This window comes from Ensifer sp. Root1252, assembly GCF_001425885.1.
Classification (GTDB): Bacteria; Pseudomonadota; Alphaproteobacteria; order Rhizobiales; family Rhizobiaceae; genus Ensifer; species Ensifer canadensis.
In genome coordinates, this window is record NZ_LMDT01000057.1 from 114356 (window position 1) to 168993 (window position 54638).

The 54638-nt window shown below is 62.7% G+C and carries 59 protein-coding genes and 1 tRNA gene (2 of these 60 running past the window's edge); 27 read left to right on the plus strand and 33 right to left on the minus strand.

Features of this window, described 5'->3' with window-relative positions:
• Positions 1-736, minus strand: partial view of a GNAT family N-acetyltransferase gene (locus tag ASD02_RS34005; RefSeq protein ID WP_057221813.1) — the 5' portion only. The gene continues 188 nt to the left of window position 1, outside the view; the window shows 736 of its 924 coding nt (coding positions 1-736); it begins with the start codon at positions 734-736; its stop codon lies beyond the left edge, outside the window.
• A gap of 134 nt (positions 737-870) precedes the next feature.
• Between ASD02_RS34005 and ASD02_RS34010 the strand changes: the two genes are divergently transcribed.
• Together ASD02_RS34010 and ASD02_RS34015 are read left to right on the plus strand one after the other, a co-directional pair.
• Positions 871-1806 carry a tyrosine recombinase XerC gene (locus ASD02_RS34010; RefSeq protein WP_057221782.1) on the plus strand — a complete coding sequence of 312 codons (936 nt, stop codon included), beginning with the start codon at positions 871-873 and terminating at the stop codon, positions 1804-1806.
• Positions 1807-1903: 97 nt separating this feature from the next.
• Positions 1904-2983, plus strand: coding sequence for a TraB/GumN family protein (locus ASD02_RS34015; protein WP_057221783.1), 1080 nt, complete (start codon positions 1904-1906; stop codon positions 2981-2983).
• A 235-nt stretch (positions 2984-3218) separates the two neighbouring features.
• On the opposite strand, the gene ASD02_RS34020 is transcribed toward ASD02_RS34015, so the two are convergent.
• The 18 genes from ASD02_RS34020 to sdhC all read right to left on the minus strand — a co-directional run bounded on the left by ASD02_RS34020 (position 3219) and on the right by sdhC (position 21665).
• A complete protein-coding gene (locus tag ASD02_RS34020) occupies positions 3219-3698 on the minus strand; it encodes a DUF2867 domain-containing protein (protein WP_057221814.1) in 480 nt (159 codons plus the stop codon).
• 173 nt (positions 3699-3871) lie between these two features.
• Positions 3872-5278: a dihydrolipoyl dehydrogenase gene (lpdA, locus tag ASD02_RS34025; RefSeq protein WP_057221784.1), complete on the minus strand. Its 1407-nt coding sequence runs from the start codon at positions 5276-5278 to the stop codon at positions 3872-3874.
• Positions 5279-5303: 25 nt separating this feature from the next.
• Complete coding sequence (locus ASD02_RS34030; RefSeq protein WP_057221785.1) at positions 5304-6056, minus strand: SDR family oxidoreductase; 753 nt, start codon at positions 6054-6056, stop codon at positions 5304-5306.
• Positions 6053-6556: a hypothetical protein gene (locus ASD02_RS34035; RefSeq protein ID WP_057221786.1), complete on the minus strand. Its 504-nt coding sequence runs from the start codon at positions 6554-6556 to the stop codon at positions 6053-6055. The genes ASD02_RS34030 and ASD02_RS34035 overlap by 4 nt, the downstream gene beginning before the upstream one ends.
• Positions 6557-6558: 2 nt before the next feature.
• A complete protein-coding gene (locus ASD02_RS34040) occupies positions 6559-7200 on the minus strand; it encodes a LysE family translocator (protein WP_057221787.1) in 642 nt (213 codons plus the stop codon).
• On the minus strand, positions 7197-7622 hold the full coding sequence (locus ASD02_RS34045) for a VOC family protein (protein ID WP_057221788.1): 426 nt from the start codon (positions 7620-7622) through the stop codon (positions 7197-7199). Before ASD02_RS34045 ends, ASD02_RS34040 begins: the two co-directional genes overlap by 4 nt.
• Before the next feature lie 118 nt (positions 7623-7740).
• Positions 7741-8130, minus strand: a complete 390-nt coding sequence (locus ASD02_RS34050) for an MAPEG family protein (protein WP_057221789.1) — start codon at positions 8128-8130, stop codon at positions 7741-7743.
• A 66-nt stretch (positions 8131-8196) separates the two neighbouring features.
• A complete protein-coding gene (odhB, locus tag ASD02_RS34055; protein WP_057221790.1) occupies positions 8197-9438 on the minus strand; it encodes a 2-oxoglutarate dehydrogenase complex dihydrolipoyllysine-residue succinyltransferase in 1242 nt (413 codons plus the stop codon).
• A 63-nt stretch (positions 9439-9501) separates the two neighbouring features.
• The gene (locus ASD02_RS34060; RefSeq protein ID WP_057221791.1) at positions 9502-12498 is read right to left on the minus strand and encodes a 2-oxoglutarate dehydrogenase E1 component; all 2997 of its coding nucleotides are present in this window, start codon (positions 12496-12498) and stop codon (positions 9502-9504) included.
• 270 nt (positions 12499-12768) lie between these two features.
• Positions 12769-13671 (minus strand): succinate--CoA ligase subunit alpha, encoded by a 903-nt coding sequence (sucD, locus tag ASD02_RS34065; protein ID WP_057210840.1) that lies wholly within the window; start codon positions 13669-13671, stop codon positions 12769-12771.
• Between the two features lie 17 nt (positions 13672-13688).
• Positions 13689-14882: an ADP-forming succinate--CoA ligase subunit beta gene (sucC, locus tag ASD02_RS34070; protein WP_025425085.1), complete on the minus strand. Its 1194-nt coding sequence runs from the start codon at positions 14880-14882 to the stop codon at positions 13689-13691.
• Positions 14883-14992: 110 nt separating this feature from the next.
• Positions 14993-15958, minus strand: coding sequence for a malate dehydrogenase (gene mdh, locus ASD02_RS34075; RefSeq protein WP_025425086.1), 966 nt, complete (start codon positions 15956-15958; stop codon positions 14993-14995).
• Positions 15959-16141: 183 nt separating this feature from the next.
• Positions 16142-17296 carry a cell division protein ZapE gene (zapE, locus tag ASD02_RS34080; protein WP_057221792.1) on the minus strand — a complete coding sequence of 385 codons (1155 nt, stop codon included), beginning with the start codon at positions 17294-17296 and terminating at the stop codon, positions 16142-16144.
• Between the two features lie 62 nt (positions 17297-17358).
• On the minus strand, positions 17359-17898 hold the full coding sequence (locus ASD02_RS34085) for a protease inhibitor Inh/omp19 family protein (protein WP_025425088.1): 540 nt from the start codon (positions 17896-17898) through the stop codon (positions 17359-17361).
• A gap of 331 nt (positions 17899-18229) precedes the next feature.
• Positions 18230-19009, minus strand: coding sequence for a succinate dehydrogenase iron-sulfur subunit (locus tag ASD02_RS34090; protein WP_025425089.1), 780 nt, complete (start codon positions 19007-19009; stop codon positions 18230-18232).
• Positions 19010-19027: 18 nt separating this feature from the next.
• Positions 19028-20869, minus strand: coding sequence for a succinate dehydrogenase flavoprotein subunit (gene sdhA, locus ASD02_RS34095; RefSeq protein ID WP_057221793.1), 1842 nt, complete (start codon positions 20867-20869; stop codon positions 19028-19030).
• Between the two features lie 7 nt (positions 20870-20876).
• Positions 20877-21257 carry a succinate dehydrogenase, hydrophobic membrane anchor protein gene (gene sdhD, locus ASD02_RS34100; protein WP_025425091.1) on the minus strand — a complete coding sequence of 127 codons (381 nt, stop codon included), beginning with the start codon at positions 21255-21257 and terminating at the stop codon, positions 20877-20879.
• A 12-nt stretch (positions 21258-21269) separates the two neighbouring features.
• The gene (gene sdhC, locus ASD02_RS34105; RefSeq protein WP_025425092.1) at positions 21270-21665 is read right to left on the minus strand and encodes a succinate dehydrogenase, cytochrome b556 subunit; all 396 of its coding nucleotides are present in this window, start codon (positions 21663-21665) and stop codon (positions 21270-21272) included.
• A 306-nt stretch (positions 21666-21971) separates the two neighbouring features.
• Between sdhC and ASD02_RS34110 the strand changes: the two genes are divergently transcribed.
• Positions 21972-22652 carry a hypothetical protein gene (locus ASD02_RS34110; protein ID WP_057221794.1) on the plus strand — a complete coding sequence of 227 codons (681 nt, stop codon included), beginning with the start codon at positions 21972-21974 and terminating at the stop codon, positions 22650-22652.
• Between the two features lie 42 nt (positions 22653-22694).
• On the opposite strand, the gene ASD02_RS34115 is transcribed toward ASD02_RS34110, so the two are convergent.
• The 6 genes from ASD02_RS34115 to tsaD form a co-directional block, all read right to left on the minus strand.
• The gene (locus ASD02_RS34115) at positions 22695-23102 is read right to left on the minus strand and encodes a DUF1761 domain-containing protein (protein WP_057221795.1); all 408 of its coding nucleotides are present in this window, start codon (positions 23100-23102) and stop codon (positions 22695-22697) included.
• A gap of 60 nt (positions 23103-23162) precedes the next feature.
• On the minus strand, positions 23163-23834 hold the full coding sequence (locus tag ASD02_RS34120) for a methyltransferase (protein WP_057221796.1): 672 nt from the start codon (positions 23832-23834) through the stop codon (positions 23163-23165).
• Positions 23835-23901: 67 nt separating this feature from the next.
• Entirely contained in the window at positions 23902-24333 is a 432-nt protein-coding gene (locus tag ASD02_RS34125) for an EVE domain-containing protein (protein ID WP_025425096.1), read from the minus strand.
• A gap of 6 nt (positions 24334-24339) precedes the next feature.
• The gene (locus tag ASD02_RS34130; RefSeq protein ID WP_025425097.1) at positions 24340-24633 is read right to left on the minus strand and encodes a YciI-like protein; all 294 of its coding nucleotides are present in this window, start codon (positions 24631-24633) and stop codon (positions 24340-24342) included.
• Positions 24634-24711: 78 nt separating this feature from the next.
• Positions 24712-25701 (minus strand): NAD(P)H-dependent glycerol-3-phosphate dehydrogenase, encoded by a 990-nt coding sequence (locus ASD02_RS34135; RefSeq protein ID WP_057221797.1) that lies wholly within the window; start codon positions 25699-25701, stop codon positions 24712-24714.
• Positions 25702-25732: 31 nt separating this feature from the next.
• On the minus strand, positions 25733-26827 hold the full coding sequence (tsaD, locus tag ASD02_RS34140) for a tRNA (adenosine(37)-N6)-threonylcarbamoyltransferase complex transferase subunit TsaD (RefSeq protein ID WP_057221798.1): 1095 nt from the start codon (positions 26825-26827) through the stop codon (positions 25733-25735).
• 74 nt (positions 26828-26901) lie between these two features.
• Between tsaD and hemC the strand changes: the two genes are divergently transcribed.
• From hemC to ASD02_RS34170, 6 genes are all read left to right on the plus strand, one after another.
• Complete coding sequence (gene hemC / locus ASD02_RS34145; RefSeq protein WP_057221799.1) at positions 26902-27831, plus strand: hydroxymethylbilane synthase; 930 nt, start codon at positions 26902-26904, stop codon at positions 27829-27831.
• Positions 27832-27834: 3 nt separating this feature from the next.
• Complete coding sequence (locus tag ASD02_RS34150; RefSeq protein WP_057221800.1) at positions 27835-28545, plus strand: uroporphyrinogen-III synthase; 711 nt, start codon at positions 27835-27837, stop codon at positions 28543-28545.
• Between the two features lie 102 nt (positions 28546-28647).
• Positions 28648-29886: a COG4223 family protein gene (locus ASD02_RS34155; RefSeq protein ID WP_025425102.1), complete on the plus strand. Its 1239-nt coding sequence runs from the start codon at positions 28648-28650 to the stop codon at positions 29884-29886.
• 11 nt (positions 29887-29897) lie between these two features.
• Positions 29898-31544, plus strand: coding sequence for a heme biosynthesis protein HemY (locus ASD02_RS34160; RefSeq protein ID WP_057221801.1), 1647 nt, complete (start codon positions 29898-29900; stop codon positions 31542-31544).
• Positions 31545-31565: 21 nt separating this feature from the next.
• Positions 31566-32048, plus strand: a complete 483-nt coding sequence (locus ASD02_RS34165) for a TerB family tellurite resistance protein (RefSeq protein WP_025425104.1) — start codon at positions 31566-31568, stop codon at positions 32046-32048.
• 1 nt (position 32049) lies between these two features.
• Positions 32050-32778: a glutamine amidotransferase gene (locus ASD02_RS34170; protein ID WP_025425105.1), complete on the plus strand. Its 729-nt coding sequence runs from the start codon at positions 32050-32052 to the stop codon at positions 32776-32778.
• A gap of 44 nt (positions 32779-32822) precedes the next feature.
• Here ASD02_RS34170 and ASD02_RS34175 read toward each other — a convergent pair whose 3' ends face one another.
• The gene (locus ASD02_RS34175) at positions 32823-34064 is read right to left on the minus strand and encodes an MFS transporter (RefSeq protein ID WP_057221802.1); all 1242 of its coding nucleotides are present in this window, start codon (positions 34062-34064) and stop codon (positions 32823-32825) included.
• 133 nt (positions 34065-34197) lie between these two features.
• On the opposite strand from ASD02_RS34175, the gene ASD02_RS34180 reads away from it, so the two are divergent.
• Positions 34198-34491, plus strand: coding sequence for a YggT family protein (locus tag ASD02_RS34180; RefSeq protein WP_025425107.1), 294 nt, complete (start codon positions 34198-34200; stop codon positions 34489-34491).
• A gap of 4 nt (positions 34492-34495) precedes the next feature.
• Positions 34496-34813 carry a DUF167 domain-containing protein gene (locus ASD02_RS34185; RefSeq protein ID WP_025425108.1) on the plus strand — a complete coding sequence of 106 codons (318 nt, stop codon included), beginning with the start codon at positions 34496-34498 and terminating at the stop codon, positions 34811-34813.
• An 8-nt stretch (positions 34814-34821) separates the two neighbouring features.
• Here the strand turns inward: ASD02_RS34185 and ppa are convergent, their stop codons facing one another.
• Positions 34822-35358, minus strand: coding sequence for an inorganic diphosphatase (ppa, locus tag ASD02_RS34190; protein ID WP_025425109.1), 537 nt, complete (start codon positions 35356-35358; stop codon positions 34822-34824).
• A gap of 159 nt (positions 35359-35517) precedes the next feature.
• Between ppa and ASD02_RS34195 the strand changes: the two genes are divergently transcribed.
• Positions 35518-36135, plus strand: a complete 618-nt coding sequence (locus tag ASD02_RS34195; protein WP_025425110.1) for a hypothetical protein — start codon at positions 35518-35520, stop codon at positions 36133-36135.
• 114 nt (positions 36136-36249) lie between these two features.
• Here ASD02_RS34195 and ASD02_RS34200 read toward each other — a convergent pair whose 3' ends face one another.
• From ASD02_RS34200 to ASD02_RS34210, 3 genes are all read right to left on the minus strand, one after another.
• Positions 36250-36756 (minus strand): GNAT family N-acetyltransferase, encoded by a 507-nt coding sequence (locus tag ASD02_RS34200; protein ID WP_025425111.1) that lies wholly within the window; start codon positions 36754-36756, stop codon positions 36250-36252.
• Between the two features lie 207 nt (positions 36757-36963).
• Positions 36964-38790 carry a translational GTPase TypA gene (gene typA, locus ASD02_RS34205; protein ID WP_025425112.1) on the minus strand — a complete coding sequence of 609 codons (1827 nt, stop codon included), beginning with the start codon at positions 38788-38790 and terminating at the stop codon, positions 36964-36966.
• 201 nt (positions 38791-38991) lie between these two features.
• Positions 38992-40554, minus strand: a complete 1563-nt coding sequence (locus tag ASD02_RS34210; RefSeq protein ID WP_025425113.1) for an alkaline phosphatase — start codon at positions 40552-40554, stop codon at positions 38992-38994.
• Between the two features lie 523 nt (positions 40555-41077).
• Here ASD02_RS34210 and ASD02_RS34220 point away from each other — a divergent pair.
• Positions 41078-42385, plus strand: coding sequence for an amidase (locus ASD02_RS34220; protein ID WP_057221815.1), 1308 nt, complete (start codon positions 41078-41080; stop codon positions 42383-42385).
• Positions 42386-42563: 178 nt separating this feature from the next.
• Here ASD02_RS34220 and ASD02_RS39350 read toward each other — a convergent pair whose 3' ends face one another.
• A complete protein-coding gene (locus tag ASD02_RS39350; RefSeq protein WP_164474930.1) occupies positions 42564-42725 on the minus strand; it encodes a hypothetical protein in 162 nt (53 codons plus the stop codon).
• Between the two features lie 237 nt (positions 42726-42962).
• Here ASD02_RS39350 and ASD02_RS34225 point away from each other — a divergent pair, with 237 nt between their 5' ends.
• From ASD02_RS34225 to ASD02_RS40265, 4 genes are all read left to right on the plus strand, one after another.
• The gene (locus ASD02_RS34225) at positions 42963-43472 is read left to right on the plus strand and encodes a hypothetical protein (protein WP_025425116.1); all 510 of its coding nucleotides are present in this window, start codon (positions 42963-42965) and stop codon (positions 43470-43472) included.
• Between the two features lie 648 nt (positions 43473-44120).
• On the plus strand, positions 44121-45233 hold the full coding sequence (locus ASD02_RS34230) for a DUF937 domain-containing protein (RefSeq protein WP_057221803.1): 1113 nt from the start codon (positions 44121-44123) through the stop codon (positions 45231-45233).
• An 87-nt stretch (positions 45234-45320) separates the two neighbouring features.
• Positions 45321-45536, plus strand: a complete 216-nt coding sequence (locus ASD02_RS40260; RefSeq protein ID WP_225906506.1) for a hypothetical protein — start codon at positions 45321-45323, stop codon at positions 45534-45536.
• Between the two features lie 59 nt (positions 45537-45595).
• Complete coding sequence (locus ASD02_RS40265) at positions 45596-45817, plus strand: hypothetical protein (protein WP_225906505.1); 222 nt, start codon at positions 45596-45598, stop codon at positions 45815-45817.
• A gap of 87 nt (positions 45818-45904) precedes the next feature.
• On the opposite strand, the gene ASD02_RS34240 is transcribed toward ASD02_RS40265, so the two are convergent.
• Positions 45905-45994 (minus strand) — tRNA-Ser (locus ASD02_RS34240).
• 302 nt (positions 45995-46296) lie between these two features.
• Between ASD02_RS34240 and rplU the strand changes: the two genes are divergently transcribed.
• The 4 genes from rplU to ASD02_RS34260 all read left to right on the plus strand — a co-directional run bounded on the left by rplU (position 46297) and on the right by ASD02_RS34260 (position 48316).
• Positions 46297-46668 carry a 50S ribosomal protein L21 gene (rplU, locus tag ASD02_RS34245; RefSeq protein WP_025425118.1) on the plus strand — a complete coding sequence of 124 codons (372 nt, stop codon included), beginning with the start codon at positions 46297-46299 and terminating at the stop codon, positions 46666-46668.
• 33 nt (positions 46669-46701) lie between these two features.
• Positions 46702-46971: a 50S ribosomal protein L27 gene (gene rpmA, locus ASD02_RS34250; protein WP_025425119.1), complete on the plus strand. Its 270-nt coding sequence runs from the start codon at positions 46702-46704 to the stop codon at positions 46969-46971.
• Positions 46972-47102: 131 nt separating this feature from the next.
• Positions 47103-47735, plus strand: a complete 633-nt coding sequence (locus ASD02_RS34255; protein ID WP_057221804.1) for a GNAT family protein — start codon at positions 47103-47105, stop codon at positions 47733-47735.
• Positions 47732-48316, plus strand: coding sequence for a GNAT family N-acetyltransferase (locus ASD02_RS34260; protein WP_025425121.1), 585 nt, complete (start codon positions 47732-47734; stop codon positions 48314-48316). The genes ASD02_RS34255 and ASD02_RS34260 overlap by 4 nt, the downstream gene beginning before the upstream one ends.
• A 41-nt stretch (positions 48317-48357) precedes the next feature.
• Here the strand turns inward: ASD02_RS34260 and ASD02_RS34265 are convergent, their stop codons facing one another.
• Positions 48358-49218: an endonuclease/exonuclease/phosphatase family protein gene (locus ASD02_RS34265; RefSeq protein ID WP_025425122.1), complete on the minus strand. Its 861-nt coding sequence runs from the start codon at positions 49216-49218 to the stop codon at positions 48358-48360.
• Positions 49219-49303: 85 nt separating this feature from the next.
• Here ASD02_RS34265 and obgE point away from each other — a divergent pair, with 85 nt between their 5' ends.
• The 6 genes from obgE to rlmH all read left to right on the plus strand — a co-directional run.
• Positions 49304-50314, plus strand: a complete 1011-nt coding sequence (gene obgE, locus ASD02_RS34270) for a GTPase ObgE (protein ID WP_057210849.1) — start codon at positions 49304-49306, stop codon at positions 50312-50314.
• Position 50315: 1 nt separating this feature from the next.
• Positions 50316-51485: a glutamate 5-kinase gene (gene proB / locus ASD02_RS34275; RefSeq protein ID WP_025425124.1), complete on the plus strand. Its 1170-nt coding sequence runs from the start codon at positions 50316-50318 to the stop codon at positions 51483-51485.
• Positions 51478-52761, plus strand: coding sequence for a glutamate-5-semialdehyde dehydrogenase (locus ASD02_RS34280; RefSeq protein WP_025425125.1), 1284 nt, complete (start codon positions 51478-51480; stop codon positions 52759-52761). The genes proB and ASD02_RS34280 overlap by 8 nt, the downstream gene beginning before the upstream one ends.
• A gap of 16 nt (positions 52762-52777) precedes the next feature.
• Positions 52778-53386, plus strand: a complete 609-nt coding sequence (locus tag ASD02_RS34285) for a nicotinate-nucleotide adenylyltransferase (RefSeq protein ID WP_113567003.1) — start codon at positions 52778-52780, stop codon at positions 53384-53386.
• Between the two features lie 44 nt (positions 53387-53430).
• Entirely contained in the window at positions 53431-53922 is a 492-nt protein-coding gene (gene rsfS, locus ASD02_RS34290) for a ribosome silencing factor (RefSeq protein WP_025425127.1), read from the plus strand.
• A 265-nt stretch (positions 53923-54187) separates the two neighbouring features.
• Positions 54188-54638, plus strand: partial view of a 23S rRNA (pseudouridine(1915)-N(3))-methyltransferase RlmH gene (gene rlmH, locus ASD02_RS34295; protein WP_025425128.1) — the 5' portion only. Its footprint extends 32 nt past the window's final position; the window shows 451 of its 483 coding nt (coding positions 1-451); the start codon lies at positions 54188-54190; the stop codon falls past the right edge of the window.

Here is a 54638-nt window from a genome sequence, read left to right on the forward strand (position 1 = left end):
ACACCGTCATGTCGCGCAGTTCGGTCGACCACTTGGCAAACCAGTAGAACAGGCCGGAATTGCGCGCGCTCATATGAACCGGCAGGATCGGCAGGCCGTATTTGCGCGCAAAGCCGACGGCCGACGTCTTCCACGGCCGCTCGTTGAGACGGCCATCGGCCCAGTAGGCGATGCGGCCGGAGGGAAACAGCACCGTCGCCTTGCCCTCGCCGATCGCTCGGTTGGTCACCTGCAGCGTTTCACGGGCCTTGAGCTTGCTCTTGTGCTCCTCTCGCCATTCGACCGGAATGACCATCTCGACGAAACGTGGGTTGACGCGGATCGCGTCGCGGTTGGCGAAGAACATCATGTCCGGCCGCCGCGTCTTCAGGAGATCGAAGACGGCGATGCCGTCGGCAATCCCGGTCGGATGATTGCTGACCAGCAGGAACCCGCCCTTATCAGGAATGCGCTCAGCCCTATCGACACGCACGTCGAGTGAGAGAAGCGAACTCAGATGCTCGAAGGCATGGAAGCCCGGCACGTTGGCCACGGCGTCAGCGAATTCCAGCGCCTTTCGGTAGTTCAGAAGCGTGTGGAGAAAGGGCCGGAGAACGGGCCACATCGGGCTCCTGACGATCCTCTGGCCGCGTTCGGCAATGAGTGTATCGACGATGTGGCCGGGCTGCCCTTGCGAGACCAGGGCGATCACTTCAGCAAAATGCGCGAATCCGTTCACCGAATCCCGTCCCGCCATGGTTTCATCCGATTCTTTGCGGCTGAACATCGCAACTCAATATGATCGAAGGATGACAAAATCCAAGGCTACGTTAGCAAAAACATAAGAGGCATCAGGGCATTGTCGATGACCGACCACCTTGGAAAGCGACAATGAACGAGCTGCTCGTCATCGGCCATCCAGACCTGCTTGCAGAGCGCCAGAGATGGCTGCAAGGGCTCTTGCAGGAGCGCCGCCTGTCCGACAATACCGTCGACGCCTATGAGCGCGACACGCGACAATTCCTCACATTCCTCACCGGCCATCTCGCCGGCCCGCCCCGTCTTTCAGACATCAGCACATTGCGGCCGGCCGACCTCCGCGGCTTTCTCGCCCAGCGTCGCAAGGGCGGTGCGGGCGCGCGCACGCTCGGCCGGGGCCTAGCCGGCCTGCGCTCCTTTCTGCGCTATCTCGAACGCAGCGGACTTGCCAATGCCGCCGGTGCCGCGGCCGTCCGTTCGCCGAAGCAGCCGAAATCGCTGCCTAAGCCGCTGACGGACCGCGAGGCGCTCAATGTCGTCACGACGGATGCGCAGCTTGCCGAAGAGCCGTGGGTGGCCGCGCGCAACGCCGCCGTGCTGACGCTGCTCTACGGCTGCGGCTTGCGCATTTCCGAGGCGCTCGATCTGACGCCGGGCGATTTCGCCGGCACGCCATCCTCGCTGCGCATCACCGGCAAGGGCGGCAAGACCCGCATCGTGCCGCTCATGGCTGTGGCGCGCGACGCGGTCGCGACCTATCTCAAGCTCTGCCCCTACCATGCCGGCGCCGACGAGCCGATGTTCCGCGGTACGCGCGGGGCGAAACTTCAGCCGGCCATCATCCAGCGCGAGATGCAGAAGCTGCGCGGCGCGCTCGGCCTACCCGACACGGCCACACCGCATGCGCTGCGCCACTCCTTCGCCACGCATCTGCTGGCTGGCGGCGGCGATCTCAGAACTATCCAGGAGCTGCTGGGCCACGCCAGCCTGTCAACGACACAGGTCTATACCGGCGTCGACTCGACGCGGCTGCTGGAGATCTACGACCGGGCTCATCCGCGCGCCTGAATTTGGGCGGAGGGGCAGGTTAACCATACCTATTAAGGAAGCCGTGACCGACGAAGCGTAGGGTCCGCTAGACTCGGCAGAACATTAGGAAGTGATCATGTATTCGATCGCCAAGCCCGCCCGTAACCTCGCGGCCAGGGCCGCCGATATGGCCCTCTGGCTGATCGCGCTTATCCATCTGCTGCTCGCGGCCAGCCTCATTGCGATGGTCGCCTCGATCTCGCAGGCGCACGCCGCGGCCGAAGCCGTCTGCGGCGGTACGAACATCATCACCGGTCTCGAAAAAGCCGACCCCGCAAAACTCGCCAGGCTGAAAGCCGAAGCCGACGCCATCCCGAACGGCAAGGGCATATTCTGGAAGATCGAGAAGGATGGCATCGCCCCCTCCTGGCTACTCGGCACCATGCATGTCACCGATCCGCGCGTACTGGCGATGCCAACGGGTGCCGCCGATGCCTTCGCCACGGCATCGACCGTCATCGTCGAATCGGACGAGATCATCGACGAGAAGAAGTCGGCCGCCGCCATCCTGATGCGGCCCGACCTCACCATGTTTGCCGACAACAAGACCATCAACGATTTTCTCAACCCTGAAGACCGCGAGCGGCTCGAACGCGGCCTCAAGGAGCGCGGCATACCGCTGACGCTGGTTGCCAAGATGAAGCCCTGGATGATTGCGAGCTTCGTCGCGCTGCCGGCCTGCGAGATGACGCGCAAGGCGGCCGGCGCATCGTTCCTCGACATGAAGCTCGCTGAAGACGCCGTCAGCCAGGGCAAGACGCTGAAGGGGCTTGAAACCCTCATCGAGCAGCTGGCCGCGATGGATTCGCTGCCGACCGAACTGCACCTGCGCGCCCTCATCGAGACGCTCGCCCTCGGCAAGACGATCGACGACGTGCTCGCCACCACCACCGACCTCTACCTCTCCGGCGACACCGGCATGATCATGCCGATGATGAAGGCCGTTTCCGAAGATGTGGCAAGCGAAGACGCCGGCTACGCCGACTTCGAACAGCGCATCATTATCGACCGCAACAAGACGATGGCGACACGCGCCGAGCCGATCCTCGGCAACGGCAACGTCTTCATGGCGGTCGGTGCCCTGCATCTTGCCGGCGACGTGGGCCTGGTCGAACTGCTCAAGCGCCAGGGCTTCTCGGTCACCCGCGCCAACTGACGGAACCGGCCGGCAGGGATGCCGGCCACGGGCGCCTTCCGTCTTCAAGCGACTGCATGCTTCCTGAAATCGTATCCGGTTTAAGGATAAAAACATGCAGCAATTCAAAGTGCTAAAGCGACCTTTACGCGTCTAACAAGACGCGCGGCGCCGTAGTATTGACACAAGAGCCGGTCCCGAAGTCTGCCGCGCGGCATGATCGGTCTCTATCCTCGACAGAGGGCGGTGATGCCGCTCAGCCACGTGGGCTCGCTGCGCCCGCCAGCAGCGTCGGCACGATGACCTTGTGAAACGGCATGACTGCCGCCAGGTAGACGCGCCCGAGCGTGTTGTGACGCCGGATCAGTGTCGTCATGCCGATGATCTGGTTGACGGCCGATCCCGCCCTGACGTCAACGACGATGCGAAAATCGAGATGGGCATCGTTGAAGCCGAGCACGACCTCGTCGTCGCTTCGAGACAGCACCGGAAACGGGCCGATAAGGCCAAGCTTGCCCGGTGAAGGCGCCTCCGACTTGAGGCCGGCCACCGATACCACCCGGTTGCGAAGCTTAAGCAGGGTGCGAACCCAGGCGGGAGAATTGCCGAGCGAGCGCTCGGCCACCTCGATCGCCGTCAGCCCCTTTCCGTTCAGGGCAAGCTCGAAACGATCAGCCCAATCGGCATCCGGCAGATGCGGGCTCGGCAAAAGAACGGTGGCGGGTCTAGGTTTCATGATCCCTCGTGGCGGCAGCGAGAGCAATTCCAGGAAACTGGTGAAACGGTTTTCCCGGGAATTGCGCAATTGCCAAGAGCGACGGCTTTCCGTCGCAAGCGCATGGGGTCGATGATCGCGCCTAATGTCGGCGCAAGACAGGGGGCCGCTTGTCGCAGCCCCCTGCCAAATCGTCACATATGGATCGGCTTGAAGAAGGTCGACAGCGCCGCTTCCTTGACCGCTTCCGACATGGTCGGATGTGCATGGCAGGTGCGGCCGAGATCTTCCGACGAGCCACCGAATTCCATCAGAACGGCAATCTCGTGGATCATCTCGCCGGCGCCGAAGCCGACGATGTGGCCGCCGAGAACGCGGTCGGTTTCCTTGTCGGCGAGGATCTTGACGAAACCGTCGGTCGCCTGCATCGCCCGCGCACGACCGTTGGCCGTGAACGGGAACTTGCCAACCTTGTAGGCGACGCCTGCAGCCTTCAGTTCTTCCTCGGTCTTGCCCACGGAAGCGACTTCCGGCTGGGTGTAGACGACGCTGGGGATGACGTCGTAGTTCACGTGGCCGGCCTGACCTGCGAGGATCTCGGCAACAGCAACGCCTTCGTCTTCGGCCTTGTGCGCCAGCATCGGGCCGCGCACGACGTCGCCGATGGCGTAGACGCCGACAACGCTCGTCTGGAAATGGTTGTCGATCTCGACGCGGCCGTGCTTGTCCATGACGACACCGGCTTTGGCGAGGCTAAGACCGTCAGTGTAGGGCTTGCGGCCGGTGGCGATCAGAACGACGTCGGCATCGAGCGTCACGGCGTCACCGCCCTTGACCGGCTCGTACGTCACCTTGGCGCCCTTGCCGTCCTTGACGACGCCGGTCACCTTGGCACCGAGCTTGAACTCCATGCCCTGCTTTGCGAGCATGCGCTGAAACTGCTTGGAGACTTCGCCGTCCATGCCGCCGAGGATCGCGTCAAGATATTCGACCACGGTCACCTTGGCGCCGAGACGGGCCCAGACCGAGCCTAGCTCGAGGCCGATGACGCCGCCGCCGACGACGATCATGTTCGCCGGCACCTTTTCGAGCGCGATGCCGCCGGTGGACGAGATGATCACCTTCTCGTCGATCTCGACCGACACGCCCGGAATGCCGGCAACGTCGGAACCGGTGGCGATGACGATGTTCTTCGTCTCCAGAACCTGCTCTTCGCCCTTGTCGTTGGTCACCGAGACCTTACCCTGGCCGAGCACCTTGCCGGTGCCCTGGATGCCGTCGATCTTGTTCTTCTTGAACAGGAAGGAAACGCCCTCGACGTTGGACTTAACCGTCGCGTCCTTGTGCGCCATCATCTTTTCGAGGTTGAGCTTCGGCGCGCCGACTTCGACGCCGAGCGTATCCAGGCCGTGGCCGGCCTGGTGGAAAATTTCCGAAGCGTGCAGCAGGGCCTTCGACGGAATGCAGCCGATGTTGAGGCAGGTGCCGCCATAGGTGGCGCGCTTTTCGACGACGCCAACCTTCAGGCCGAGCTGTGCCGCCTTGATAGCGCAGACATAGCCGCCTGGGCCGCTGCCGATAACGATGAGATCATAAGCCATTGGATTATCCTTCCTTCAGGGACGGTTACCGTCCGCCGCTGACATTGAGAATGGCTCCCGTCACGTAAGTCGCCTTATCGGACAGGAGGTAAAGAACCGCATCCGCCACTTCCTCGGCCGTGCCGGGTCGCTGGACGGGGATGGTTGACGCGAGATCGCGTGCCCGGTCCGGCAGGCCGCCGGACGCGTGGATTTCGGTGTCGATGATGCCGGGGCGAACCGCGTTGACGCGCACGCTCTCGGTGGCGACTTCGCGCGCAAGACCGATCGTGAACGTGTCGATCGCGCCCTTCGAGGCGGCATAGTCGACATATTGCGCCGGGGAGCCGAGTTCGGCCGCAACCGACGAGATATTGACGATCACGCCGCCCTTGCCGCCGTGACGCGTCGACATGCGGCGAACGGCTTCTGCCGCGCACAGGATCGAACCGGTCACGTTGATGCGGAACATCCGCTCGAGCCGCTCAACCGACATTTCGTCGATGCGCTGGGTCGGGCCGACGATTCCGGCATTGTTGACCAGCCCGTCGAGCCGGCCGAAAGCCTTGTCGACGGCGGCGAACATCGATTTGATGTCCGCATCGGACCCGACGTCGCCCCTGACCGCGATCGCCGAGCCGCCGCCCTTCCGGATCGTGGCCACGACCGCATCTGCCGCCTCGGCGTTCGATGCGTAGTTCACGACGACGGACCAGTCGGCTCTGGCGGCGCCGAGGCAGACAGCTGCCCCGATGCCACGGCTGCCGCCGGTGACGAGAACAACGGGCGCAGCACTCATTCGGCGCACCCCTTGAGAGTGAAGGCGTCCCAGCTGTCTGTTTCGGCCTTGCCCTTGCCCCAGGCGCTCGACGCGCGAAGGGCGGGGCCGAAATCCGGCAGCAGGATCTGGTGTGCAGCCGGCGCGGTTTCGGCCGGAATCGCGTCGATCGCACCCGTCTTGCCGACGGAATAGACAGGCCCCTGCCAGACGGTGCATTTGCGAAGCTCTTCGCCGGTGACGTCACCGGTGGGGCACTTGTGCATGACGATGCCGGTCGCGCGTTCCGGCTCGCCGGAAGGCATGACGACACCGTCGAGCAACAGGCCCGGTTTCAGAACCGCGATCTTGAAAAGATTGCTTGTCACCGCACTTTCCGATCCCACCGGCTCGAAGCGCAGCTCATAGGCGCCGTCGCGGTCGCCATAGATGGCGCGCGCCTGGCTGCATTCCTGGCCAAGCGCCGGCGTGGCGACCACGGCGCCGAGTGCAGCGACGAGCAGAGAACGGACAATGACCATGATCAAACGGCCTTCTCGGTCGCGAGCTTCAGGCCGAGCGCGATGAACACCAGGCCGCTGGTGCGGTCGATCCACTTGCTGGCGCGGGTGAAGGCGGCGCGCATGCGCGGCGTGGTCATGAACAGGCTGACGCCAACGAACCACAGGATGAGGCAGGTTGCCATCACCAGCCCGTAGCCAAACTTGATCATGATCGGCGTGTGGGCGCCAACGACCGTCGAGAAGATCGACAGGAAGAAGAACACCGCTTTCGGATTGAGCGCATTTGCCGCAAAGCCGAGGCCGAACGCCTTGATCGCGGACTGGCTCCTTGCCGGTTCGCCTGATGGTGCGGCGTCGACCGAAATCTCCGTCTGGCCGGCCCGCAGCGCCTTGATCCCGATATAGATCAGGTAAGCCACACCGCACCATTTGACGATGTTGAACAGATAGATCGACTGCGAAATGATCAGCCCGAGACCGAGGATCGTATAGGTCACGTGGAACATCAGCGAGCTGCCGATACCGAAGGATGTGATGATCGCTTGACGGCGGCCATGGACGATCGACTGGCGCATGACCATCGCCAGATCGGCGCCGGGCGAGACGATGGCGAAGGTGAAGATCGCCATCAGCGATGCGAGTTCGAAAAGATATTGGCTCATGATTGTGCGACCGGTGCGTTGAAGGCCCAGACGTGGCCGAAGGGATCCCTGATGCGCGCATAACGCGCCTGCCAGAACGTATCCTGCGGCTCCAGAACTGTCGATGCCCCGGCCGCCATGGCCCGGACATAGGCCGCATCGACATCGCCCGCTTGAGGCAGGTTGATGCTGATCGCCACGCCGGTGCCGCCGACGGTCAGCGGCGACAGCACGCTGCCGCCGAATTCGGGGAACTCGTCGTGCATCATGACCTCGCCGCCGAACAGCGCCAGGTTGGCGTGCATCACGCGCTTGCCGTCTTCGGCCATCTGATGGAACGTGTTCACCGCACCGAATGCCTTCTCGTAGAAGGCGATTGCCGCCAACCCGTCCTTGACGCAGATGTGTGCCTGGATAGGCGGTACGTCGGATCCGAATGCCATGTCGTGCTCCTCCGTCTAGAGCATTTCCAGGAAAAGTACGAAGCGGTTTCCCGTCAGGAAATGCGTAAAAACAAATAGATCGAGCGTTTCCAAGACTCCGCTTAAAACCGGAAACGCTCTAGACGAGAATACCTGCCAGCATCAGTATGAGCCCGGCGGCAGACACCGTCCACACAGCCGAGCGGACAAGCCCGAGACCGCCGATATAGATCGGCAGATAGGCGACCCTTGCCCAGAACCAGATCATCGCGCCCCATTGGCTGAGCGCGTCGCTTCGACCCGAAAACTCGATCACGACGGCAAGCGCAATGAAGACCGGATAGGTTTCATGGAAGTTGCGCAGCGCCCGGGTGGCTCGTCCCGTCAAGACGTTCGGCTCGGGCGCCACATCGCGATTGGTGTCGGCTTCGATGATGCCGTTCTGCAGCCTATAGGTTCCCGCCTGCGCCATTACATAGACGAAGGCGAGCACGGCACTCCAGAGCAGGTAGGTCAGTTCCAGCGACATCAGGGGATCCGGAAAGAACGGGCCGGAGAAGCAAAAGGGGGCTGCGATTGCGCCCCCGTCATTGCCTTAGAGATCGAGAACCAGACGTTCCGGATCCTCGAGGCTGTCCTTGACGCGCACGAGGAAGGTAACCGCTTCCTTGCCGTCGACCATGCGGTGGTCATAGGACAGCGCCAGGTACATCATCGGACGGATGACGATCTGACCGCCGACCACGACCGGACGGTCCTGGATCTTGTGCATGCCGAGGATGCCCGACTGCGGCGCATTCAGGATCGGCGACGACATCAGCGAACCGTAGACGCCGCCATTGGAGATGGTGAAGGTGCCGCCCTGCATGTCGGCCATGGAGAGCTGGCCATCGCGAGCAAGCTTGCCCAGGCGGCCGATGTCCTTCTCGATCTCGGCGATCGACATCTGGTCGGCATCGCGAACGACCGGAACGACAAGACCCTTGTCCGTGCCGACGGCGACGCCGATGTGGCAGAAGTTCTTGTAGATGACGTCGGTGCCGTCGATTTCGGCGTTGACGGCCGGGATTTCCTTCAGCGCATGGGTGACGGCCTTGGTGAAGAAGCCCATGAAGCCGAGCTTCACGCCATGCTTCTTCTCGAAGATGTCCTTGTACTTGTTGCGCAGGCTCATGACCGCGCTCATGTCCACTTCGTTGTAGGTGGTGAGCATGGCGGCGGTGTTCTGCGCGTCCTTGAGGCGACGGGCGATCGTCTGGCGCAGGCGGGTCATCTTGACACGCTCTTCACGAACGACGTCCTCGGTAGTCGACGGCGCGCGGGCCTGGACCTTGACCGGCTCGGAAGCGGCCGGTGCCGAAATGCCCTTGGCGACCGCGGCGAGCACATCCCCCTTCAGGACCTGGCCGCGCTTGCCCGAACCATCGACCTGGTCGGCCGAGAGGTTGTTTTCGGCAAGCAGCTTGCCGGCGGACGGAGCCGGCGGCATCGACGATGCGGTCGGTGCGGCAGCGGCAACTGCGGGCTGGGCAGCCGGAGCGGCAGCAGCCGGCTCGGCCTTCTTCTCGGCAGCAGCCGGAGCGGCAGCAGCGGCGCCAGCGCCGGCGGCGATCTGGCCGAGCAGCGCGCCGAGACCGACGGTTTCGCCGGCCAGGGCAACGATTTCGGAGAGAACGCCGGCCGAGGGAGCCGGAACTTCGATCGTCACCTTGTCGGTTTCGAGTTCGAGCAGCGGCTCGTCTGCCTTGATGGCATCGCCGACCTTCTTGAACCAGGTGCCGACGGTCGCTTCACTGACGGATTCGCCAAGGGTGGGAACGCGGATTTCTGTTGCCATGATTTTTGTTCCGTTGATCAGATATCTGTTTCTATCGATTGGCTCGGCGCCAAGGGGGCAGGATCAGCCCCCCAGCGCGTCCTCGAGGAAGGCGGCCAGCTGCGCCATGTGCTTCGACATCAGGCCCGTTGCCGGCGATGCCGCAGCCGGACGGCCGGTGTAGCGCACGCGCTGATACTTGGCGTCGATATGAGCCAGCACCCATTCCAGGTACGGGTCGATGAACGACCAGGCGCCCATGTTCTTCGGCTCTTCCTGGCACCAGACCATCTCCGCGTTGCGGAAACGGCTGAGCTCGTTGATCAGCGCCTTGGCCGGGAACGGATAGAGCTGTTCGACGCGCAGCAGGTAGACATCGTCGATGCCGCGCTTCTCGCGCTCTTCGAGCAGATCGTAGTAGACCTTGCCGGAGCAGAGCACGACGCGGCGGATCTTCGAATCCTTCTGCAGCTTGATCGGGCCGTCCTTGATGACCTCGGCGTCATCCCACAGCAGACGGTGGAACGAGCTTTCGCCGGCCATTTCCGACAGGCTCGAAACCGCACGCTTGTGGCGCAGCAGCGACTTCGGCGTCATCAGGATCAGCGGCTTGCGGAAGTCGCGCTTCACCTGGCGGCGCAGGATGTGGAAGTAGTTCGCCGGCGTCGTGACGTTGGCGACCTGCATGTTGTCTTCCGCGCAGAGCTGCAGGAAGCGTTCGAGGCGGGCGGAGGAGTGCTCCGGACCCTGACCTTCATAGCCGTGCGGCAGCAGGCAGACGAGGCCAGACATGCGCAGCCACTTGCGTTCGCCCGACGAGACGAACTGGTCGAACACGACCTGTGCACCGTTGGCGAAGTCGCCGAACTGGGCTTCCCAGAGCGTCAGCGCATTCGGACGGGCCAGCGAGTAGCCGTATTCGAAACCGAGCACGGCCTCTTCCGAAAGCATCGAGTTGATGACTTCGTAGCGGGCCTGGGTCGGCGCGAGGTTGGCAAGCGGGATGTAACGGTCTTCGGTCTGCTGATCGTAGAGAACCGAGTGGCGCTGCGAGAAGGTGCCGCGTTCGCAGTCCTGGCCCGAAAGGCGGATCTTCGTGCCTTCCGTGACGAGCGTGCCGAACGCAAGCGCTTCAGCCATCGCCCAGTCGATCCCCTCGCCGGTCGAAACCATGTTGGCGCGGTTTTCCATGAAGCGCTGGATCGTGCGGTGCGCATTGAAGCCGGCCGGGATCTCGGCGATCTTGCGGCCGATTTCCTTGAGCTGCTTCATCGGCACGGAGGTCTTGCCGCGACGCTGTTCGTCCTGGTTGTCGGCCGAACGCAGGCCCGACCAGACACCATCCAGCCAGTCGGCCTTGTTGGGCTTGTAGGACTGGCCAGCCTCGAACTCCTGCTCGAGATGGGCGCGCCAATCGGCCTTCATCTTCTCGACTTCGCCTTCGCTCATCAGGCCTTCGGCGACCAGGCGGTCGGAGTAGAGCTGGACGACGGTCTTGTGGGCGCGGATGACCTTGTACATCTTCGGCTGCGTGAACGCAGGCTCGTCGCCTTCGTTGTGACCGAAGCGGCGGTAGCAGAACATGTCGATGACGACAGGCTTGTGGAACTTCATCCGGAATTCGGTGGCGATCTTGGCAGCGTAGACGACCGCTTCCGGATCGTCGCCGTTGACGTGGAAGATCGGCGCCTCGATCATCTTGGCCACATCCGACGGATAGGGCGACGAACGCGAGAAGGCCGGGTTCGTGGTGAAGCCGATCTGGTTGTTGATGATGAAGTGGACCGTGCCGGCAACGCGGTGACCGCGCAGGCCGGACAGGCCGAGGATTTCGGCAATGACGCCTTGGCCGGCAAACGCCGCATCGCCGTGCAGCAAGAGCGGCATGACCTTTGAGCGTTCGCGCAACGGGATGATGTCGCCTTCGAACACTGTCGCCATCTGGTCCTGCTTGGCGCGGGCCTTGCCCATGACGACAGGGTTGACGATTTCCAGGTGCGACGGGTTCGCCGTCAGCGACAGGTGAACCTTGTTGCCGTCGAATTCGCGGTCGGAGGAAGCGCCGAGGTGGTACTTCACGTCGCCCGAACCTTCGACGTCATCAGGAGCGTAGGAGCCGCCCTTGAATTCGTGGAAAATGGCGCGGTGCGGCTTTGCCATCACCTGGGAAAGCACGTTCAGGCGGCCGCGGTGGGCCATGCCGAGAACGATTTCCTTCAGGCCTTCCTGGCCGCCGCGCTTGATGATCTGCTCGAGCGCCGGAATGAGCGATTCGCCGCCGTCGAGACCGAAGCGCTTGGTGCCCTTGTACTTGACGTCGATGAACTGCTCGAAGCCTTCCGACTCGATCAGCTTCTGCAGGATCGCCTTCTTGCCCTCGGGCGTGAACTCGACGCCCTTGTCCGGACCTTCGATGCGTTCCTGGATCCAGGCTTTCTCTTCCGGGTTTGACATGTGCATGAATTCGACGCCGATCGTCGAGCAATAAGTGCGCTCGAGGATTTCGACCATTTCGCGAATGCTCGCGTATTCGAGGCCGAGCACGTTGTCGATGAAGATCTTGCGGTCGAGATCCTTCTCCTCAAACCCGTAGTTCGAGGGCGAAAGCTCGTTGTAGTCATCGACCGGGGCAGCAAGGCCGAGCGGATCGAGCTTGGCATGCAGGTGGCCACGCGCACGATAGGCGCGGATCATCATGATGGCGCGAACGGAATCGCGCGTCGCCTGATGGATATCTGCCGCGCTCACGGCGGTGCCGGTGACGGCAGCGGCTTCTTCCGCCTTCGCCTTGACCTTCTTCTCGATGACCTTTTCGACCCTACCCCAGTCGCCATCGAGCGCCGAGACGAGTTCGCCATTAGCGACGATCGGCCAGTTGGGCTTCTTCCAGGAGGCGCCCTTGGCGGCCTTCACCACGTCTTCCGGCTTGTCGGCCAGCGCCTTGAAGAAGGCCTGCCATTCAGCCGAGACGGACGACGGATCCGTTTCGTAGCGTGCATAGAGCTGCTCGATATAGGCGGCGTTCGCGCCGTCCAGAAACGATGTGAGCTGGAATTGCTCGTTGGCCTCTTGCCTTGCCATGGGTTCTCGCGGACGTTTTGGTCCGCCTCCTGACTTAAGTTGGGATGCCGGGTTTTCCCGGTCGTTCATCATTGTCAGACGCATCCAGTGCGCCCTGCTTTTGGGTCCTTGCAGCGCCGTGCGTCGATCAGGACGCGCGAAGGGCGCTGTAACACTTTCAACCTGCTGCATGATCTTGTCCTTAAATCGATGCCGACCGAAGGACTTGTGCAGGCAGTGCGGTCATCGGGGCCGGCTTTGATGGCCGGCCCCGATGACGCAATTCTGAGGTCAGCCCTTGAGGACTTCGACCAGCGTCTTGCCGAGGCGAGCCGGCGATGGCGACACGCGGATGCCTGCCGATTCCATCGCAGCGATCTTGGATTCCGCATCGCCCTTGCCGCCGGAAACGACGGCACCGGCGTGACCCATGGTGCGGCCCTTCGGCGCGGTACGGCCCGCGATGAAGCCGGCCATCGGCTTCTTGCGACCCTTCTTGGCCTCGTCGATGAGGAACTGCGCCGCATCCTCTTCGGCCGAGCCGCCGATTTCGCCGATCATGATGATCGAGGTCGTGGCCTCGTCGGCGAGGAACATCTCGAGCACGTCGATGAACTCGGTGCCCTTGACCGGGTCGCCGCCGATGCCGACGGCCGTCGTCTGGCCGAGGCCTTCGTTGGAGGTCTGGAACACGGCTTCATAGGTCAGCGTACCGGAGCGCGAGACGATGCCAACCGAACCCTTGCGGAAGATCGAGCCCGGCATGATGCCGATCTTGCATTCTTCCGGCGTCAGGATACCGGGGCAGTTCGGGCCGAGCAGGCGCGACTTGGAGCGGTCGAGACGAGCCTTGACGCGCACCATGTCGGCAACCGGGATGCCTTCGGTAATGCAGGTGATGAACGGGATTTCCGCATCGATCGCCTCGATGATCGCGTCCGCGGCGCCTGCCGGCGGAACATAGATCACGGATGCGTCCGCACCGGTCTTCTCACGGCCTTCGGCAACCGACGCGAAGATCGGCAGGGTTTCGCCCTTGGAACCGGTCCAGGTTTCGCCACCCTTCTTCGGGTGAATGCCGCCGACCATCTGCGTGCCATAGTAGGCAAGCGCCTGTTCGGTATGGAAGGTGCCGGTCTTGCCGGTCAGGCCCTGAACGAGGACCTTGGTGTTCTTGTTAACGAGAATCGACATGAGGTCTGGTCCTTCAGTTAGCCGTTGATCGCGGCAACGATCTTCTTGGCAGCGTCGTCCAGATCGTCGGCGGCGGTGATCGCCAGGCCGGATTCGTTCAGGATCTTCTTGCCAAGCTCGACATTGGTGCCTTCGAGACGCACGACCAGCGGAACCTTGAGGCCGACTTCCTGCACGGCCGCAACGACACCTTCAGCGATGACATCGCACTTCATGATGCCGCCGAAGATGTTGACGAGGATACCCTCGACCTTCGGGTCGGCCGTGATGATCTTGAAGGCTGCCGCGACCTTCTCCTTGCCGGCGCCGCCGCCGACGTCGCAGAAGTTCGCCGGCTCCTTGCCGTAGAGCTTGATGATGTCCATCGTCGCCATGGCAAGACCCGCGCCGTTGACCATGCAGCCGATGTTGCCGTCGAGCGCCACATAGGCGAGGTCCCACTTGGAGGCCTCGATTTCCTTGGCGTCTTCTTCGGTTTCGTCGCGCAGCGCCTTGATGTCGTCGTGGCGGAACAGGGCGTTGCCGTCGAACGAGACCTTGGCATCGAGAACGCGCACGCGGCCGTTCTTCATGACGATCAGCGGGTTGATCTCAAGCAGGCTCATGTCCTTCTCGACAAAGGCCTTGTAGAGGATCGGGAAGAGCTTTTCGGCGTCGGCCTTGGCTTCGCCTTCGAGCTTCAGGGCCGAGGTGAGCTTGGCGAGATCAGCGGCGGTGACGCCAGCTTCCGGATTGATCGCGACGTTGACGATCTTTTCCGGCGTGTCGTGCGCAACAGCCTCGATGTCCATGCCGCCTTCCGTCGAAACGACGAAGGCAACCTGGCCGACCGAGCGGTCAACGAGCAGCGAAAGATAGAGTTCGCGATCGATGTCGGCGCCGTCCTCGATGTAGAGGCGGTTCACCTGCTTGCCGGCAGGGCCGGTCTGCGCCGTGACGAGCGTATTGCCGAGCATGTCCTTGGCATGAGCCTTGGCTTCATCGATCGAGAAAGCAAGACGAACGCCGCCCTTGGCGTCGGCGGAGAGTTCCTTGAACTTGCCTTTGCCGCGACCGCCGGCATGGATCTGGCTCTTGACGACGTAGAGCGGGCCCGGGAGCTTCTTGGCAGCCGCTTCTGCTTCGTCGGCGGAGAAGATCGCGACACCTTCCGCGACCGGCGCGCCGTAGCTCTTCAGGAGAGCCTTGGCCTGATATTCATGAATGTTCATGGTGTTTTTCCTGTCTGGAGCATTTTGCAGGCGGGGGAAATACCCGCCCGCGAAAATGCGGCAAAAACAAAAGGTCGAGCGAATGCAGGCATCCGCTCAACGGGACGCGATTACTGCTTCAGGCTCGGCGCAATGCCGATGCAGGCTTCGCAAAGGCCGGCGACCGAAGCGACCGACTTGTCGAAAGCTTCCTTCTCGGCCTTGTTGAGGTCGATCTCGATGATGCGCTCGACGCCGCCGGCACCGATGACGGTGGGAACGCCGACATACATGTCCTTGACGCCGTACTGACCGGTCAGGTGTGCCGCGCAAGGCAGAACGCGCTTCTTGTCCTTGAGGTAGGCTTCAGCCATTTCGATCGCGGAGGCGGCCGGTGCGTAGTAGGCAGAGCCGGTCTTGAGCAGGCCGACGATTTCGGCGCCGCCGTCACGGGTGCGCTGGATGATTTCTTCGAGGCGTTCCTTGGTGACCCAGCCCATCTGGATGAGGTCGGTCAAGGGAATGCCGGCAACGGTCGAATAGCGGGCGAGCGGCACCATGGTGTCGCCGTGGCCGCCGAGAACGAAGGCGGTGACGTCCTGAACCGAAACGTTGAATTCCTGGGCGAGGAACAGGCGGAAGCGGGCGCTATCGAGAACGCCGGCCATGCCGACGACCTTGTTCTTCGGCAGGCCGGAGAACTTCTGCAGCGCCCAGACCATGGCGTCGAGCGGGTTGGTGATGCAGATCACGAAGGCGTTCGGGGCGTACTTCTTGATGCCCGCGCCAACCTGTTCCATGACCTTGAGGTTGATGCCGATCAGATCGTCGCGGCTCATGCCCGGCTTGCGGGCGACACCGGCGGTGACGATGCAGACATCGGCGCCTTCGATGGCGGAATAGTCGCTGGCACCCGTCAGGTTCACGTCGAAGCCTTCGACCGGGGAGGACTGGCCGATGTCGAGGCCCTTGCCCTGGGGGATGCCGTCGGCAATGTCGAAGAGGACGATGTCGCCCAGTTCCTTCAGGCCGGCGAGATGCGCCAGCGTGCCACCAATCATCCCTGAACCGATAAGTGCGATCTTGTTGCGCGCCATGAAAGTGCTTCCTTTGTGATCCCAAACTGATCGAGGCCTGAAACGCCGCAAACGCCAAACCTTCGCCGGAAGCCATTAAACGGCAATCGTTAAAATATCAATCGATACTTTTGGATGGAACAATTTCAATCGGTTAGATCATAAAATTCTTACGTAAACGTAAGAATTATCGTCATTCGCGCGTCACGAAACCGCAATATTTTCAGGATGTTCTGCCGCATATTCCGCGCTCTGCATCTCGATCAGCCGCGAAACGGTCCGGTCGAACTCGAAGCCTTCCGTGCCCTTCTTCAGCGTCAAAAGGTTCTGCGGTTCGGCAGCGGCCGAGGCAAAGAGGCGGGCGCCGTTGTCGTAGAGCGTGTCGACCAGCAGGATGAAGCGCTTGGTTTCGTTGCGCACATGCGGCCCGAGATGCGGCACGTGATCGACGAAGAGGGTGGAATAGCGCTCGAGGATCGCAAGATAGTCGGCAGCACCGAGCGGCTGCTGGCAAAGGTCGGTGAAGCTGAAACGGGCCGCCTTTCCGGCTGCTGCCGGCACCGGAATCTTGCGGCCCTTGCGCGGCACCTCGGCGGGCGCGACGGCGGCCCCTGCCGTTTGCCTGTTCCAGGCCTGCGCCATCGCCGCGTCGGCCTCGGGTCCGAGCGGTGAGATCCACACCGGGCTGCCGTCCGTCTTCATCAGGCGGTAGTCGGTATCGGTGTCGAGCGAGATGATCTCGGCATTCGCCTTCAGGAGATCGATGAACGGCAGGAAGAGCCCGCGATTGAGACCGTCGCGGTAGAGATTGTCAGGCGCCACATTGGAGGTTGCGATCAACACGCAGCCCTTGGCGAAGAGTTCGCTGAAAAGCCGGGCGAGGATCATCGCATCGGCAATGTCTGTCACCGTGAATTCGTCGAAGCAGAGGAGCCGCGCCTCGCCGAAGAGGTCGGAGGCAACCGGCGGAATGGGATCGGCCTGCTTCGTCTCGCCGTTCTTCAGCTTCTGGCGGTGCCTGTAGATCCGCTCATGCACGTCGGCCATGAACTCGTGAAAATGCGCCCGGCGCTTGCGCTGGATCGGCACCGCCTGGAAGAACATGTCCATCAGCATGGTCTTGCCGCGACCGACACCGCCATGGATGTAGAGCCCCTTGACCGGGGGATGATCCTTCTTGCGCGAGGCAAAGAGCCAGCCGAGCGCATTGGTCTTGCGCGACGGCCTGCTTGCCAGGAGCTCGGCCGAAAGATGATCGAATCGCCGGGCGATCGCGAACTGGGCCGGATCGCGTTTTCGCTCGCCGCTCTGAACGAGTGTTTCGAGCTTGCGGTAGATGCTGTCGTCAGGATTGAGCACGTCTCACCCGAGGTGGACCGGAAAACAAGAAGCCCGGCGATTAGCCGGGCTGGACCAGGTCATTAGCGGCTGAGGCTGACCGGCTGGCCGCCATTGGTGGAGCCGTCGAAGCGCGCATCGGCCGTCTTGTAAAGGCGAGCGATGGCGTTGCCGGTGCGGTCCTTGAGGACGACCTGCTTGCCGGCCACTTCCCAGGAACCCATAGCCGTCAGCTCGCCGGCGCAACCACGCGTGCCGCCGCGCGAACCGCTGCCGAGGTTGGTCAGCGTCAGGAACATGTCGCAGGAGCTGCCGGCGCTCGAAACGCGCCAGTTGCCGACCATCGATTCCTTGGTCACATCGAGCGCGTTGGTGGCTGCTGCTACCTGGGTACCAGGTTGAGCGGCACCGGCCATTGCCGTTCCCGCCGTCGGTGCAGCCGGGAATTGTGACGTGTTGCCGGTGGGATCAGGGAGTTGGTTCGACGAGACCGACGGTACGGGCTGGGCCTGGAGGGGAGCAGGTGAAGAATCCTGGGAGCTGAAGCCACCCATGGATGTCCGCTGGCATCCGGTCAGCGCAAGCACAACCGCCAGCCCCGCCGCCGCATGAATAACCCGCATATCTTTACTCCCGATGTGTTCCGCGAACCATGATGCAACGCGATAATATAGGCCGAAATACAGCAAATCCACCTGTCAAATCAAGGGACGACGATTCATGTCTACCTGTTGCAGGATTGAAACGTCTGCGCGAACGGGACAATGACGACTTCTGGCCCGGCAGCATGTTGCTTCAGGTGACCGAAATGACTGTCTTGCGCCGGCACAATCAACGATTGCCGGACGGACAAACAAGGCCGTTCGAGGAAGCTCCTTCACCCGGCGAAGAGAAAACGCAAACGGCGGGCACAGGGCCCGCCGCAATATGCGATAGCGCGTCGATTACCTCGGATCAGACCCGACGCTCGACCAGCATCTTCTTGATCTCGCCGATCGCCTTGGCCGGGTTGAGACCCTTCGGACAGGCCTGCGCGCAGTTCATGATCGTGTGGCAGCGATAGAGGCGGAACGGATCCTCGAGATTGTCGAGGCGCTCGCCGGTCGCTTCATCGCGGCTGTCGATCAGCCAGCGATAGGCCTGCAGCAGAACAGCCGGACCGAGGTAACGGTCGCCGTTCCACCAATAGCTCGGACAGGAGGTCGAGCAGCAGGCGCACAGGATACATTCGTAGAGGCCGTCGAGCTTCAGACGGTCCTCATGGCTCTGCTTCCATTCCTTGGCCGGCGTCGGCGTGACCGTCTTCAGCCAGGGCTCGATCGAGCGGTGCTGGGCATAGAAGTGGGTGAGATCCGGCACCAGGTCCTTGACCACGGGCATATGCGGCAGCGGATAGACCTTCACCGTGCCGTTGACCTCATCCATGCCCTTGGTGCAGGCAAGCGTGTTGGTGCCGTCGATGTTCATCGCGCAGGAGCCGCAGATGCCTTCGCGGCAGGAGCGGCGCAGCGTCAGTGTCGGATCGATCTTGTTCTTGATGTAGAGCAGACCGTCGAGCACCATCGGGCCGCAATCGTCGATATCGATATAGAAGGTATCGATGCGCGGATTGGCGCCGTCATCCGGGTTCCAGCGGTAGATGCGGTATTCGCGAACATTGGTCGCGCCTTCCGGCTTCGGCCAGACCTTGCCTTCGGTCATCTGCGAGTTCTTGGGGAGAGCGAGTTCAACCATGTGCCTAATTCCTCAAGATCAGTAGACGCGAGCCTTGGGCTCGATCTTTTTCGGATCGATGCCTTCGGCGATCAGGTCGGTATGAACAGGGCGATAGTCGAGCTTGACGTCGCCGGCCTCGTTGACCCAAGCGAGCGTGTGCTTGCGCCAGTTGACGTCGTCACGGCCGCCAAGCGCCCCGCCGGTATAGTCTTCGCGGGCGTGCGAGCCACGGCTCTCCTTGCGCGCTTCGGCGCCGTAGATCGTGGTGATGGCGTTGGCCATCAGGTTCTGCAGTTCCAGCGTCTCGACGAGATCGGAGTTCCAGATCATCGACCGGTCCGTGACCTTGACGTCGGGCAGTTCCTTCCAGATCGCCGAGATGCGCTTGCAGCCCGATTCCAGCGATTCCTGCGTGCGGAACACGGCCGCATCTTCCTGCATGGCGCGCTGCATCTTTTCGCGCAGCACCGCCGTCGGCGTCGAGCCGTTGGCGAAACGCTGGGCGTCGAAGCGGGCCATGATCTTGTCGCAGGCGGCAACGTTGATCGCCGGGATCGCTTCGTTGCGGTCGATGACCTGGCCGGCGCGGATGGCGGCGGCGCGGCCGAAGACCACCAGGTCGATCAGCGAGTTGGAGCCGAGACGGTTGGCACCGTGCACCGAGGCGCAGCCGGCCTCGCCCACGGCCATCAGGCCGGGCGCGATGCGCTCCGGGTTCTGGCTGTCGGCGTTCAAGACTTCGCCCCAGTAGTTGGTCGGCACGCCGCCCATGTTGTAATGCACGGTCGGCAGGACCGGGATCGGCTCGCGGGTCACATCGACGCCGGCGAAGATCTTTGCCGATTCCGAGATGCCCGGAAGGCGTTCGTGCAGCACGGCCGGATCGAGATGGTCGAGATGCAGGAAGATGTGATCCTTGTTCTTGCCGACGCCGCGGCCTTCACGGATTTCCATCGTCATGCAGCGCGAAACGACGTCGCGCGAAGCAAGGTCCTTGGCCGACGGCGCATAGCGCTCCATGAAGCGCTCGCCTTCGGAGTTGACGAGATAGCCGCCTTCGCCGCGCGCACCCTCGGTGATCAGGCAGCCTGCGCCGTAGATGCCGGTCGGGTGGAACTGGACGAATTCCATGTCCTGCAGCGGCAGGCCGGCGCGTGCGATCATGCCGCCGCCGTCACCGGTGCAGGTATGAGCGGAGGTTGCCGAGAAGTAGGCGCGGCCGTAACCACCGGTCGCAAGCACCACCATCTTGGCGGAGAAGCGGTGGATGGTGCCGTCGTCGAGGTTCCAGGCGACGACGCCGGTGCAGCGGCCGTCGTCCGACATGATCAGGTCGAGCGCAAAATACTCGATGAAGAACTCGGCGTTGTTGCGCAGCGCCTGGCCATAGAGCGTGTGCAGGATGGCGTGACCGGTGCGGTCGGCGGCAGCGCAGGTGCGCTGCACCGGCGGGCCTTCGCCATAGTTCTGCATGTGGCCGCCGAACGGCCGCTGGTAGATCTTGCCTTCCTCGTTGCGCGAGAAGGGCACACCGTAGTGCTCGAGCTCATAGACCGCCTTCGGCGCTTCCATGGCGAGATACTGCATGGCGTCGACGTCGCCGAGCCAGTCGGAGCCCTTGACGGTGTCGTAGAGGTGCCACTGCCAGCTGTCCGGCGTCATGTTCTGCAGCGAGGCGGCGATGCCGCCCTGGGCGGCAACCGTGTGCGAGCGTGTCGGGAAGACCTTGGTGATGCAGGCCGTCTTCAGGCCCTGCTCCGCCATGCCCAGCGTGGCGCGCAGGCCGGCGCCGCCGGCGCCAACGACGACGACGTCGAAGGCGTGGTCGACATACTGGTAGGCCTTGCCGTTTGCAGCGGGTGAACTGTTCGATGCCATGACGAAATTACCCTGCAAAAGCGATCTTCAGGATGGCGAAAAGACAGAGCCCGCCAACCACGATCGCGAAAAATGTGTTGAGCATGAGAAGGGCGATCTTCGCGCCTTCACCGTGCACGTAATCCTCGATGATCACCTGCATGCCGAGCTTCATGTGGATCAGTCCCGAAAGCAGGACCAGGCCCATGACCACGGCGACGAAGGGGTTCGAAAGGGCCGAAACGACCTCCGCATGGGGAGCGCCGGCATAACGAACGAGGAAGATGACGAAGAAGATCAAGAGCGGAACGTTGGCGACTGCCGTGACGCGCTGGCGCCAGAAGTGGTCAGTGCCTTCCTTGGCGGAGCCGTAGCCGCGGACCTTGCTGAGAGGTGTGCGCATGTTCATGGTCCTGTCCCCTCAGTACCGCACGAGATAGCCGACCACCCAGATCAGCACGGTAAGCGCTACCGACCCGACGATCGTTGCCTTGGCCAGCTTGGTGGCGAAGTGCTTCTCGTAGCCGTAGCCGAGGTCCCACATGAAGTGGCGCAGGCCGCCGAGCATATGGTGCACCAGCGCCCAAGTGTAGCCGAAGAGCACCAGCTTGCCGAGAAGCGTGCCGAACAGCCAGCTGACCCAGTCGTAGTACGCTTCGCCGGACGCGGCGGCGATCAGCCACCAGGCAACGAGGATGGTGCCGAAGTAGAGCGCGCCGCCGGTAATGCGGTGCACAATGGACATCACCATTGTCGGGATAGGCTTATAGATTTGAAGATGCGGCGACAGCGGCCGGCTTCTTGTGACATCCGTCATCGGAACCTCACGGAAATGCCCGGATTCACGCCCAAAAAGTGGACGATTTTAGTCCGGTATCGCACCTGATTGTGCGCAATTCAGTCCTTCGGACCTTTAATCACCATATTGCTTAACGACAAGTGTGTTTGCAGTGCAAAATCAATTTAATCGATTAGACGAAAAGCGGCATTTTCAGGTCCGACCGAGACGTGGCGCCCAGTTAACGATACGGGCGAAAACCATAACCAAATCCGTGACTTTCCAGCGGAATTGCCCCAGAGTGCGGTTAACGATTTGTTAAGCGTTTTGCGGAGGACGGACAGAATGACTCTGTTGCGGGCATTCCATGCGACCAAAGTTCTAGCACTTGCGGGCCTGCTTGTCGCGACTGCCTGCCTGCCGGTGCGGGCGGGAGACTGGGGCGGGCCACGGGAAGTGCAGACGCGCACCCGACACATCAGGCTGTATTCGCATCGTTCCTTCAGTCGCCACGAGTTCGACCGCATGGGCTACGGCACAACGTACAGCCGCAATCGCCTGCCACGCAACCAGTGGGCCGCCGAGAACGGACCGCCAGAAGTCGAGACCCGGACCCGGCATATCCGCTTTCCCCGGTATCATCGTCCTTACGACAGGCAATATAGCGAACGCCTGCGCTATCGCGACGGCTGGGGGCGGGACCAGGCAGTGCGTAACATCTGGACATCAGGCGACCGCTATGATCATCGCCCGGATAGCTACGGCGGTGAACGGCTTGATATCTACGGCGGCGATGGCTTCCCGGACACGATCGGTAGCATCGGCACCTATGCCGGCGGCATTTCGGCCTATAGGGATCCCGGCAACGGCATCTACTTCAGCCAGGAGGGCAACTACAGCTACTATGACGACGGCCAGTTTACGCCGCCGCCGCAGGTGAAGCGCGCAAAGATCATCGTGATGTCGCCGAAAACGTTCAATCGCGCCTGCGCCTGGGAGCACGGCGTCTGCGTGATCCGGCGATAGCGGTGACGGCTCCCACCGAGGAGCCACCGGGCCTGCGCGCGGTCACACGCCCATGGCGCCGATGATGGCGCCCATCGCCGACAGCACCAGCAGCCAGTGCACGCCGTCGATCAGCGACAGGCTCCAGCCGAATCCCTGGTAGCGGTGATTGACGACCATGCTGGTTGCGACGAAACCGAGCCACAGGAAGAACGCGGAGACAATGCCGTTAAAAGCGGTGACCTGGCCCGGGCCGAGATGGCCGACGACACCGGCGACCATCGTCGCCATCACTAGTTCCGAGACAAAGGAAATCGCGAAAAGAACCGGCGACATCTGCGCCGTCGCGGGGTCGATGCGCGCCGCCTTCATCCAGGGTTTGCCGAGAACGCCGTAATAGCCGGCGCCAATGACGAAGGCCGCAATGGCGGCAATCAGCACCGCCAGATAGTTCATGCCCGCAAAAGCCATCTTCGTTCCCCTCATCCCCTTATCGTTTTTAGGAAGTTGGAAGCGAATGCGTTGCCGCTGTCAATCGGGCACGGAAGGAGCCGTTGATGCGCCGAACTGCCAGACCGTCGTGCGCTTGACCTCGCTGTCTTCAAGCGCCCTTGTGACCGGCACTTCGTAGGTCGCCAGCGCCGTCATCCTGTCGCGCGGACAATAGGAGCGGCCGGGATCGCCGACGATGACGGTCGCGCCGCCGGAGCTGAGCGCCGTAAACCAGGGCAGCAGGCGCTCGGCAAAGGACTTGTCGTAGAAGACGTCGCCGGCAAGGCAGAGGTCGGCGGCCAGATCGCGGCCGGTAATTTCCTCTGCGGTGTAGGCAATATCGACGCCGTTCAGTTCGGCATTGAGCCGCACCGCCGTCTCGGCCCAGGGATCGATATCGGCCGCAAGAACAGAAGCCGCCCCCGCCTTCATCGCGGCGATGGCGACCAGCCCGGAGCCCGAGGCAAAGTCGACGACGCGTCGGCCGCGAACGACCTCCGGATGATCGATGATATAACGCGCGAGCCCCTGCCCGCCGGCCCAGGCAAAGGCCCAGAACGGCGGCGGCAGACCGATTTCCTCCAGCTCCTCCTCGGTTTTCAGCCAGAGCTCATGCGCTTCCGTCGCCAGATGCAGCCGGATTTCCGGCACATGCGGCGGCGACAGAACGTCGGTGTTGGCGCGGATGAAGCTTTCGGGATCGGTCTTCAAGAAACACTCCGAGCGTGATCCGAAATGCGGGAGCCGGTTTTCGGATAAATCACGCGGAAAAACAAAGCTACCGTGGCGGACTGTCGAACCCGGCCATGCGGCAGACCTCGATCCATTCGTCCTCGGTGACCGGCTGGACTGAAAGGCGCATGCTGGTGACCAGCGCCATGTTGGCGAGCTTGGGGTTATCCTTGATCTCCTTCAGCGTCACCGGGCGCGGCACGTCGCGAACAGCGCGAATGTCGACGCAGTCCCAGCGGGCATCGCCCTCGGCGGTCGAATCCGGATGCGAAAGCGCGCAGACCTCGGTGATGCCGACGATTTCAAGCCCTTCGTTCGAGTGGTAGAAGAAGCCCTTGTCGCCGATCTGCATCGCCCGCATGTTGTTGCGTGCGAGGTAGTTGCGCACGCCGGTCCATTCGGTGCCCTTCGCGCCGGCATCCTTCTGCATCTGCCAGGACCACTTGAAGGGCTCGGATTTGTAAAGCCAGAATGCCATCGCGCCTCAAGCCTCCGGGTTGTTGAAGACCCAGTTGAAGGCCTTGATTTCGACGTTGGAGAACAGGCCGGCCTTGGCGTAGGGATCGGCTTCGGCGATGGCGCGCGCATCGTCGATCGTCTCGGTCTTGACGATCACCAGGCTTCCGGTCGGCTTGCCGTCGTCGCCGAGGAAGGGGCCGGCCATCTTCAGAATGCCCTTGGCATTGAGGTCGTTGAGATAGGCGACGTGATCCGGACGCGTGTCCAGCCGAAGCTGCAGCGCGCCTGATTTGTCGGTGCATTGAAGTGCGAAGAGCATGCTTCCTCCTGAGTTTTCGTTTGGCGCGGGATGCGGGCGGAAAACCGCTTAGCACTTTTCCTCATCCCGACGACCAGTTCATTCCTGGGTGATCGGACGGGACATCAATTGTTCAAGGGCGGTGCGCACATCGAGCTTGCCGTCGATGATGGCGGCGACCGCCTCGGTAATCGGCATCTCGACGCCAAGATCGCGGGCGACGCGGGCGGCGACCGAGGCTGCAAAGGCCCCCTCGACGAGTTCGCCCTGGCGTCCGCTACCGCGGCCATCCTTGCCGCGCGCAATACCGAAGCGCAGGTTGCGCGACTGGTGGCTGGTTGCCGTCAGCACGAGATCGCCGAGCCCCGAGAGGCCGCGAACGGTATCGGCATCCCCGCCTTCGGCGACGACGAAGCGGGACATCTCCGCAAGGCCGCGGGATATCAGTGCCGCCCGGGCGCTATCGCCCAAACCTGCGCCTTCGACGATGCCGCAGGCGATGGCAAGCACGTTCTTCAGCGCGCCGCCAAGCTGCACGCCGATGCGGTCTTCTGAAGGGTAGAGACGGAAGGTCGGGCCTGACAGAGCCTCCGCAAGTAGCGTCGCCGTGTCGTTGTCGGCGGCAGCGACCACCATCGCCGTCGGCAGCCCCTTGGCAATGTCAGCTGCAAAGCCGGGGCCGGAGAGCACGCCGATGCCGTGGCCCGGCAATTCTTCCGCCAGCACATCGGTCAAAAGACGCCCCGTTGCCTGCTCCATGCCCTTGGCGCAGGTGACGATCGTCGCCGCGGCATTGATCGACGGACCGTATTGCCGCGCCGCTTCGCGGTGTGCCTGCGATGGCATGACGAACAGCACGATCTCAGCGTCGCCAAGCACCGCAGCATCGGCGCTGTGCTTGAGCCCTGCCGGCAGGTCGATGCCCGGAAGGGCCCGTTCGTTACGGCCGGTCCGCCGGCATTCATCCGCGGTTTCCTCGCGCCGGGCGAGAAGGGTCACATCGCTGCCGTTGGCGGATGCGGCGACAGCGGCAAGCGCCGTGCCGAAGGCACCCGCTCCGACCACCACGATCTTCGGGTTGGTGTTCATATCCTGTCCATCATGCCCTGGCTGCTTTCCGTCATGCCTTGGCGCCGCGCTTGCCCGAACCAAGCAAGGTCTGCGCCTGTTGGTCGAGCGGCCAGCGCGAGCGCGGCGCGACATCGAGACCATCCGCCGGCAAACCGGCGGCAAACCGTTCGGCCCCCGCCCAGGCGATCATTGCGGCATTGTCGGTGCAAAGCTCAAGCGGCGGCGCGATGAAATCGAAGCCGTTCTTGTCGCAGAGCTCCTGGAGCGTTGCCCTGAGCACCTGGTTGGCGGCAACCCCGCCGGCAACGACCAGCGCCGGCTTTTCGACGGACGCGTGATCCGTCTTGAACCGCTTCAACCCGCGCCCGATCCGATCCTTGAGCGTGCGCGAGATCGCGCGCTGGAAGGAGGCGCAGATGTCGGCAATATCCTGGTCCGTCACCGGCTCCAGCGATTGCGCCGCCTGGCGCACCGCCGTCTTCAGCCCCGAAAACGAGAAATCGAGCCTGGCATCGCCGACCAGCGGGCGGGGAAACTCGAAGCGCTCGGCATTGCCGCTCCGCGCGGCGCGCTCGACGGCCGGGCCGCCGGGATAGGGAAGACCGAGCAGCTTGGCCGTCTTGTCGAAGGCCTCGCCGAGCGCATCGTCGATCGTCGTGCCCCAGCGCGCGTAGTCGCCGACACCCTTGACCAGGATCAGTTGCGTGTGACCGCCCGAGACCAGCAACATCAGATAGGGAAAACTCAGACCATCGGTGAGCCGCGCGGTCAGCGCGTGACCTTCCAGGTGATTGACGGCATAGAGCGGCTTGCCGGTCGCCCGCGCGATCGCCTTGCCCGTCATCAGTCCGACGATGAGGCCGCCAATCAGACCGGGACCACTTGTCGCAGCAATCGCATCGATGTCGTTGAGCGTCACTCCGGCGCGCAGCAGCGCCTCCTCGATCAGGGTGTCGAGCGCTTCGACATGGGCGCGCGCGGCAATCTCCGGAACCACGCCGCCATAGGCGCTATGCTCTTCCAGCTGGCTCAAGACGACGTCGCCGAGGATGCTTCCCCTGCCGTTTTCGTCGCGTAGCACGACGGAAGCCGCGGTTTCGTCGCAGCTTGTTTCTATGCCGAGGATGCGCATGGGCGGAGACATCAGGAACTACTCAAAGATTGCGGTCGCACCGAAAGGTGGGTACACGGAACTCCGGTAACAATGGATAGCCTTTGATGCAAACAAAACCTTTCCGGATCGGCACGCGTGGCAGCCCGCTGGCGCTCGCTCAAGCCCATGAAACGCGCGATCGCCTCGCGGCCGTGCATGGTCTGTCGCCGGAAATGTTCGAGGTTGTCATCCTTTCCACCAAGGGCGACCGCATCACCGATCGGTCGCTGGCCGAGATCGGCGGCAAGGGCCTGTTCACCGAGGAAATCGAGCAGCAGCTCCTGTCGGGCGAACTCGATTTCGCCGTGCATTCCTCGAAGGACATGCCGACCAAGCTTCCAGATGGCCTGTTTCTTTCCGCCTTCCTGCCGCGCGAGGACATTCGCGACGCCTTCATCGGCCGCACCGCACCCAGGCTCCTGGAATTGCCCGAAGGCGCGACTGTCGGCTCGTCGTCGCTGCGCCGGCAGGCGCTGATCCGGAGGCTCAGGCCCGACATCAACGTCATCACCTATCGCGGCCAGGTCGAGACGCGGCTGCGCAAGCTCGCCGAAGGCCAGGTCGATGCGACGCTGCTTGCCTATGCCGGCCTGAAGCGGCTCGGCATGGCCGACGTGCCGACAGAACTGCTCGACCCGGAAGAGTTTCCGCCGGCACCGGCGCAGGGCGCGATCTGTATCGAGAGTAGGATCGGCGACAAACGCGTCAACGACCTGCTCGCCGCCATCGACGATAGCAGAACCCATGAGGCGGTCGCCTGCGAACGCGGCTTCCTTGCGACGCTCGACGGCTCCTGTCGAACGCCTATCGCCGGCCTGGCGGTCTCGGATGGCACGCATCTGCGTTTCTCCGGCATGATCCTGACGCCGGATGGCAGCACCCATCACCGCATCACGGTCGAAGGCAAGGCTGCCGATGCCGAAGCCCTCGGGCAAAAGGCCGGCGAAGATATCCGCGCGTTGGCGGGACCGGGCTTCTTCTCGAGCTGGACCTGAGCCATGCGGCTGCTCGTGACCCGGCCGCAGCCCGCCGCCGAGGCTACGGCCCGCCGGTTGGAAGTCATGGGTCATCAGCCGCTGCTGTTGCCGCTGGCGCGGGCGGAACATTTGCCAGAGGCGGCACGGAAAGCACTCGAACTACCACATGCCGCAGTCGCGCTGACCAGTGCCGAAGCCGTACGGGCGTTGGCCGAACTTGGCGCCGATCTGGAGCCCTATAAAGCGGAACCCTGCTTCTGCGTCGGCGAAGCGACGGCCCGGGCGGCGCGCGATCTCGGCTTTACCTCGCTCCACACGGGAGAGGGAACCGGCAGGAGCCTTGCCGAAATGATCGCCGCCACGCTTACTGCATCGCGGGCGCCCCTCCTCTATCTCGCAGGCTCCCCCCGCTCCGACGGACTTGAAGCCACGCTACGGCAGCTTCGCATCGAGCATGTCACGGTCGAATGCTACCGGATGCAGCCGATCGCCCATCCGCCCAACATATTGGCGCGCCTGATATCGGCCGGCCGGCCGGACGCGGTGCTGCTCTATTCCCACGACACCGCGCGACGCTTCGCCGCGCTGCTTGTCGAAGCCGGCCTCAAGACCGCCGCTTTCTCTCCGCGCTATCTCTGCCTCAGCGCCGCCGTTGCCGGAGCGCTGCCGGATGGCGCACCGGTCGAGGTCGCAGCAAGACCCGACGAAGAAAGCCTTTTCAGCCTTCTCTAATGCAATTTCGATCAAAAACGGAACCAAAGGGGCTTTCCCTCACCGGCCAGCCTGACTAGGTTTGTTGCAAGAACCGACAGGCAACAACGGTAAGAGGTCACCATGGTATCGGAAAACCCGCCGCGCCGCTCGAAAGCCGAGAAAGAGCCGCTGACGATCGACCTTGAAGCGGAAAAGACCGTGACGGAAAATGCCGAAACGACGGCAAACCCCGCGGCAACCGCCGATGAACCGACCGAAATCCCCGAAGCCGATGGCGCAGCGGAAGCCCGCGTCGAAGAGGAAATCGAGGAACAGCGCGCCGATGCGGCAGCCGCCGCCTTCAACGAGGAGCCGCCGCATTTAAGCCGTGAGCCTGAAGCAAGCCCCGTGCAAAAACCGCCGTCCAATTCCGGTTCACTGGCAGCCGGGATCCTCGGCGGCCTGGTGACGCTGCTCGGCTTCGGCGTACTGCAATATGCCGGCTATGTGCCGGGGCTCGGCCCCGACCGCGGCACGTCTTCCACAGAGCTGACGCTTTCGAGCGAGATCCAGGCCCTGCGCGATCAGGTGGCCGGCATACAGGCGCCAACCACAACCGTCGACATTGCACCGCTCGAGAACCGCCTCGCCGCATTGGAACAGACGGCAGCACAACCGGGCGCCGGCGGAGTGGCGACCGGCGAGATGACGGCACTCAAGGCCGAAGTGACGAACCTCACCAAGGAGATCGCCGCGCTGAAATCAGGCCTTGCCGAAGCGCAGCAATCGGCAACGACGGCCAGAGCCGAACTGGCAAGCCGCATCGATTCCGCCGAACAGAAACTCAACGAACCCGCCAACGATATCCAGGTTGCCAAGGCCGTCGCCGTCACCGCGCTTAAGACCGCGATCGATCGTGGCGGGCCGTTCCTGGCTGAACTCGATGCGCTTCGCAGCATCGCCCCTGATGAAACGGCCGTCACCGCCCTCGCTCAGGATGCGACGACGGGCGTGGCAACGCGCGCCGACCTTCGCCGGGATTTTGCAACCACATCCAATACCATGCTCGACGCGCTTAATCAGCCGGACCCGAACGAGGGCATCTTCGATCGCCTCGTCTCCAGCGCCATGTCGGGCATTCGCGTGCGTCCCGTCGGCAGCGTCGAAGGCGACACGCCGGAGGCCGTCGTCGCCCGCATCGAGGACAAGCTGAACAACGGCGATCTTAAGGGCGCGGCATTGGAATGGGACGGTCTTCCGGCTGCGGCCAAGACCGCCGGTGAACCGTTCAAGGTCAAGCTTGACCAGCGTCTCCGGGTCGAAGGCATCATCGATGCGGCGGTCGCGGCAACGATGAACAAGTCCACCACCCAGGGCTGAGGAAGACAGACATGATCCGCATTTTGATCTTCATCCTGATCGTTCTGGGTCTCGGCCTCGGCTTCGCGTGGCTCGCGGATCGGCCGGGCGAACTGTCGCTCGTCTGGCAGGGCCAGCTCATCGAAATGAGCCTGATGCGCGCGGCATCGCTGCTGATCTCGCTGGTCGCCGCCGTGCTGATCGCCATCTGGCTGGTGCGCACCATCTGGCTGTCACCACACACCGTCACCCGCTATTTCCGCGCCCGAAAGCGCGACAGGGGCTACCAGGCACTGTCGACTGGCCTGATCGCCGCCGGCGCCGGCGACGCCAACCAGGCGCGCAAGATGACCGCCCGCACCCGCGGCCTGATCAGCGCCGACCAGGAACCGCTGATCCACCTGCTCGAAGCCCAGACGTTTCTGATCGAAGGCAAATACGACGACGCGCGCAAGAAGTTCGAACTGATGGCCGACGATCCGGAAACGCGCGAACTCGGCCTGCGCGGTCTCTATCTCGAAGCCAAGCGCCTCGGCGCACACGAGGCGGCGCGTCAATATGCCGAGCGGGCAGCCGAAAAAGCGCCGCACCTGCCCTGGGCGACACTGGCAACGCTCGACAGCCAGAGCCAGGCCGGACAATGGGATGAGGCACTGCGCTTGCTCGACCAGAGCAGGACAGCCCATGTGCTTGAGCGCAAGGAGGCCGACCGCAAGAAGGCCGTGCTTCTGACCGCCCGCGCCATGACGCGCCTCGACGGCGATGCCAAGGCGGCCCGCGACGACGCGCTTGCCGCGCTCAAGCTCGACGAAAATCTGGTGCCCGCCGCGCAGGTGGCGGCAAAGGCGCTGTTTCGCGAGGACAACCTGCGCAAAGGAGCATCGATCCTCGAAAAGGCCTGGAAACATGAGCCGCATCCCGATGTCGCCCGACTTTACGTGCGGGCACGCGGCGGCGACACGGCGGTCGACCGGCTGAAGCGGGCGAGAAAACTCGAATCGCTGCGCCCGAACAACGCGGTGGCCATGGCAGCCGTCGCCGAGGCAGCACTCGAGGCGCGAGAGCTTCTGCTTGCCCGCACCAAGGCGGAGGCCGCGGCCCGGCTGGAGCCGACCGAAAGCATCTTCCTGCTGCTTGCAGATATCGAGGAGGCCGACACCGAGGACGAGGGCCGCATCCGCCACTGGATGGCCCAGGCCCTGAAGAGCCCGCGCGATCCGGCCTGGACGGCCGACGGCGTCACTTCGCCGACCTGGCTGCCGGTCTCGCCGGTGAGCGGCCGGCTCGACGCCTTCGAATGGAAGGCACCGGCCCTGCAACTGGCCACACAGGTCGAGGATGGCCACCTGAGCGCCGATGAAGCGATCCGCAGCCTGCCTCCTGTCATGGCCGAGCACCATCCCGTAGCCCACGGCACGGCTCCGGCCAAACCGGTCGTCGATACGCCCGTGATCATCGAAGCCGCAGCCGAGACGCCGCGCGAGCGCACGGAGCCGATCAAGGTGGCGGAAGCGAAAAGACCTGCCCCGATCGTCGAGAAGACACGCGAGAAGGACGGCGCCTCCAATGGCGAGCCGGTTGCCGACCCGTTCTTCGGCCGTCCTCCGGATGATCCCGGCGTGCGGGAACCGGCTGTCGGCAAAAAAGTGTCGGAAAAGACCACTTTCCGATTGTTCTGAGTTTTGAGGCTGGGCGAAAACATGTTTGAACGCTTCCGGACGTTTCTTGAGGGCCTGACCGGCCCGACGACGCGGATCGAGAGGGGTGATCCGCGCGTGGCGGTCATCGCGCTCTGCATTCAGGTGATGGAGGCGGACGGCAAGATCCTCGCCTCCGAGCAGCGCAAGATGCGCGCCATCATCAAGCAGCACTATGAACTCGACGATGCAGCACTCGACGCGCTGGTCGAGGCCGGCAAGTCCGCCGAAAGCGAGGCGATCGACTTCTATCAGTTCACCGCCGAAGTGAAACGCCACCTCTCCGAGGAGCAGCGCATCGAATTGATCGGCATGCTCTGGGAGGTCGTCTACGCCGATGGCGAGCGCAGCGAGATGGAAGATCACGTGATCTGGCGGATCGCCGATCTTCTCGGCGTCTCCGGGCGGGACCGGGTTTTGAAGCGACGGGAGGTCGCGGCCAGGATCGATGCGGCGGAAGAAGGCGAACCGCAACAGGAAAGCTGAAATGCCGATAGCCGCCGAGACCGACAGGAAGCCCATCCTCATCGTCCTGCACCAGGAGCGATCGAGCGCCGGCCGTGTTGGCCAGATCCTCGCGCAGAAGGGTTTTTCCCTCGACATCCGTCGTCCGGCGCTTGGCGACGAGCTGCCACCGACGCTCGAGCACCACGGCGGCACGATCATCTTCGGCGGGCCGATGAGCGCCAATGACGAGGAGGATTTCGTCCGCCGCGAGATCGACTGGCTATCGGTGCCGCTCAAGGAAAACAAGCCCTATCTCGGCATCTGCCTGGGCGCGCAGATGCTGGCGCGCAACCTTGGCGGCAAGGTCGCGCCGCATCATGAAGGCATGACGGAAATCGGCTGGTACCCGCTGGTCGCCACCGACGCCGGGCGGGCACTGATGGACTGGCCTGACATGGTCTATCACTTCCATCGCGAGGGGTTCGATCTGCCTGCAGGTGCCGAGTTGCTGGCAACCGGCGAAACCTATCCGAACCAGGCCTTCCGCTATGGCGAAAACGCCTGGGGCATCCAGTTCCATGGCGAGCTGACACGCGCGATGATGCATCGATGGGTGGTGCACGGCGCGCACCGCTTCGAACTGCCCGGCGCCCAGATGGGCAAGGCCCATCTCGACGGGCGCATGCAGCACGATGCGCCGTTGCGCACCTGGATGGAAAATTTCCTCGATCTCATTTTCGTGCAGGCGGGCTCCAGGCAGGCGGCCTGACGCCAAGCTTTGCAGCTCGAACCCGCGCATTTCCTGGAAAGGCTCTAACGATGATGCTCCGGCACGTCGAGCGTGTCGATCTTGCGCAACTGCGGGAAGCCGAGCGCCCAGAGCGCTGACACCAGCAACGTGCCTGCGCCGCCGAAAGCGACGGCAAAGATTGCGCCAAAGCCGGATGCCATCATGCCGGCCCGGAACTCGCCGAGCTCGTTGGAGGCGCCGACGAACACCATGTTGACGGCATTGACGCGGCCGCGCAGCTCGTCCGGCGTCCACAGCGTGATCAGGATCTCGCGTACATAGACCGAAATCATGTCGGCAGCGCCCATGACCACCAGTGCAGCGATCGATATCCATGGCGTTGCCGACAGGCCGAAGACGACGGTGCCGAGGCCGAAGAGCGCGACGCCGGTGAACATGTAAAAGCCGGCGCGGTGGCGAATGGGGTGGGCGGCAAGCCACACCGCCATGCCGACGGCGCCAACGCCGGGGGCGGCGCGCAGCAAGCCTAGGCCCCATGGGCCAAGATCAAGGATATCGCGGGCAAAGACCGGCATCATCGCGACAGCGCCGCCGAGCAGCACCGCGAACAGATCGAGCGAGATCGCACCGAGCACCACCTTCTCCGCCTTGATATAGCGGAAACCGGCTGTGATCGTTTCCCAGCTCTGCACCGGTGCCTTGGAGCGCGCCGCCGGCTTGGGGATGGCAAACACCATCAGCGCCGCGGCGGCGAAGAAGCAGACGCCGACGGCATAGGGCGCAACGGAGCCGAAGCCATAGATCAGGCCGCCTGCAACCGGACCGACGATCATCGCCGTCTGCCACGAGGTCGAATTCCAGGCGATCGCATTGGGTAGATCTTCGGGCGGGACGAGATTGGGTGCCAGCGACTGCGAGGCGGGGGCGAGAAACGCCCGCTCGATGCCGAAGACGACCAGGATCGCATAAACAGGCCAGGGCGAGAAAAGCCCCGTGACCGTCAACGTGAGCAGCGCCACGGCACACAGCGTGCTGACGGCCATGCAGATGCCCATGATCATGCGCCGGTTATAGCGATCGGCAACTGACCCCGTGACCAGAATCAGCACCAGCGACGGCAGGAACTGGAAGAGCCCGATAAGCCCGAGGTCGAACGGATCGCGCGTCAGGTCGTAGATCTGCCAACCGACCGCGACTGAAATGATCTGAATGGCAAAGTAGGCAAGGAAGCGCGAGAAGAAATAGCGGCGATAACCGACATGCCGGAAGGCGGCAAAACGGTGGGTGGTATGAACGGCAGACATAGGGGAAACGCTCCTCGATGGTACCGATCTTTGTCCGATCCGCATTAAACATGATCGCGCACGGTAAATCGGCGTACTTGCTCGTTTAGGTCTCAATGTCTACATGTCTGTCAATAACGATTTGGAGACCGGCATGATTGCTGTCATCGGCACCTTGAACTTTATTATCAACATCGCGTGGTTTCTGATCATCGCGTCAGCCATCTTTTCGTGGCTCTATGCGTTCAACGTCATCAACGTGAACAACCAGGCGATCAACATGATCGGCCGCTCGCTCTACCAGCTGACCGAGCCGCTCTATCGTCCGATCCGCCGGGTCCTGCCCAATATGGGCGGCGTCGACCTTTCGCCGCTGGTCGTGCTGGTGATCCTCTATTTCATCCAGCTTTTCCTGAACACGACGATCGCGCCGGCGCTCCTGCGCTGATCCATTGACGCAGCAAGCGTTCACCGCCCACGGAGATCACGTGCGCGTCACCGTTCGACTGACACCGAACGGCGGACGCGACGGGATCGATGGGGTGGAGAGCGGCGCCGACGGGCAGGACCATCTCAAGGTCCGCGTGCGCGCCATTCCGGAAAAGGGCAAGGCCAACCAGGCCCTGATCGCCGTCCTCGCCAAAGAGATCGGCGTCGCCAAGAACCGCATTTCCTTCATCTCAGGCGAAACGCAGCGCAAAAAAATCCTCCGGATCGACGCCGACCCGGAGGATGTTTTGAAACGGCTTGCCGAACTGGTCGGCAAATAGCCAGATGCTTACTTCTTTTCGCCCTTGGCGCGCTCGACCGCTTCCTTGATCAGCTGCTTGGCGACGGAGGCATCCTTCCAGCCGAAAATCTTGACCCACTTGCCGGGCTCCAGATCTTTGTAGTGCTCGAAGAAGTGCTCGATCTGCTTGAGCGTGATTTCCGGCAGGTCGGTGTATTCATGCACCTTGTCGTAGCGCTGCGTCAGGTGACCCGACGGAACCGCGATGATCTTTTCGTCCTGGCCGGAATTGTCTTCCATCATCATCACGCCGATCGGGCGGACGTTGATGACGCAGCCCGGAACGAGCGGACGGGTGTTGCAGATCAGAACGTCGATCGGATCGCCATCATCGGAAAGCGTGTGCGGCACGAAGCCGTAGTTCCCCGGATAGGTCATCGGCGTGTAGAGGAAACGGTCGACGACGAGCGTGCCGGCTTCCTTGTCCATCTCGTACTTGATCGGATGGCCGCCAACAGGAACTTCAACGATGACGTTGACATCTTCCGGTGGATTCTTTCCGATGGAAATCGCATCGATACGCATGGAATACTCCCAGGGTCGGTTGAGAAATTTGCCCGTCGGATAAAGGGAAACATGCCGCGATGCAACATAACTTTCGTCCGGAGTGCAGATTCACCTTGCCAACCCGCCGTGACCTGAAGTTGATTGCATCAGAGGATTTCTCGTAAGGAGGGATTTTGGATGACCGCAAAGGCCGCATGTTTCCTTGCTGCAGCACTTGCCGCCACGCCGGTTCTGGCCAACGACAGCGTCTATTCGGATGTCAGCCGCGACAAGTGCACTATTGTGGAGGAAGTCGAAGGCATCTTCATGTCGATGACCTGTCCTGGCCCTGACGGCTACCCCGCCCACTTCAAGGAATCCGATATCCGGCAAAGCTTCTTCTTCGGGCATCTGAATGCGCGATACCTGAAGGAAGGTTTCGAAACCTTCGGCCCCTTCAACCACGCCGGCACGATGGTGGAGTGGCGCCTGAACAAGGACAAGGTGCCGGTATCGGCCATCCTGCGCTGGGTGATCGAGAACGGCGATCCGAAAACCGGCGAAGGCAACTCGGCCTATGACGGCCAGGTCCTGGTGATCTCAAAGGTTGCGCAGAAGGAAGACGGGATCGGCTGCGTCGCCGGCTATGTCGATGCACTCGCCAATCCGGATCCGAACACGCTCGCCCGCAAGATCGCCGACGACATTGCCCCGGGGTTCCGGTGCGGTATCGACGAAGCAGCCTACCATGGCAAGCGCGGTGAGAAGGCGAGCGGGTCGCGTCACCAATTGCCTACCGCGCCGCGCGTCAAATAGGAGGCGCAAAGGACGCTGTAGCGCTTTAAATTTGCTGCATAATTTTGTCCTTAAATCGGATCCGATTTAAGGAATTATGCAGGAGGTGACATCGAGGTCAGACGCAAGCAGGCGTCAGTTCCAGGCAAAGCCGATCTTCTTGAGGTGCTTGTCGCCGAAATCTTCCATGCCCTCGGCGATATCGCTGCCGCCAGCCCCCTGGAAGAACTGATAGGCGTTATCGCTGTCTTCGAGGCACCAGACGACCAGTCCCCTGCAGCCGAGCGACCGCAGCAGGCTCTTGGCTTCGCCGAAGAGAACCCGTCCAAGGCCGATGCCCTGATATTCCGGCCGCAGGTAGATCTCGTAGATTTCGCCTTCCTGCGGCAGCGCCTTGGCGCGGCTGAGGCCGAGGGTCGCATAGCCGGCAATCGTTCCGGCCACGTCGACGACCAGCAAGGTCGCCGGACCCCGCGTCGCCTTGCGCCACCAGACCTCGTCTCGACGATTGACCATCTGGACCAGGGGGCGGTGCGGAATGATGCCGCCATAGGCTTGTAGCCACGAAACGCGATGCACGTCGGCAATCGCCGACGCCTCTTGCGGTTCTCCAGGCCTGACCTCGATCGAAACAGTCTTCATGACTCACGACTCTAAACGCACACAGGGCGAACAGGAATCCCACCCGGGGGCCGCGTCGCGTTAACCCACAGGCAACTTTAACGGCATCCCATGGAAGGTTAACGCCTTTTTAACTTTATCCGCAAGCCGCCCCCCGCTGGCACACACAGCAAAAAACCCCGGATTGCTCCGGGGTTTCGCTAATCGCTCGCTTTTGTCGGTGGGCGCTTAAGCGGCGCCAGCCGTACGCGACTTCTCGAAGCGCTTACGGTCGTTCGAGTCGAGGTACATCTTGCGCAGACGGATCGACTTCGGCGTGACTTCGACCAGCTCGTCGTCCTGGATCCAGGACAGCGCGCGCTCGAGCGTCATGCGGATCGGCGGCGTCAGCTTGACGGCTTCGTCCTTGCCGGATGCACGCATGTTGGTGAGCTTCTTGCCCTTCAACACGTTGACTTCCAGGTCGTTGTCGCGCGTGTGGATGCCGATGATCATGCCGGCATAGACCTTCTCGCCGGCTTCGATGATCATCGGGCCGCGGTCTTCCAGGTTGAACATGGCGTAGGCGACCGATTCGCCGGCGTCGTTGGAGAGCAGCACGCCGTTGACGCGGCCGCCGATCTCACCCTTGTACTGCTGGTAGGCGTGGAACAGACGGTTCATGACCGCTGTGCCGCGCGTATCCGTCAGCAGTTCCGACTGGTAGCCGATCAGGCCACGGGTCGGTGCGAAGAACACCAGCCGGACGCGATTGCCGCCGGACGGACGAAGCTCGACCATCTCGGCCTTGCGTTCGGACATCTTCTGAACGACGACGCCGGAATGCTCTTCGTCGACGTCGATGACCACTTCTTCGATCGGCTCGAGCAGCTGGCCGTTCTCATCCTTGTGCATGACGACGCGCGGACGCGAGACGGCGAGTTCGAAACCTTCGCGGCGCATGGTTTCGATCAGAACCGCGAGCTGCAATTCGCCACGACCGGAGACGAAGAACGAATCCTTCTCGGAGGATTCCTCGATCTTCAGCGCGACGTTGCCTTCGGCTTCCTTGAACAGACGGTCGCGGATGACGCGGCTCGTCACCTTGTCGCCTTCGGTGCCGGCAAGCGGGCTGTCGTTGACGATGAAGGACATGGTGACGGTTGGCGGGTCGATCGGCTGTGCGGTCAGCGCTTCGGAGACCGACGGGTCGCAGAAGGTGTCGGCGACGGTGCCCTTGGTCAGGCCGGCGATCGCGACGATGTCGCCTGCATGGGCTTCTTCGATCGGCTGACGCTCGATGCCGCGGAATGCGAGGATCTTCGAGATACGGCCGTTTTCAAGCAGCTTGCCGTCCTGGCCGAGAACCTTGACCGGCTGGTTCGGCTTCAGCGAACCCGAATGGATGCGGCCGGTGATGATACGGCCGAGGAAGGGGTTTGCTTCCAGGATCGTGCCGATCATGCGGAACGGGCCCTCGCCGACCGTCGGCTCGGGAACGTGCTTGAGCACGAGGTCGAGAAGCGGTGCCATGCCCTGGTCCTTCGGGCCTTCAGGCGCGACGTTCATCCAGCCTTCACGACCCGAACCGTAGAGGATCGGGAAGTCGAGCTGCTCGTCGGTGGCGTCGAGGTTCGCAAAGAGGTCGAAGACTTCGTTGATGACTTCTTCGTGGCGTCCATCAGGACGGTCGATCTTGTTGATCGCGACGATCGGCTTCAGGCCGACCTTCAGCGCCTTGCCGACGACGAACTTCGTCTGCGGCATCGGGCCTTCGGAGGCGTCGACGAGAACGATGGCGCCGTCCACCATCGACAGGATGCGTTCGACTTCACCGCCGAAGTCGGCGTGGCCGGGGGTGTCGACGATGTTGATGCGCACACCCTTCCACTCGACCGACGTCGCCTTGGCAAGAATGGTGATGCCGCGCTCTTTTTCGATGTCGTTGGAGTCCATGACGCGTTCGGCAACGCGCTGGTTTTCGCGGAACGAGCCCGACTGCTTCAGAAGCTCGTCGACAAGGGTCGTTTTCCCATGGTCGACGTGCGCGATAATCGCGATGTTACGAATGCTCATTTTTCGTCTCGGAAGGTTTAGGGCACGCCCCAATGGGCCACGCCGCTTTTTCAATGGTCGGGCTCATACAGGTTTTTTTGCGATTGCGAAAGGGGGGCGCGCGCAAGAGCCCGGCTCCGAAGTCCCGACAGGCCATGGGTTTGCAACCGGAAAGGGTCGCGCCAACCGGGTTTGGAAAGGGTTCAACCAAAGCCAAAACGCTCATGCGACGGCGGCCGGGTCGAGCGTCACGCGCCACAATTCCTGGTCCTGCCGATCCATCAGCCGCACGGTCATCTGCTTGGTCTGGCCGTTGATATCGACGATGCCGAAGAACTGCAGCCCGGCTGATGGAGGCAGGTTGCTGTCCACACCTCCACCGGACGCCTTGATGAAGCGCACGTCCGGGCCGAACGTCATGTCCAGCTCCTTCGGACCATAGGTACCGGAATGCAAGGGACCGGAAACGAACTCCCAGAATGGCAGGAAATCCTTGAAGGCCGCCCGCGACGGATCGTAGTGATGCGCGGCCGTATAATGCACATCCGCCGTCAGCCACACGAGGTTGTCGATGGCATTGTCCCTGATGAAGCGGAGCAGCTCGGCAAACTCGGTTTCGCGACCCGTCGGTGGACCATTGTCGCCATTGGCGATTGCATCGGAACCACGCCGGTTGGCATAATCGTCCCAGACGACGAGACCAACAGGCATATCGCAGGCGATCACCTTCCAGACGGCGCGCGACGCGGCAAGCTCCCGCTTCAGCCAGTCCGCCTGGCGCCAGCCGAACAGGCCACCATCACCCTCCCCCTGGTTGGGCCCGCGATAGGACCGAAGGTCGACGAAGAAGACATCGAGCAGCGGACCGTAGGCAATCTTGCGGAAGATGCGGCCGGGCTGCGTCGGCGGCGTGCGGACCGGCGTCATCTCGTTAAAAGCGCGCCCCGCGCGCGCGGCGTAGACCGCAACGTCCTTTTCCGGATAGCGCGGATCGTCGCTGAGGTCTGTCGAGGCCGACCAGTTGTTCAGGACCTCGTGATCGTCCCACTGATAGAAGGTCGGGCAGACGGCGTTGAGTTCACGCACATGGTTGTCGAGCAGATTATACTTCCACTGGCCGCGATATTCCTCGAGCGTGCGCGCCACATCGCGCTTCTCATGCGTCACCACCCGGTTCTTCCAGATGCCGCCGTCGCGCAAGGCTATCTCGTCGGGAATGGGATTGTCGGCGTAGATCGTGTCGCCGGAATGGATGAAGAAGTCCGGCTCGTGCAGGCGCATGGTCGAATAGGTCTTCATGCCGACATCGTCGATGCCCCAACCCTGGCCGGCCGTGTCGCCGGACCAGACGAAGCGGACCGAGCGCTTGCGCAACGGCGCGGTGCGAAACCGCCCGACGACCGGCTCGGACACCCGGTTGATGTCGTAAAGATCGGTCGCGGTGAACCGATAGAAGATGTCCTGGTCCGGAAGCAGATCCTCCAGCGCACATTTGACCGCACAATCCGTCTGCGGTGTTGCGGTGAGTTCGGCGAGACGAACCGGATTGGAAAAGCTTTCGGTCGTCGAATAGTCGAGCGTCACCCGCGACGGCCTGTCGACCCGCGTCCACACCATGCCGGAACTCGTGTCGACATCGCCCGACTGCACCCCGTGGATGAATTCCGGACGGCCGTAGCCGCGGGCATAGAACGGTGTTGCAAGACCGGAGGACGCAACGAGGCCGGCAGCACCGGCAGACAGAAGGAAGGAACGGCGGGACAGCGTGGTGAGGATTTCGGCCAAACAAGCCTCCGGTTCGAGCCCTGCGAAAGCGGATTTCGCGTGCCGGACCTTTAGCTGTTCGTATGTCAGCGACTTAACAGTGGCGTGAAACTATTTGAACGGTTTCGCGACAATTCGGTGAATACAGGGCCTTCGAAGGTGGCTCGTCTTCGACGGCGACTGGGCCGGGCCGAAGGCAGTCGGACGTTTCTCGACCTGGGCGATCCGCCAGGGATCGAAGGCTGCCGGCTTCGAGACCATCGAACGCGCCTCGCACCAATCGATCGCCGCCGCACAGCGCAAATCTGCAAACCTGCGAAACTGCCTGCGCACTTTCGTCTATCGTCGGTTCATTCTCTGCGCGCATAAACCCTGCTGAATATCCACTTGCATGGAGGCGGTGCGGCGGGTGCAACCTCATGGCATTTGCCGCAAGCCCTGCTATGAAGAATCTCGTCCGCGGCCGCGGCCCCCCTTGCTGCGCTACGGACGAAACGCTTCAGCTCGCCGCCCGGCGACGTCAGATATCGGCAGGTTCCTTATCGTGTCCCATTCGAACACTCCCGTGCGTGATCACCTCGAACAGATCCTGAGCCGGCTCGATGCCCGTCGGGAGAACGAGAAGACCTATGTCAAGCTCTATGCCGACAGCGCCCGCATCGAGGCCGATGCCGCCGACCGCCGCCTTCAGGCCGGCGCCACGCTCGGACCGCTCGACGGCAAGATCGTTTCGATCAAGGATCTTTTCGACGTTGCCGGAGAACCGACGCTCGCCGGCTCGATCATCAAGCGCACGGCAGCCGTGCCGCAACAGGACGCCGTCGTGGTCAGGAGATTGCGCGCCGCCGGCGCCGTGATCGTCGGCAAGACCCATATGACCGAATTCGCCTTCACCGCGGTCGGCCTCAATCCCCATTATCCGGTTCCCGGCAACGCGACCGATGAAAGCCTGATCCCCGGCGGCTCGTCCTCGGGCGCGGCCGTGTCGGCGGCGGAAGGCACCTGCGATATCGCCATCGGCTCCGACACCGGCGGTTCCGTGCGCATCCCGGCGGCGCTGAACGGCCTCGTCGGTTTCAAACCGACCGCCAGCCGCGTGTCCCTCGACGGCGCCTTCCCGCTTGCCCCGAGTCTCGATTCTATCGGGCCGCTCGCCCACACGGTCAGCGACTGCGCAGCTGTCGATGCCGTCATGGCCGGCGAGCCGGTAACAGCGCTTGTTCCCCAGCCGATTGCCGGCCTGCGGATCGGCGTGCCACGCGGCCAGCTCCTGGCCGCGCTCTCAACCGAAATAGCCACACACTTTACGGCATGTCTCGACCGCCTCACTGCTGCGGGCGCCGACCTTGTCGATTGCGGTATCGACGACCTTATCGACCGGTTGAAGAAGGCGACCGCGATCGGCTCGATCGCCGGCCTCGAGGCGAGCCGTCTGCATGCCGACTGGCTTTCGGATCACGACGCACCGGTCGACATCAGGGTTTCATCGACGCTTCGACGTCGTTTGCTGACGCCGCAGGCAGCACTAGATGCGCTGTTGGAAACGAGAGCAGGCCTAGCAAGTGCCATGGACGATCGGCTCTCCGCCTACGATCTCATCGTCTTGCCGACGACGCCGATCGCCGCAGTGCCGATCGCCTCCGTGGAGGCGAATGAGGCAGAATATGATCGCGTCGAGGGCTTGCTCTTGCGCAACTGCCAGGTCGCAAACCAGTTCGATCTCACGGCCATAACCTTGCCGATGCCGGGGCCGAGCCGCCCGGCTGGCCTGATGTTGGTGGGCAGGAACGGAACGGACGGGACGCTGCTGGCGGTAGCGGCCTCGGTCGAGGCGCTGTTACGGGAAAGGTGATGCGTCCGGTTCGACCCGAACCAAACCCCGGCACATAATCAGTTGAGGGCGCTCACGCGAGGGCGCCCGTATCGTATATATGAAGCCTGGCCAGCGAACCGAACGGCTTTGCAGTTGGCGGCCAGTTGCAAAGCCCACGCCTGTGCTTGCATAGCGAACTGGGCCTCGCCGTCTCGCCTCAGTGCATCGTTTCGCCGGAAACCTCGTCGCGAAGGATGCGGAACGCATCCTCGAGTGCTGCGACCAGCACATTGGTTAGCTCTTCGCCGTCATTGTTCGTGAGGTAGAGGGCAACGGCCGAATCCTGCGGATCGGTATAATGCTCGATATCGCTTGACATATCATCGTCCTTTGTTCGCCGTGTCACATCCCGGCTCTTGGCGCGATGGTATAAAGCCCGACTTGTGCAAAGCTTGACGGGCAGAGCTTTGCATGACGCTCTGGTCGCGGCTTGGCATCGGGCTCGGCCTCTCGAAACAAGTGGCCCGATATACGCGGCTTGGCGGCATCGCCTTTTTACTCGCCCTCGCCCGCGCGGCGCGCTAGAGGACGCAGGAGATGAACGTCGGAACTGAAAATGTCGAAAAAGCCGAAGCGCGATAACGCCCATTATGAGCAGCGGTTGAAGGCCGAGTTCCCGGACATCCACAGTGATGTGCTCACCGGCAGGATCTCCTCGCTTCGCAAGGCTCTCGTCATCGCCGGCCTGAAGCCGCAGCGGACCCGCCTTGAGAAACTCAAGAATTCGTGGGCAAAGGCCACCCCTGGCGAGCGCGACGGCTTCCTGACCTGGCTGGCGATATCAGGCGTGTTGCCTGTTGCCACTCCAGTTCCGCCCACGGCCGCCGTGCCTTCTCCCATACCCGCAGGTGCCCCCATCGCCAGCGGACGTTACCTGCTTCCCTCCACGATCACCCGGATCAAGGCGATCATGGCAAAGCAACGCCTGAAGCCCGACGACGTCATGCACGAGATGGGTTTTTTGTCCGATGGACAGTCCCTTGCCCGAGCGCTTGCCAAGAACGCAAGCCTGAGGCTCGCGGTGATTGCCGGGCTGGAGGCGTGGCTGCGCACGCATGAAGAGTGACATCGTCATCGCAGCGGTATCCCTGGACTACAGCGCCGCGCGTCTTTATTACACGCGCAAATGTCGCTGTAGCACTCTGAATTACTGCATGTTTCCTTAAATCGAATTCGATTTAAGGAAACATGCAGTAGACACGAGATCACTCCCGGCCGTCGAGGCTCGCTTGAGCAGCGCGTTTCAGTTCCCGGAACGTTCGCACATGCCGTCCATAGGCGGCGGTCATCACGCCTGAATCCGGCACAGAAATGTTCCGGCGCATCGTCCGGGCCGCCCTCTAAGAGAAGGAGAAGACGGACAAACGGGAGAGGCGAGGCAAGGCCCGGGTGGGCGACAAGCGACACAACACGCTTATTTCCGAAGGTTGTTGCGAACTGGCGCAATACACCTACAGGTGCTAGTATTTCTGCGCCTACTGCATGTTTCCTTAAATCGAATTCGATTTAAGGTTAAAAACATGCAGCAATTCAAAGTGTTGCAGCGACCTTTGCGCATCTAACAAGACGCGCGGCGCTGTAGAGTTCCTGGCGAACAAATCTCGCAGTCGATAATCAGTTAAACGCGAATTGCTTGCAGCCAATTGCCGCGCCGTCGAGCCCCGCTCGATGACCAGAGTCGTTGTTCGACGACATCAACGTGGAGGAAAAGCCAATGGCCAGCAATCTTGTTTCCTACATCGCGCAGATGCTTACCCCTGACATGATCGCGCGCATCGCTTCAGTGCTTGGCCTGGATAGCAGCAAGGTGCAGAGCGCCGTCGCCGCTGCCGTACCGGCAATTCTGGCGGGCCTGACCGGCGTCGCCGCGCAGCCGGGCGGCGCGCAAAAGATCGCCGACAGCGCCAAACAACAGAGCGGCTCGCTCGACAATCTCATGGGAATGCTGGCGGGTGGCGACCAGGTTTCGCTTGCCCAAAACGGCTCACAGATCATCTCATCGCTGTTTGGCGCCAAGGACGGCAGTGCGCTGGCAACGGCCATAGGCGGGGTTTCCGGCATGGATCAAAGGGCGAGCGGCTCGCTGCTGGCAACGCTTGCTCCGCTGGTCATGGGCGGCCTCGCCCAGCAGAGCGGAGGCGACCTGAGCGCCAACGGCATCGCCGGTCTGCTCGCCAGCCAGAAGGACAATATCGCCGCCGCATTGCCATCCGGCGTCAGAGACCTGCTCGGCGGCACCGGCCTGCTCGGCTCGCTCGGCGCTCCGGCACAAACCGCTGCAGCCTCTGCCAGCCAAGCGACCCGCAGCGCTGCCGCTTCGGCCTCCGCAGTCGGTGGTGCCGGCCAACGCGCAGCGGCAGCAGCGGCCGCCGCGCCAGCCTCGTCGCGCAACTGGCTTTATTGGGTGATTGCCGCCCTGGTGATTGCCGGCGTGCTTTTCTACCTGTTCGGCAGGCCAAAGGAACCGGTCGCACCCCAGGCCGGCACGCCTGAGCAGAGCTTGACGGTCAGCGGGGTCGATGTCGGCCAGCAGGTCAAGGACGGCATGGCCAGCCTGCAGACAGCGCTGACGGGCGTTACCGATGCGGCCTCCGCCACGGCGGCCTTGCCGAAGCTGGAGGATGTCTCGAGCCAGCTCGACAAGGTCAGCGGTGTGGCCGGGCAACTCTCAGCCGGGCAGAAGGCAGCCCTCACGGCCCTGATCACGCCGATAATGCCCACGCTCAATGGGCTGTTCGACAAGGTTTTGGCCATCCCCGGCGTTTCGGACATTCTGAAACCCACTATCGATGCATTGAAGACGAAGCTGACGGCCCTGTCGACCTGATGTTTCGAGAAACCGTCGGCACTCGGCGCGCCGCGTGGATCGGCAACGACTGTCATGAACACGAAATCGAACGAAGGAGGGTCAGCCATGGCTGACAAATCGGCATTCACCCCGGAGGAATGGACGTTGCTTCTGGAGAGCGTGATGATGGCGGGCATAGCCGTGACCGCGGCGGAGCCGAGCGGCCTGTGGGGCATGCTCAAGGAGGGCCTCGCCAACAGCCGCGCCCTGCTGCAGGCAAAAACGATGCCGCGGCCAATCCGCTCGTCAAAGCGCTCGTCGCCGACTTCGAAACCTCGGTAGGACGAACGACGGCACGCGACGGCCTGCAGGCGAAACTGAAAGGCTCCAAGCCTGAGGACATGAAGGCCAGATGCATCGAAACGTTGCAGCAGGCGCGAACGGTCGTCGAAACCAAGGCTCCGGATGATGCCAGCGCCTTCGCCGCATGGCTGTATCAGATCAGCCAGCGCGTAGCGGAAGCCGCCAAGGAAGGTGGATTCCTGGGTTTCGGCGGTGTCGCCGTCAGCGAAGCGGAGAAAGCGACCCTATCGGAAATATCGGCCGCGCTGAAAATCGCCTGACGCTGCGCCGGCAATGCCCGCTTCGTCGCCTGAAGCTACTCTGGCGAGCTGGGAGGAATTCGGGCTAAAGCAGGATTGAAGTCCCGATGGCGGAGAGGGTGGGATTTGAACCCACGATACCCTTGCAGGTATGCCGCATTTCGAGTGCGGTGCATTCGACCACTCTGCCACCTCTCCGCATAGTCGGTCGGCGCTTGTTCGGCGCGGTCGGGTTCATAGCGGCAGATTCGGGTGCTGGCAAGGGCCTCGGTGAAGATTATCCAATGCGGCGAGTGCCTTCTTCTTGACAGAGGAGCGCGTTTCCCGTAATTCGCGCAATGAAGTGGTGTGGCTTGCCCTCACCGCAGCGGGTGTGATTTGCGCCCATTCACCGGCAGGGCTTCGGGAATGATCCCGGAGTTCTGCTAAAAATGTCGACTGACAAAAAGACGGCCTTGCCCCTGGGGTAAAGAGCCGGCCCGAACATGAAAGGATAAAGAATGTTCGCAGTCATCAAGACCGGCGGTAAGCAGTACCGCGTGGCAGCCAACGACGTCGTAACCATCGAAAAGCTGGAAGGCGTAGCAGGCGACAAGATTGAATTCACCGAGATCCTGATGGTCGGCGTCGGCGCCGATGCAACCATCGGCGCTCCGTTTGTCGAAGGTGCCGTTGTCAGCGCCGAAGTCGTTGAACAGGGCCGCGCCAAGAAGGTCATCGCCTTCAAGAAGCGTCGCCGCCAGAACTCCAAGCGCTCGCGCGGTCACCGCCAGCACCAGACGACCGTCCGCATCCTGGACATCGCTGCTGCCGGTGGCAAGGCAAAGAAGGCTTCCAAGAAGTCTGAAGCCGCCGCTGAAGCTGCAAACTGAGTTTTGGGATCGAAGGTTTAAAGGAGAACACCAATGGCACACAAAAAAGCTGGCGGTTCGTCGCGCAACGGTCGCGATTCCGAGTCCAAGCGCCTTGGCGTGAAGAAGTTCGGCGGCGAGAAGGTCATCGCCGGCAACATTATTCTGCGTCAGCGCGGCACCAAGTGGCATCCGGGCGCCAATGTCGGCCTCGGCAAGGACCATACGATTTTTGCGCTTACGGCAGGTAACGTGGACTTCCGTACGAAGGCCAATGGCCGCGTGTACGTGTCTGTAATGCCGAAAGCGGAAGCAGCGGAATAAGCCGGTAGCGCTCTAAAACAGCCGGCGTCTCATCGACCCGGCTGACGCACCTAACGGTTCCAAGCCAGACCTAAAAAGGGGAGATGGGGCAATACCCAACTCCCCTTTTTTTCGTTTCTGGAGGACGAACCATGCAAACCGAGCTACTGAGGGAAGACCAATCACGGTCTCCCGAACAAAGGCTGAGGCCCCAACGGTCAAGGACCGATTGCCCGATATTGTTGTCACCCCGGCTCGTTCTGCGCGCGCCCCATGAAGACGATATCGACGCCCTTGCCCATCTTGCCAACAATGCCAATGTCGCCACCATGGTCTCGCGCATGCCGCACCCGTATACGACGGCCGATGCCGCCGATTTCGTGCGACGCGCCAAAGCCGGCACGATTGGCAAGTGCGTCTACGCGATTACCAAAGCGGATAATGGCGCATTCCTCGGTTGTTGCGGTATCGAGCCGCACCCCGATGGCAAGACGGCGGAACTCGGCTACTGGCTGGGCGAACCCTATTGGAACCAAGGCTATGCCACAGAGGCTGCCCAGGCGCTCACCGACATGGCCTTTCGCACCCGTGACATCGACCAGATCGATGCGCGCTGCCGGGTCATGAACCTCGCCTCGCGCCGGGTCATCCAGAAGTGCGGCTTCCAGTTCCAGGGCAGCGGCATGGTCGGCAGCCTGGCGCTCGGCGGCTCGATCTCTGTCGAATGGTATCGGCTCGACCGCAAGACCTGGGTTTCGCTCAGAAGCTGGGGAGGCATACGATGAACGCGCTCACCTCCGAACGCTCGCGCACCGCGATCCGTCCCGGCCCCGGGCCCTGCCCGGTCATCGAAACCAGGCGGCTGGTGCTGAGGCCCCACAGCCGAAGCGATGCCGAGGCGATCGCTCAGTCGCTGGGCGATTTCCAGGTGGCGCGCATGCTCTCGCGTGTGCCTGCACCTTACGACCAGCAGGATGCGCTCGATTGGCTGGCAAGCCAGACCTCGGGACTCACCCCCGACTGGACGCTGGCGATCACCACCGGCGACGACGTGCATATCGGTTGCATCGGCATCGAGCTCAGGCACGGCCAATGGCATGTCGGCTACTGGCTGAACCGGTTCTACTGGGGCAAGGGCCTGGCGAGCGAAGCAGCCTATGCGGCGATCGAGCGCTTCTTCCGGCGCATGCCGGAAACGACCCTGCATTCCGGCGTCTTCGCCGACAATCCGGGGTCGCTCAAGGTCCAGGAAAAGCTCGGCTTCCAGATCACCGGCTGCAGCCAGATCTATGCGCTCGCCCGCAATGCCATGGTCGCCCATATCGAGACCCGGCTGAGCGCGGCAGATCTGCGCCGGCCACACTGAAGAAACAATCCCCGCGAAGCCATGCCTTTGCGGGATATTCGTCAAGCGAGTTCAAAACCAACAGGAAGATGATCGGACCCCTTGGCGTCGTAATCGGTCCAGGCGTCCTTCAGCTGCGGCACCAGGCCGGTGCTGATGAAGCCATAGTCGAGATGCATGCGCTTTTGAGGATTGTCGGGATGAACCCAGCTATAGCTTTCCGGCGTCAGCCGGTTGAGATGGGCGAGCACGTCGACCGGATTTTCGAGCCGAAGCGAGCGTCCGTAATAAGCGTCGCGCGAGCCGGCCATCGCGCAATATTCCGGCGTCTCCGGCTCCATGTTGAAGTCGCCCATGACGACGAAATCCTCCGGATGCGGCGGCTCAGCAAGACCGAAATCGGCAGCCCCGGTAATGCCGCCGCCCTCAAGCGGATAGCCGAGCAGCCGCTCCTTGAGGAAGCGGATCTGGGCGATGCGCTCGGCGGGAAGCACATGGTCGAGATGCACGGAATAGACGCGCAGCGGCCCGCCCGGCGTGGCGACCAGCGCTTCGGTGGCGCCGCGCTGCAGGTTCATCGGGCTGATGGTCCGGGTGCGCGGCAGCGATATCAACCGGGTCGACAGGATCGGCCAGCGCGACAGGATCATGTTGCCGAACTGGAAGCGCCGGTTGACGGCGCGGCCGCCCTCGATCGAAGAGCCGATATCGATGTCGCAAGGGGCATGAAAGGCTGAGAAATGACCGGGGAAGAGCGCTTCGAAACGGGCAACCAGATCGACGTGGCCGTTGCGGTGAAAACCGCGTGTCACTTCCTGCAGCGCGATGATGTCGGCGCCGCCAAGCGACGCAGCAATGCGCTCGGGTTCAAACTGGCCGTCAAGACCGATGCCGTATTGGATGTTGTAGCTGGCAAAACGCACGATATTCTTTGACCTCCGGATGAACCGCCTATATCGATGGCGGCAAAATACGACCGCGCAAATACACCGAACAGATGGCAGTCCAATGAAATTTCTAGACGAAACGAAAGTCTACATACGCTCCGGCGACGGCGGCGCAGGCGCCGTGTCGTTCCGTCGTGAAAAATTCATCGAATTCGGTGGACCTGATGGCGGCGACGGCGGCCGCGGCGGCGACGTCTGGGTCGAGGCGGTCAACGGCCTCAATACCCTGATCGACTTCCGCTACCAGCAGCACTTCAAGGCCAAGACCGGCACGCACGGCATGGGCCGCAACCGCACGGGCGCCGGCGGCGCCGACGTGACGCTGAAGGTTCCGGTCGGCACCCAGATCTTCGAGGAAGACAGCGAGACGCTGATCGTCGACATGGTCGCCGAAGGCCAGCGCTACCGGCTTGCCGCCGGCGGCAATGGCGGCTTCGGCAATGCCCATTTCAAGTCCGCCACCAACCAGGCGCCAAGCTGGGCCAACCCCGGCCTCGAAGGCGAAGAAAAAACCATCTGGCTGCGGCTGAAGCTGATCGCCGATGCCGGCCTCGTCGGCCTGCCCAATGCCGGCAAATCGACCTTCCTTGCCGCCTGCACCCGGGCGCGGCCGAAGATCGCCAATTACCCCTTCACCACGCTGCACCCGAACCTCGGCGTCGCCACCATCGACGGCAACGAGTTCATCATCGCCGACATTCCCGGCCTGATCGAAGGCGCGCATGAAGGCGTTGGTATCGGGGACCGTTTCCTCGGCCATGTCGAGCGCACGCGCGTGCTGCTTCACCTCGTCTCGGCCCAGGAAGAAGACGTCGCCAAGGCCTACAAGACCGTGAAACACGAACTCGTAGCCTATGGCGGCGGGCTCGAAGACAAACCCGAGATCGTCGCGCTGTCGCAGATCGACGTGCTCGACGAGGACGAATTGAAGGTGAAGGCCAAGGCGCTGGCAAAGGCCTGCGGCGAGCAGCCTCTCCTGCTTTCGGCCGCCACCAGCAAGGGCATGACCGAGGCATTGCGGGCGCTACGCACCGTCATTGTCGCGGCAAAGTCCGGAGAAGAGACCGCCTGACATGACGAAGACCCGCAAGCCGCTTCAGAAGTATCGCCGGGTCGTCATCAAGATCGGGTCGGCCCTGTTGGTCGATCGCGCGACCGGGCTGAAAAAGGCCTGGCTCGACGCCATGTGTGCCGACATCGCCGCCCTCAGGGCCAAGGGCGTCGACGTGCTCGTCGTCTCCTCCGGCGCCATCGCGCTCGGCCGCACCGTACTGAAACTCCCTTCTGGCGCGCTAAAACTCGAGGAAAGCCAGGCGGCCGCGGCCGTCGGCCAGATCGCGCTTGCCCGCGCCTGGTCGGAAAGTCTTTCGACAGACGCGATCGTCGCCGGCCAGGTGCTACTGACGCTCGGCGACACCGAGGAGCGTCGACGCTATTTGAATGCCCGCGCCACGATCAACCAGCTGCTGAAGCTCGGCGCCGTGCCGATCATCAACGAGAACGATACGGTGGCGACCACCGAAATCCGCTATGGCGACAACGACCGCCTGGCCGCCCGCGTCGCCACCATGGTCGGCGCTGACCTCCTGGTGCTGCTTTCCGACATCGACGGCCTCTATACGGCGCCGCCGCATCTCGACCCCGATGCCCGTTTCCTCGACACGATCGCGGAGATCACGCCCGAGATCGAGGCGATGGCAGGGGGGGCTGCCTCCGAGCTGTCGCGCGGCGGCATGCGCACCAAGATTGATGCCGGCAAGATCGCAACCACCGCCGGCTGCTCCATGATCATCGCCTCGGGCAAACCCAACCATCCGCTGGCGGCCATCGAGGAAGGCGCTCGCTCGTCCTGGTTTGCACCATCGGGCTCACCGGTGACCGCACGCAAGACCTGGATTGCCGGGCAGCTGCTGCCGGCCGGCACGCTCGCCATCGATGCCGGCGCCGAGGAGGCGCTGCGCTCCGGCAAGAGCCTGCTGCCTGCCGGCGTGCGCGAAGTGAAGGGCACCTTCAGCCGCGGCGACACCATTGCCATTCTCGGCGCAGCGGGCCGCGAAATCGCCCGTGGTCTTGCCGGCTATGACGCCGACGAGGCTCGCCAGATCGCCGGCAAGAAATCCGCAGAGATCGCGGCGATCCTCGGCTATGCCGGCCGCGCCGCCATGGTGCATCGCGACGATCTGGTGATGACCGGCAAGCGCGCCGACGAGAAGGACGGCCGGAGGGATGAAGTCCATGCTTGATGAAGTCAGGAATAAGGATGACGTCGAAGGCGTCATGCTGGAGATCGGCCGCCAGGCGAAGGCGGCAAGCCGGCCGCTTGCCGTCGCCACCGCCGAACGCAAGCATGCGGCCCTCGTTGCCATGGCCGAGATCATCGTCAATCGCCGCGACGAGATTCTTGCCGCCAACGCGATCGATCTTGAAAACGCCCGCCAGTCCGGCATCGCCGCGTCCTTCATCGACCGCCTGACGCTGACGGAGAGCCGGATCCGCGACATGGCCAACGGCATTCGCGCGATTGCCGACCTCAAGGATCCGGTTGGCGACGTCATTGCCGAGTGGGATCGCCCCAATGGCCTGCACATCGAGCGCGTGCGTACGCCGCTCGGCGTCATCGGCGTGATCTACGAAAGCCGCCCGAACGTGACGGCAGATGCCGGTGCACTGTGCCTGAAGGCGGGCAATGCCGTCATCCTGCGGGGCGGCTCCGACAGCTTCCATTCCTCGCGCGCCATCCATGCCTGCCTCGTCGAAGGCCTGAAGGCTGCTGGCCTGCCCGAGCATGCGATCCAGATGGTGCCGGTTGCCGATCGCGCTGCCGTCGGCGCCATGCTCTCGGGCCTCGGTGGCACGATCGACGTCATCGTTCCGCGCGGCGGAAAAAGCCTCGTCGCACGGGTCCAGAACGAGGCGCGCGTGCCGGTGTTCGCCCACCTCGAAGGCCTCTGCCACATCTATGTCGACGCATCCGCTGATCTCGCCATGGCCGAAAAGATCGTCGTCAATGCCAAGATGCGCCGCACTGGTATCTGCGGTGCCGCCGAGACACTGCTGATCGACAGCAATGCTGCGGACAAGCTGGCAAGGCCGCTACTTCAGGCGCTGCTCGCAGCCGGCTGCGAAGTGCGGGTGTCCGAAGAGCTTGCCGGAACCATCGATGGCTTGCGGCCGGCGACGGACGCGGATTGGTCGACGGAATATCTCGACGCGATCATCTCTGTCCGACTGGTGGACGGGATTTCCGGCGCGATCGAACATATCAACACCTGGTCCTCGGCGCATACCGAGGCGGTAATCGCCGAGGATGCCGATGTCGTCGAGCGCTTCTTCGCCGAAATCGATTCCGCCATCCTGCTGCACAATGCCTCCACCCAGTTTGCCGATGGCGGCGAATTCGGCATGGGCGGCGAGATCGGCATTGCCACCGGCAAGATGCACGCCCGCGGCCCCGTTGGCGTCGAGCAGCTGACATCGTTCAAGTATCGCGTGCGCGGCGCCGGACAGGTCAGGCCCTGACGTGACGTCCAGCGAAGTGAACGGCCGCTATCTGCGCATGCCCCATGTCGAAAGCGGCATGGTGGTCGGCCTGTTCGGCGGCTCGTTCAATCCGCCGCATCAGGGGCATGTGCTGGTCGCCGAAACGGCGATCCAGCGCCTCGGCCTCAACCAGCTCTGGTGGATGGTCACCCCCGGAAACCCGCTGAAGAACCACAATAATCTGGCGCCGCTTGCCGATCGCATCGCGCTCAGCGAGAAGATCGCCCCGAATCCGCGCATCAAGGTGACCGCCTTCGAAAAGGCGCTGGGGCAGAGCTATACCGCTCGCACGCTCGAGATGGTAAAGGCCCGCAACCGCGATATCCGCTTCGTCTGGATCATGGGGGCCGACAACCTGCGCAGCTTTCACCGCTGGCAGAATTGGCAGAAAATCGCCCGCACGTTTCCGATCGCCGTCATCGATCGGCCGGGCTCGACGCTTGCCTATCTCTCCTCGCGCATGGCCAAGACTTTCGACTATGCCCGCATCGACGAAGACGATGCCCGGCGCCTTGCTTTTCACCCGGCACCCGCCTGGACCTTCATACACGGGCCGCGCTCCTCGATGAGTTCGACGGCACTTCGATCCGCCAGAACGGCGTGAAATCGAATGATTCATTTCTCGTGTCTTGAAACCGTTCTGGTTTGATGCCTACATTTACTGACGGTTCGAGCGAAACAGTCGAATCGGAAGTGCCTGTTCTGTTCACCTGGAAAGGAAAAACCCTGACAACAGCACACGCCAAGGGATATGCGGCCTCCGCGTTCCCACGCAGCACGGGATCTAGCGACGAAGCCGCTGTCCGTGCGCTTCAACTGGTCCTCGAAAGCCTAGAGGACTCGAAGGCAGAAGATATCGTTACCATCAACATTGCCGGCAAGTCGGCGCTGGGGGACTTCATGGTCGTTGTCTCCGGGCGATCGAGCAGGCATGTGGCGGCGATTGCCGACCATCTGACCACGGACCTGAAGGACGAGGGCTTCGGCAACGCCCGCGTCGAAGGTCTGGAAACGGGTGACTGGGTGCTGATCGATACCGGCGATGTGATCATTCACATCTTCAGGCCGGAAATCCGGGAGTTCTACAACATCGAGAAGATGTGGGCGACACCGGAGATCGAGGACGGCACGCTGCATTGAGATCGCACGGTTCGTCGGGCGTCTGAGCCGCCGCACGCACCGTATTGCGATCATACATATTGGGAATGTGGCTGTCATCGCCGAAGCGGCGTTCGCAGCCAGGATAATTGTTGCGACTGATCGTAGCTTGCAGCGCCGCGTCTGGCATGACGTGCAAATGTCGCTGTAACGCTTTAGTGCGCTGCATGACCTTCTCCTTGAATCGACCCCGGTTTCAGGAGGTGTGCAGCAGTGCGGTCCAGCGCAGGCGGAGACGGATTGGGTCATGCGTATCGGACTTTTCGCAGTCGGCCGCCTCAAGGCGGGGCCGGAAAAGGATCTTGCGGCCCGCTATCTCGATCGTTTTGCCAAGGCCGGTCCGGCGATCGGTCTCGAGCTTTCCCGCGTGGTCGAAGTCAACGAAAGCCGCGCCTCCAACTCCGATACGCGCAAGCGGGAGGAGGCAGCCCAGCTTGAAAAAGCGCTCACTGACGGCAGTCTGCTGGTGCTGCTTGACGAACGCGGCAAGGCGCTCGATTCCGAAGGCTTCGCATCGCTGCTCGGCAGTTTTCGCGATAGCGGCAAACGCGACCTGATGATCGCGATCGGCGGCGCCGACGGGCTCGACCCTGGCCTTCATTCGCGCGCCGACGCCGTGCTCAATCTCGGCAAGATGACCTGGCCGCATCAGCTGGTGCGCATTCTGATCGCCGAACAGCTCTATCGCGCCGTGACCA

What these genes read in the sequence shown, in the direction of transcription:
- ASD02_RS34010 (WP_057221782.1), top strand. Translation starts at nt 871, where the DNA reads ATGAACGAGCTGCTCGTCATCGGCCATCCAGACCTGCTTGCAGAGCGC.
- ASD02_RS34015 (WP_057221783.1), top strand. Translation starts at nt 1,904, where the DNA reads ATGTATTCGATCGCCAAGCCCGCCCGTAACCTCGCGGCCAGGGCCGCC.
- ASD02_RS34020 (WP_057221814.1), bottom strand. Translation starts at nt 3,698, where the DNA reads ATGAAACCTAGACCCGCCACCGTTCTTTTGCCGAGCCCGCATCTGCCG.
- lpdA (WP_057221784.1), bottom strand. Translation starts at nt 5,278, where the DNA reads ATGGCTTATGATCTCATCGTTATCGGCAGCGGCCCAGGCGGCTATGTC.
- ASD02_RS34030 (WP_057221785.1), bottom strand. Translation starts at nt 6,056, where the DNA reads ATGAGTGCTGCGCCCGTTGTTCTCGTCACCGGCGGCAGCCGTGGCATC.
- ASD02_RS34035 (WP_057221786.1), bottom strand. Translation starts at nt 6,556, where the DNA reads ATGGTCATTGTCCGTTCTCTGCTCGTCGCTGCACTCGGCGCCGTGGTC.
- ASD02_RS34040 (WP_057221787.1), bottom strand. Translation starts at nt 7,200, where the DNA reads ATGAGCCAATATCTTTTCGAACTCGCATCGCTGATGGCGATCTTCACC.
- ASD02_RS34045 (WP_057221788.1), bottom strand. Translation starts at nt 7,622, where the DNA reads ATGGCATTCGGATCCGACGTACCGCCTATCCAGGCACACATCTGCGTC.
- ASD02_RS34050 (WP_057221789.1), bottom strand. Translation starts at nt 8,130, where the DNA reads ATGTCGCTGGAACTGACCTACCTGCTCTGGAGTGCCGTGCTCGCCTTC.
- odhB (WP_057221790.1), bottom strand. Translation starts at nt 9,438, where the DNA reads ATGGCAACAGAAATCCGCGTTCCCACCCTTGGCGAATCCGTCAGTGAA.
- ASD02_RS34060 (WP_057221791.1), bottom strand. Translation starts at nt 12,498, where the DNA reads ATGGCAAGGCAAGAGGCCAACGAGCAATTCCAGCTCACATCGTTTCTG.
- sucD (WP_057210840.1), bottom strand. Translation starts at nt 13,671, where the DNA reads ATGTCGATTCTCGTTAACAAGAACACCAAGGTCCTCGTTCAGGGCCTG.
- sucC (WP_025425085.1), bottom strand. Translation starts at nt 14,882, where the DNA reads ATGAACATTCATGAATATCAGGCCAAGGCTCTCCTGAAGAGCTACGGC.
- mdh (WP_025425086.1), bottom strand. Translation starts at nt 15,958, where the DNA reads ATGGCGCGCAACAAGATCGCACTTATCGGTTCAGGGATGATTGGTGGC.
- ASD02_RS34085 (WP_025425088.1), bottom strand. Translation starts at nt 17,898, where the DNA reads ATGCGGGTTATTCATGCGGCGGCGGGGCTGGCGGTTGTGCTTGCGCTG.
- ASD02_RS34090 (WP_025425089.1), bottom strand. Translation starts at nt 19,009, where the DNA reads ATGGTTGAACTCGCTCTCCCCAAGAACTCGCAGATGACCGAAGGCAAG.
- sdhA (WP_057221793.1), bottom strand. Translation starts at nt 20,869, where the DNA reads ATGGCATCGAACAGTTCACCCGCTGCAAACGGCAAGGCCTACCAGTAT.
- sdhD (WP_025425091.1), bottom strand. Translation starts at nt 21,257, where the DNA reads ATGAACATGCGCACACCTCTCAGCAAGGTCCGCGGCTACGGCTCCGCC.
- sdhC (WP_025425092.1), bottom strand. Translation starts at nt 21,665, where the DNA reads ATGACGGATGTCACAAGAAGCCGGCCGCTGTCGCCGCATCTTCAAATC.
- ASD02_RS34110 (WP_057221794.1), top strand. Translation starts at nt 21,972, where the DNA reads ATGACTCTGTTGCGGGCATTCCATGCGACCAAAGTTCTAGCACTTGCG.
- ASD02_RS34115 (WP_057221795.1), bottom strand. Translation starts at nt 23,102, where the DNA reads ATGGCTTTTGCGGGCATGAACTATCTGGCGGTGCTGATTGCCGCCATT.
- ASD02_RS34125 (WP_025425096.1), bottom strand. Translation starts at nt 24,333, where the DNA reads ATGGCATTCTGGCTTTACAAATCCGAGCCCTTCAAGTGGTCCTGGCAG.
- ASD02_RS34130 (WP_025425097.1), bottom strand. Translation starts at nt 24,633, where the DNA reads ATGCTCTTCGCACTTCAATGCACCGACAAATCAGGCGCGCTGCAGCTT.
- ASD02_RS34135 (WP_057221797.1), bottom strand. Translation starts at nt 25,701, where the DNA reads ATGAACACCAACCCGAAGATCGTGGTGGTCGGAGCGGGTGCCTTCGGC.
- tsaD (WP_057221798.1), bottom strand. Translation starts at nt 26,827, where the DNA reads ATGTCTCCGCCCATGCGCATCCTCGGCATAGAAACAAGCTGCGACGAA.
- hemC (WP_057221799.1), top strand. Translation starts at nt 26,902, where the DNA reads ATGCAAACAAAACCTTTCCGGATCGGCACGCGTGGCAGCCCGCTGGCG.
- ASD02_RS34150 (WP_057221800.1), top strand. Translation starts at nt 27,835, where the DNA reads ATGCGGCTGCTCGTGACCCGGCCGCAGCCCGCCGCCGAGGCTACGGCC.
- ASD02_RS34155 (WP_025425102.1), top strand. Translation starts at nt 28,648, where the DNA reads ATGGTATCGGAAAACCCGCCGCGCCGCTCGAAAGCCGAGAAAGAGCCG.
- ASD02_RS34160 (WP_057221801.1), top strand. Translation starts at nt 29,898, where the DNA reads ATGATCCGCATTTTGATCTTCATCCTGATCGTTCTGGGTCTCGGCCTC.
- ASD02_RS34165 (WP_025425104.1), top strand. Translation starts at nt 31,566, where the DNA reads ATGTTTGAACGCTTCCGGACGTTTCTTGAGGGCCTGACCGGCCCGACG.
- ASD02_RS34170 (WP_025425105.1), top strand. Translation starts at nt 32,050, where the DNA reads ATGCCGATAGCCGCCGAGACCGACAGGAAGCCCATCCTCATCGTCCTG.
- ASD02_RS34175 (WP_057221802.1), bottom strand. Translation starts at nt 34,064, where the DNA reads ATGTCTGCCGTTCATACCACCCACCGTTTTGCCGCCTTCCGGCATGTC.
- ASD02_RS34180 (WP_025425107.1), top strand. Translation starts at nt 34,198, where the DNA reads ATGATTGCTGTCATCGGCACCTTGAACTTTATTATCAACATCGCGTGG.
- ppa (WP_025425109.1), bottom strand. Translation starts at nt 35,358, where the DNA reads ATGCGTATCGATGCGATTTCCATCGGAAAGAATCCACCGGAAGATGTC.
- ASD02_RS34195 (WP_025425110.1), top strand. Translation starts at nt 35,518, where the DNA reads ATGACCGCAAAGGCCGCATGTTTCCTTGCTGCAGCACTTGCCGCCACG.
- ASD02_RS34200 (WP_025425111.1), bottom strand. Translation starts at nt 36,756, where the DNA reads ATGAAGACTGTTTCGATCGAGGTCAGGCCTGGAGAACCGCAAGAGGCG.
- typA (WP_025425112.1), bottom strand. Translation starts at nt 38,790, where the DNA reads ATGAGCATTCGTAACATCGCGATTATCGCGCACGTCGACCATGGGAAA.
- ASD02_RS39350 (WP_164474930.1), bottom strand. Translation starts at nt 42,725, where the DNA reads ATGTCAAGCGATATCGAGCATTATACCGATCCGCAGGATTCGGCCGTT.
- ASD02_RS34225 (WP_025425116.1), top strand. Translation starts at nt 42,963, where the DNA reads ATGTCGAAAAAGCCGAAGCGCGATAACGCCCATTATGAGCAGCGGTTG.
- ASD02_RS34230 (WP_057221803.1), top strand. Translation starts at nt 44,121, where the DNA reads ATGGCCAGCAATCTTGTTTCCTACATCGCGCAGATGCTTACCCCTGAC.
- ASD02_RS40260 (WP_225906506.1), top strand. Translation starts at nt 45,321, where the DNA reads ATGGCTGACAAATCGGCATTCACCCCGGAGGAATGGACGTTGCTTCTG.
- ASD02_RS40265 (WP_225906505.1), top strand. Translation starts at nt 45,596, where the DNA reads ATGAAGGCCAGATGCATCGAAACGTTGCAGCAGGCGCGAACGGTCGTC.
- rplU (WP_025425118.1), top strand. Translation starts at nt 46,297, where the DNA reads ATGTTCGCAGTCATCAAGACCGGCGGTAAGCAGTACCGCGTGGCAGCC.
- rpmA (WP_025425119.1), top strand. Translation starts at nt 46,702, where the DNA reads ATGGCACACAAAAAAGCTGGCGGTTCGTCGCGCAACGGTCGCGATTCC.
- ASD02_RS34255 (WP_057221804.1), top strand. Translation starts at nt 47,103, where the DNA reads ATGCAAACCGAGCTACTGAGGGAAGACCAATCACGGTCTCCCGAACAA.
- ASD02_RS34260 (WP_025425121.1), top strand. Translation starts at nt 47,732, where the DNA reads ATGAACGCGCTCACCTCCGAACGCTCGCGCACCGCGATCCGTCCCGGC.
- obgE (WP_057210849.1), top strand. Translation starts at nt 49,304, where the DNA reads ATGAAATTTCTAGACGAAACGAAAGTCTACATACGCTCCGGCGACGGC.
- proB (WP_025425124.1), top strand. Translation starts at nt 50,316, where the DNA reads ATGACGAAGACCCGCAAGCCGCTTCAGAAGTATCGCCGGGTCGTCATC.
- ASD02_RS34280 (WP_025425125.1), top strand. Translation starts at nt 51,478, where the DNA reads ATGCTTGATGAAGTCAGGAATAAGGATGACGTCGAAGGCGTCATGCTG.
- rsfS (WP_025425127.1), top strand. Translation starts at nt 53,431, where the DNA reads ATGCCTACATTTACTGACGGTTCGAGCGAAACAGTCGAATCGGAAGTG.